Raw genomic sequence first — 56511 nt, forward strand, 5'->3', positions numbered from 1 at the left:
CCGTCGAATGCGGCATCAACCGGCTCAAACGCCATCGCGGCGCCGCCACCCGCTACGACAAACTCGCCGCCCGTTACGAGGCCAGCCTTCACATCTCCATCATCAACGACTGGCTGTTGACCTCACTTTGAGACAACTCCTAGTCGCGGTCCCCGTCCTCCTTGAGGGTCATCGTGGGGGTGCCCCGGACGCAGGTGATCCTGACGGTGATCTTGTCGTTCTCGGATTCGAACTCCAGCGAGGCGTAGGGCCCCGGCCCCTCGCTCACATCGTCGGTGGCGTACCCCTGCGCCGGACTCCACGCGAGAAGGGACACCTGGCCGGTCACGCAGGTGCCGACGACGGACCCTCCGGGGGTGGTGAAGGCCCGGCTGACTCCCCCGGCTCCCTCGGAGGGAGAGGGCGGACCGCCCGTCTCTCCGGCCGCCGTGGCCGCGGCGAGCGCCTGGGTGATCTCGGCGTGGCTCATCGGGGAGACGACCTGCCGGCTCAGCCCCTGTCCCAGCAGGGTGATCGCCCAGGTGGTGGTCGCCGTCGTGGCGCAGGCGACCGCCACCCAGCCGAGCACCGCGGCAAGCGAGCGACGTTTCACCCGGCCAGCCTGCCATGCCGAGTCCTAACGCTTGCCTAACGCCGGTTCAACGCCAAGGAGGAACCGGCCGCGACGCCTTCCGATGCTCATACGGTGGAGGTGATGGCACAGTTACTCCTCGTCGAAGACGACGCCGCCGTACGCTCCGCGCTGATGCGGGCTCTGACCGAACGCGGCCACGCGGTCACCTCGGCCGTCACCGGCATGTCCGGGCTGCACAGGGCCGTCGAGGATCGTCCGGATCTGGTGATCCTCGATCTCGGCCTGCCCGACATCGACGGCCACGAGGTCGTTCGCATGCTGCGAGCGGTCAGCCCGGTGCCGATCATCGTCGCCACCGCCCGCGACGACGAGCAGGAGATCGCCCGCGTTCTGGACGCCGGGGCCGACGACTACCTGGTCAAACCGTTCGGAGCGGTCCAGCTCGACGCCCGTATCCGCGCCGTGCTCCGCCGCCTGCAGGGGGAGGACGACGCCTCGCAGCCCCTGGTGGTGGGCGAACTGCGCATCGACCCGCGCAGCCGCCACGTCACGCTGGCGGGCCGCCCCCTGGACCTGCGGCCGAAGGAGTTCGACCTGCTGTGTTACCTGGCGGCCCGGCCGGACCAGGTGGTCAGCAAACGCGAACTGATGACGCAGGTGTGGCAGCTGCCCTACGGCGGCGCCGACAAGACCGTTGACGTCCACCTGTCCTGGCTGCGTAACAAACTGGGCGAGTCGGCGCAGCAGCCGCGCTACATCCGCGCCGTCCGCGGCGTCGGCGTGAAGCTGGTGGACCCGGCGACATGAGGCGGCGTCTGCTCGTCCTGGTCGCCTCCATGGTGTCCCTGGCGTTGGTGGCCTTCCTGGTGCCGCTGGCGCTGCTGGCGCTCATGCTGGCCGCCGACCGCGCCACCGCCGACGCGCTCGTACGCGCGCAGTCGCTGGTCCCCGTGGCCTCGGTCGGTACGGGCCCCGCCCTGGAGCTGGCCGTGGAACAGGCCAACGGCACCAACGGTCACCCGTTGACCGTCTTCCTGCCCACCGGTGCGGTCCTGGGTGAGCCCGCCCCCCGCTCCGAGGCCGTACGGCTGGCCTTCACCGGGCGCAGCCTGACCGCCCAGGCGCGGGGCGGCAGGGAGATCCTCGTCGCCGTCGCGGGCCGTTCCGCGGGCACGACCGTCATCCGCGCCTTCGTCTCCGACGCCGACCTCACCAGAGGGGTCAGGCGCGCCTGGCTGATCCTCGCGCTGGTGGGAGCCGGTGTGCTGGCCGTCAGTCTGCTCGTCGCCGACCGGCTCGCCCGCTCACAGATACGTCTCATCACCGGCATCGCGCAGGTCTCCCACCGGCTCGCGGCCGGAGACCTCACCGCCAGAGCGCCCGGAGAGGGCCCCGAAGAACTACGGCAGGTGGCCGGAGCGCTCAACCACCTCGCCGAGCGCATCCGTGTCCTGCTGGCCCAGGAACGGGAGGCGGTCGCCGATCTGTCCCACCAGCTGCGAACGCCGCTCACCGTGCTGCGGCTGGAGGCCGAAGGGCTGCCGGAAAGCGAGCAGGCCACCCGCGTGGGCGCCGCCGTGGAGTCGATGGAACGCATGGTCACGCGGGTGATCAAAGAGGCGCGGCGCGCCCGCCATGACGCACCGGGGGAATGCGACGCCGCCCGGGTCGTGGCCGAACGCCTGGAGCACTGGTCGATGCTGGCCCATGACCAGGACCGCCTGGTCAGCCAGGAGCTGGCCGATCCTCCCCTGCCGGTGGGCGTCGGAGAGGAGGCCCTGACGACCTGCGTCGACGCCCTGCTGGAGAACGTCTTCGCCCACACACCCGAGGGCACGGACTTCGAGGTACGGCTGTCGGCCCGTGACGGCGGCGGAGCCGTACTCCTCGTCACCGACCGGGGGCCGGGGTTCCGGCACCCAGGCGCCGCCACGCGCGGAGTCAGCGGCGCGTCCTCGACCGGCCTCGGGCTGGACATCGTCCGCCGTACCGCCGAACGTTCCGGAGGCTCCATGACGCTGGCCGACGGCCCCGCAGGCGGCGCCCGCGTCACCGTGGAGTTCGGGCCCGGCCCGCGTTAACCCGCGTTTAGGACTGTCACAGGCCCGCGCTATCACCCGGCACGGCAGGTTTGGAGACGTCAGCAAGGACGTCTACCGCACCGGAGGTTCGGATGCGCAAGCCCATGATCATCGCTGGTATCGCCACGGCGGCCGTACTCGTGGCGGGCGGCGGAGCCGCCGTGACGGCCGCCAACGCCGAGCCCACCCCTTCGGCCACGACGTCGGACGCCCCCGGGGACCACGGCGCCGCCAAGGCGGCCCCCAAGGTCCTCAGCTCGCAGGCGGAGAAGACGGCCCTGGAGCAGGTCCCCGCGGGCTGGGTGACCTCCGCCGAGCTTGAGACCGAACACGGCCGCCGGACCTGGCAGATCGAGGTGAAGGGCGGCGACGGCGGCGAGCGGGAGTTCGCCGTCGACGCCGAGACCGGCTCCCTGGTCACCGGCAAGGCCGACGACGACCACCGCGACGACGCGAGCAAGCACGACGCCGAGGACGACGACTGAGGACCTCCGCCCGTTTGCCGATCGGCCCACTCCGTCACGGGCGGGCCCTCGGCGAGCAGGCCGAATCCGGCCGGGCGGACGGTCATCGCCGTCGCCGCGCGCCGGGTCAGGGCCGTACGGTGATCGGTCAGACGGCGAGGCGGGTGATCGCGGCGACCGACAGGTCCACGTCCGCCTCCGTCGTGGTGGCGTTCGACACCGAGATCCGCATCAGCCGCCGTCCCCGCCAGGTCGTGCCGCCCGCCCAGCACGTGCCGTCCGCCTGAACCGCGGCGATCACCCGTTCGGTGCGCGCGTCGTCCCCGAACCCCACCAGCACCTGGTTGAGGACCACCTCGTTCACCACCTCGAACCCGGCCGAGGCCAGTCCCTGGGCGAACCGGCGGGCCAGCGCGCAACAGCGCTCGACCAGCGCCGCGACCCCGTCCCTGCCCAGCTCCCGCAGTCCGGCCCACACCGCGAATCCCCGGGCCCGGCGCGACGACTCAGCGGTGAGGTCGGCTCCCACGGGCGCGCCGCCGGAACCTGTCAGATAGGCGGCCGCGTAGGACATCGCCGCCGCGTGCACGTCGGGCCGGGCGCAGAACGCGAAGGCCGAGTCGTAGGGAAGGTTCAGCCATTTGTGGCCGTCGCAGGCCCAGGAGTCGGCGAGTTCCACTCCGTCGACCAGATGCCGGGTCGCCGGGCTCGCCGCGGCCCACAGCCCGAACGCCCCGTCCACGTGCGCCCACCCACCGTGCCTGTGGACCAGTTCGCACGCCTCCCCGAGCCGGTCGCAGGCACCGGTGTTCACGTTGCCCGCCTGGAGACACACGATGGCCGGTCCGGAGGCGGCTCGCAGCGACATCCGCAACGCCTCGATGTCGATGGCACCGTTCGGTCCGGCGGGTACCGGTTCGATCACGTCCGTCCCGAAACCGAGCAACCGCAGCGAGCGGTCGATCGTCCCGTGCCGCTCCTCCCCCGCGATCACCCGGATCGGTGGTGCTCCGAGCAGCCCGCGCCGTTCCACATCCCACCCGGCCTCCGCCAGCACCCGGTGCCGGGCGGCGGCGAGCCCGGCGGTGTTGGCCGCCTGGCAGCCCGTGACGAATCCGGTGGACGCCGACGCGGGGATCCCCAGCAGGTCCTTCAGCCAGGCGCCCGCTGCGGCCTCGGCGGCGATGGCCGCGGGTGAGGTGACGGCGTTGGTCGCGAGCTGGTCCCAACCGGCGGTCAGCATGTCGGCCGCGGTCGCGGCGGGCAGCGCGCCGCCGACGACGAATCCGAAGTATCTCGGGCCCGCGCTCGCGACCAGGCCCGGTTCGGCCGCGGCGAGCAGCTCGGCCAGCACCCGCTCCGGTGGGGAGGGGTCCCGGGACAGCGGGCCGGAGAACGCCCTGGTCAACGCCTCCTGGTCGACCGGCACTCCCACCGGCCTGCCGGGCAGTGACCGGCGGTAACCGGTGGCGTGGTCGGCGGCCGTGCGAAACAGCCGGTTCGGTTCCTCTGCCAACGCTTCTCGTCTCCTCGAAACCGGCTTCGTGCGCTCAGGACCGGCGTCCGCCGAAGCACCAGTTGTGCACCTCGATGCCGGCGTATCCGTCCGGGGTCAGTACGGCGCGCGCCGTGTCCGCGTCCGGAGCCCGGACCAGTGCCGCCGTCCCCAGCCAGCTCTCGCCGTCGTCGGACAGCAGCGGCCCGTACGAGATCAGCCCGTCCCGGGCGGCGGGGACGGCGAGGTCGGCGGGCTGCCCGGAGCCGAGGCCGAGCACCAGGTATCGGTCGCCGCCGGTCCGGCCGCCGGGGAAGTCCCACATGGTGCGTCCCAGCGTGTTGCGCCACCGGCGCAGCAGGACGTCGCGGTACGCCCCGGCCTGGTAGCCGGGTTCGTCGAAGGCGAACGCGCGGGCGGCGGCGGGATCGGGCAGGTCGACGATGTGCACACTCCCGGTCGGGATGTCGTCGTCGAAGGTCGGGCCACGGGCGATCATCTCGGCGGCGTACCGGTCCATGTAGGACCAGTGCTCCTCCAGCAGCTCGTGACGCAACGCCACCGAACCGGGCCGGTCACGGTGGTAGCAGAAGAACTCCATGCCTCATTATCGCGATATATCCGAAAAGTCCGTCAGGTTGAAGGGGCCAGGTCGCGGCGGTGCAGGAGCGCCAGCCCCGCGACGACCAGGGCGCCCGCGACCGCGGTCAGCCCGAGCAACGGCGCGACCGTGGAGGAGGCGTCTCCGAGCAGTGCCGGCGGCACGTGCACGAACGGTGAGAGGTCCTGAACGCCCCCACCGACCAGCCTGAACTCCGCCAGCAGGTCCACGAGCAGGATGAGGCCGAGCACGCTCCAGCTCGCGGCCGCCGCCTGCCGGGGCAGCACGCCGAACAACAGCGTCGCGAACCCGACCACGGTCCAGACGGCGGGCAGATAGGCCAGCGTCGCCCCGGCGACGCGGAGCGCGTCGCCCTCGTAGGCGAGCCCCGCACCCGCCCCCAGGACGGCCAGCGGCAACGCCGGGCCCGCGACGGCGAACACCAGGTGGCTCAGCGCCCAGCGCAACCTGCCGACCGGGGCGGCCAGCAGCAGCTCGGCCCTGCCCGCGGCCTCCTCGCTCCGGGCACGCAGCGCCGAGACCAGCGCGAACGCCGTGACGATCTGGCTGAGCACGTACATCACGAACGTGAAGAACACCTCGGAGACGCGCGCTCCCGGACCTCCGATCGTCGCCGCGAGCTCCCGGAACTGCGGCGTGTCCACCTGGCTGTCCAGCCCGCGCGCCGCCATGCCGAGCAACACGCCCAGCAGGCAGAACCCGATCCCGGAACCCACGATCGTGCCCCGGTGCAGCCGCCAGGCCAGGCCGATCCCGCCCCGCAGCGTCCCGGCGGCGGGTCCCCGCCGGGCGGCCAGCAGGCCACCGGCCACGTCACGCCGCGTGGACAGCGCGAACGCGGAGGCCGTCAGCGCGGCGACGGACACCACGACGACTCCCAGCACCCACCACCGGTCACCCGCGTAGGGCCTGGTCAGCCTGGCCCAGCCGAACGGCGAAAGCCACGCGAGCCAGGGGACGCCACCGGCGTCGGCCAGTGAACGCACCGCGAACAGCAGACCGCCCGCGGCGACCGCGACGCCGCGCGCCGTACCCGAAGCCGCGGTCAGCTGCGCGGTGAGCGCGGCCACCGCCGCGAACGCCCAGCCCGCGGAGGCCGTCGACAGCCCGAACAGCACCGATGAGCCGGCGGGCAGGCCCTCACGGACCAGGCCGGGGACCGACAGCAGGCCGAGCAGCAGGTTGGCGGCCAGCACGACCGTGAGCGCGGCGGCCAGCGGGGCGTGACGGCCGACGACGCCCGAGGCCAGCAGTTCGCGCCTGCCGGCCTCCTCCTCGGCCCTGGTGTGCCTGATCACCAGCAGGATGCTGACCAGGCCGCCGATCAACGCCCCGGACGAGCCGAGCGTCCAGGCGGTCAGGCCGCCGAGGCTCGCCTCGTGGACGGGGCCGCGCATGGCCAGCTGGGCGGGGTTGTTCATCGAGGCCGCGGTGAAGGCGTCGCGGGCGGCCTGGTCGGTGTACAGGGCGGCGGTCGCGGAGGCGACACCGGCCGGGAGCAGCGCGCTGATCACGATCCACACCGGCAGCAGCACGCGGTCCCTGCGCAGGATGAGCCGGATCAACGTCCAGGTCCCGGTCATGCCGCGGCTCCCTCGTAGTGGCGCAGGAACAGCTCCTCAAGCGTCGGCGGCCGCGTGGTCAGCGTGCGCACGCCCACCCTGGACAGCTCGCCGAGCACGGCCGTGAGCGCGTCGCCGTCCACCTGGCAGCGCAGCAGGGCGCCGTCCACGGTGAGGTCGTGCACGCCGGGCAGCGAGGCCAGGCCGGGCACGGGTCCGGCGAGCTGGGCCGTGACCGAGGTCCGGGTGAAGTGCCGAAGATCGGCCAGGCTGCCGGACTCGACGGTACGGCCCGCGCGGATGATGCTCACGCGGTCGCACAGTGTCTCGACCTCGGACAGGATGTGGCTGGACAGCAGCACCGTACGGCCGTCGCGCTTCTCCCGCAGGACGCACTCGTTGAAGACCGCCTCCATCAGCGGGTCGAGGCCCGAGGTCGGCTCGTCGAGGATCAGCAGTTCGACGTCGGAGGCGAAGGCGGCAACCAGCGCCACCTTCTGCCGGTTCCCCTTGGAGTAGGCGCGGCATCTCTTGCGCGGGTCGAGTTCGAAACGTTCGAGCAGTTCGGCGCGTCGCCGGGGGTCCAGGCCTCCGCGCACCCTGCCCAGCAGGTCGATGACCTCACCGCCGGTGAGCGAGGGCCACAGGGTGACGTCGCCGGGCACGTAGGCGAGCCGCCGGTGCAGCTCGGTCGCGTCCCGCCAGGGATCGCCGCCGAGGAGTTCGGCCCTGCCCGAGTCGGCGCGCATCTGGCCGAGCAGAACGCGTGTCGTGGTGGTCTTCCCCGAACCGTTCGGTCCGAGGAAGCCGTGCACCTCCCCTGTCCTGACGGTCAGGTCCAGCCCGTCCAGGGCCCTGGCCTGCCCGAAGCTCTTGACCAGGGCCTCGACCCGCACCGCCGCGCTCATCGTCGCTCCTCTAACTTGTCCAGCCCGGTCCGTGCCTGTTCGAACAGTTCCCGGCCGAGGAACTCCGGCCTGATCAGGTCGAGCTGGGCCTTGCCGACGCGTACGGTGCCCGGGGCGGAGTAGACGTCGGTGCCGAGCGCGCGGGAGACGTGCTCGTGCAGCACCGTGATGCCGAGTTTCATCGCGGTCAGCACGGTCGCGCGGGCGCGGTGGTCCGCCTCCGCGTGCCCCTCGCGGGCCAGGTGTTCCTCCGTCATGGCGACGAGCTCGTCGAACATGGCGGCCGCGCCGGGCGAGCCGTCCACGAGCGCGCGGCCGAGGTACTTCATCAGCGGGGGCGCGGTGCGGTGGACGTTCTCGATGAACTCCGGCCTCTCCAGGTTGCGGCCGGTGATGCCCACGTCGACCTGTTCACGCATGTAGCCGAGGACGTAGTCGTCGCACGCCTGCCTCAGCTCCTCCTTGGTGCCGAAATGATGCTGCACCAGGCCGGGTGAGACGCCGCTCGCGGCGGCGATCCCCCGGATCGTGGTCGCCCTGACGCCCTGCTCGGCGAACAGCCCGAGTGCGGCGTCACGGATGCGGGCCCGTGTCGTCAGGTCCTCTTCGGATATTGGTCGCACGTCCAAGAGTCTATACACACGTATTGGAACCAATTCAAGTGTTCAACTCACTTCGGCCTGCCGTACGGCCTCATGCTCGGCCGGGACGCGGTAGGTCCGCAGGGGGCGGTTGACGAGGCCGACGGAGACGACGGCGAGCGCGGCCGTCAGCCCGCCCACCAGAAGGGCCACCGGAGCCGACGTGAGGGAGGCGAGCACCCCTCCCCTGAAGTTGCCGATCTCGGGACCGGCGATGCCGATGACGTGCTCGACCGAGGACACCCGCCCCCGGTACCGGTCGGGGGTCTCAAGCTGTACGAGCGCGCCCCGGGTGACCACGGAGACGGTGTCGGCCGCACCGGCGACCGCCAGGCAGAGCAGGGAGAGCCAGATCGGCCCGGCCACGCCGAACCCGGCCAGGGCGAGCCCCCAGACCGTGGCCGCGACGAGCTGGACGAGGCCGCCGCGGCGCAGACGGGTGACGGCCCCGGAGAACAGGCCCGCGCCGATCCCGCCGAGCGCGAGCGCGGTCAGGAACAACCCCAGGGTGCGCGGGTCGCCCGCGAAGCGGATCTCGTTGACCAGGGGGAAGAGCGCGACCGGCATGGCCAGGATGGTCGCGGCGAGGTCAACGGAGAAGAAACCCCACAGGGTGGGGCGTTGGAGGCTGATCCGCCAGCCTCCCCTGGCCGGCCCGCGCCTGCTCCGCGATCCGCCGTCGGTCTCCGGCCCGTCCTCCGCTGTGAGGGCGGGCATCGGGGGCAGCCTGACCACGGCGGCCAGTGACGCGAGCCCGGCCAGGAACTGGATCGTGTACGCGGCGGGATAGTGCCACCGTGCGAGCACGAAACCGGCGAGGGCGGGCCCGACGAGCATGGACGCCTGGAAGGCGATGTTCTGCAGGGCGAGCCCCGCGGCGACCTGGTCGGCGGGCAGCAACCGGACCGGGAAGGTACGGCGGGCGGGCGCTCCGAGCGCCGAGCAGCCGGACTGGGCGGCGACCAGGGCGAGCAGCAGCGCGACCGACCGGTTCCCCGCGGCGGCCTGCGCCACGAGCCCCGCGGCCGTCAGGGCCTGGCCGACGGTGGTGAGGCGGACGAGGCTCCTGCGGTCGACGGTGTCGGCCAGCGACCCGCCGACCAGGCCGAGGGCCAGCAGCGGCAGACCCGTGGCGAGACCGATGACCCCGGTCCAGAACGAGCTGTGGGTCAGGTCCCAGACCTGTAGCAGTACGGCGACGACGGCGATCTGTCGGCCGATCGAGGCGAGGGCGGAACCGATCCACAGGTCGCGAAAGTGCCGGCTGTCACGGAGGGGCCGGACGTCCATCAGCCTTTCGCGCCAGCTCACGGCCGGGTCTCCCCCTCCGCGGAAGCCTCCGCGGAAGCCACTGTGGAAGCCTCCGCGGAAGTGGTCTCGGCGGCCGGGAACTCACCGAGATGGGAGAGGATCCGCTCTTTCATGGACCGCCGGGCCAGCGCGCTCTCCAGCTCGGCGACGACCGCGCTGAGCCGGTGGGGGATCTCGTCGTCGAGCTCGGCGACGGCGGCCTCGGTCGCGCGCCACTCGGCTTCGAGGAAGGGGATGAGGTCGCGGGCGCGGTCGGTGAGGGTGACGCGCCGGGTGCGGGCGTCCGTGCCCGGTTCCGAGTTGACCAGGCCCTCGCGGCGCATCACCGAGATCGTCTGGCTCATCGCCGAGTGCGAGCGGCCCAGGGATTCCGCCAGCTCACGGATCGTCAGCGGGCCGGTGTGCGCGAGGCGGATCAACGGATGGACGAACCGGGAGCGGACGCCTTCGATACCCCGATCCGTGTACAAGGTCTCGATCTGGCGGTCCAGGTCGCCCAGCAGGGTGTGCAGCGCGTCCCAGCGACCGGGCGACGCGGTGGGGTCCAAAGATGTCACAGCGCTAATATAACAGCACTCATACGATTTGATGGCTTGTAACGGCTGCTACATTCCATGATGTGTCTGACTCTCAGCAGGCGGGTCGGTGGCTCGTCTTCCTGGTCAAGGTCCCGGCGGAACCGTCCCGGCACCGGGTGGCCGTATGGCGGGAACTACGCAAAATGGGCGCCCTGTCGCTCGGGCAAGGAGTGTGGGCCGTACCGGACGTCCCCGTGTTCACCGACGGTGTCACCCGGGCGGGCGAACTCACCGGACAGGCGGGCGGCCAGTTCGTCACGCTTGTCGCGGCCGGGCGCGACAGCGGCGACGCCGAACGACTGCGGGAGATGTTCACCGCGGCGCGCTCGGCGGACTGGACGGAGTTCCTGGCCGACTGCGGCAAGTTCGAGCAGGAACTGGCCAAGGAGATCGGGATCGGCAAGTTCACCCTGGCCGAACTTGAGGAGGAGGAACAGTCGCTGGAGCGGTTGCGGCGCTGGCACCGTGACCTGACGGCGCGGGACGTCTTCGGCGCGCCCGAGGCGGCGCAAGCCGGGCGGCGGCTGCGCGAGTGCGCGGCGGCGTGCGAGGACTACGCCGAACGGGTCTTCGCCGCGCTGCACGAGCTGCCGGAACCGGGACGGACGCGGTGACAGGACAGGCCCAGGCCGCTCCGGCCCGGCAGATGTGGCCGCTGTACGCGGCCGGGTTCACCACCGCGTTCGGCGCGCACGGGATCGCCGCCAACCTCGGCGGCTTCTCCGATGACGCCGTCACCTCCCTGCTCGTCCTCGGCGGCCTGCTCGCCCTCTACGACGGGGCCGAGGTGCTGCTCAAGCCGCTCTTCGGCAGCGTCGCCGACCGGATCGGCGCCCGGCCGGTACTGCTGGGCGGCCTGGTGGCGTTCGCACTCGCCTCCGCCGTCTACGTCGTCGCCGACAGCCCCGGATGGCTGTGGGCCGCCCGCCTGGGACAGGGCGCGGCGGCCTCGGCGTTCTCCCCGTCGGCCTCGGCCCTGGTGGCCCGCCTCAACCCGGCGGCGAAGCTCGGGCGGGCCTTCGGCGGATACGGCTTCCACAAGTCGATCGGCTACACCCTCGGCCCGTTGCTGGGCGGGCTGCTGGTGTGGGCGGGCGGACTGCGGTCGCTGTTCGCGGTCCTCGCGGTGCTGGGTGTGGTGGTGGCGGTGTGGGCCGCGCTGGCCGTGCCCGCCGTACCGCCGCTGCCCAAGAGTCGTCAGACGGTCCTCGACCTGGTCAGGCGCCTGGCCGACCCGGCCTTCCTCGCGCCCACCGCGGCGCTGGCCGCCGCCACCGCCGCACTGTCCGTCGGAGTCGGGTTCCTGCCCGTTTCCGGCAGGGCCGCCGACCTGGGCACCGTCGCCACCGGTGCCGCGGTCTCCGTCCTGGCCGCCTGCGCGGCGATCGTGCAGCCCCGCACCGGACGCGCGCTGGACGAGGGGCGCCTGACGACCCGAACCGGCATCGTGGCCGGGCTGCTCATCACCGCCGTTGGCCTGGCGGGCGCGACGCTGCCCGGCCTGGCCGGCGTCCTGGTCGCCGCCGTACTGATCGGCGTCGGGACCGGGCTCATCACCCCGCTCGGCTTCGCCGCTCTCGCCGCCCGCACTTCTCCCGAACGCATGGGCCAGACCATGGGCGCCGCCGAGCTCGGCCGCGAACTCGGCGACGCCGGAGGCCCCCTGCTCGTCGCCGCCGTCGCCACCGCGGCCTCCCTCACCCACGGATACGCCGTCCTGGCCATCCTGCTCGCCCTTCCGCCCCTCATCGGCCTCCTCCTGCGCCGCCTCTCCCCCGAACGCCCGGCGAGCCCCTGACCACGTGCCCCGTTCGCCCGCCGTCGGACACCTGTCGGAAAGGTGGGGTGTGTGTGGCGGAAGGGGCAGGGAAGCATCTGTAGACACCCATAGTCATTGAATGAACACTTAGCGCGACAGTTCGTATCTCGCGAGAGGACGCATCATGCCGACTGCGCGCATCGCCTCCGGACACACCGCCCCCGGGCAGGGCTGGCAGGCTTACGGACCCAACGGCATCTACATCGACGTCGACACCACCGCGGCCCACTTCACCGGAGCCCCCGTCTACGTCACCTCCATCGGCAGCACCGGCGGCAACCAGTGGTCGCTGGTCGGCCCCAGCGCCGTCTACGACGCCACGGCGAGCAAGTTCCGCGTCTACGTCCAGTGGAAGGACAGCAGGCCGCTGACGCCCGCCATCGCCCAGCAGTACGGCTGGTACATCAACTGGATCGGTTACGACAACCCCTGATCCGCCCCTGTGAGCGAAGGCGGAACCCCCGGCGCGGGCCGGGGGTTCCGTCGTACCGGGAGCCTCGTTCAGGCCGGCAGCGGTTCGGGAACCAGCCTGGGGACGAGGCGGACAAGGACGACCATCGCCACCAGTTCGACCAGGGTCTGGATGACCACCGCCAGCGGCGCGATGTCGAGTACGGCGGGCAGGGCCAGGGCGAGCGGCAGCACGACCAGGGAGTTGCGGGTGGCGGCGGAGAACATCACCGCCCGGGTGGCCGCCACGTCGAGGCTCGCCGTCCGGGCGGTGAGCCTGCCGACGGCGACGGCGAGCACCACGAAGGCGGCGTACAGCGGGACCAGGCGTAGCAGGGCGAGGGCCTGGGAGCCGACCGCGGAGATCTGGGAACCGACGACGACGGCGAGAGTGGCCATCATCAGCGGCACCATGGATCCGGCCATGGCCTCCTCGACGATCCGGCCGGCCCGGTGGCGGCGCGCGAGCGCCTGCACGACCGCCGCGGCCGCCAGAGGCGCGGCGATGAGCACACCGAACGCCTCCAGGAACGGGGTGACCTCGACCACGGCGAGCACGTCCGAACCCGCGAACACCAGCAGGTAGAGGGGCAGCAGAAGCATCTGCGCGAGCATCAGCAGCGGTGCCGCCGCCAGCAGCCGCGCCCGTGCTCCGCCTGCCATGCCGGTGAAGACGATCACGTAGTCGACACACGGGGTCAGGAGCACCAGAAGCGACCCCAGGAGCAGCCCCCGGTCGTCGGCGACGAACCGGGACAGGCCGTAGACGAGCACCGGTACGGCGCCGAAGTTCGCCACCAGCACCGCGACCAGGAAGCGCACGTCACGAAAGGCCCGTCCGATCTCGGCCATCGGCACGGCGAGAAAGGTCGCGAACAACAGCAACGCCAGCACCGGGTTGATCGCGCGCTCCAGAGCCGGGGCGATCCGGGGAGGGGCGAGCCCTGCGAACGCACCGGCGGCGATCGCGACCAGATAGAGGGGGATCTGGTGCCTGTCCCACCACTTCACGGCTCGGCTCATGTCCACGGCGTCTCTTCGTTCCTCTCGTCCCGAGGGCACACGCGCGCCGCCTGCCCGGGCCGGTCGCGACCTCGGAAAACGCGCACGCCGGCAAGGCTAGGCCTTCGGGCCGGCTCGGTGGGTTCCTGCCCACGGCCGGTGGCCGCACCGTCAAGAGCCGTGCCTCACGGCATGCTTGTGCCCGGAGATCGCCTGGTGCCGAGCCCCGCCACCGGACGATCACTGCGTGCGGCGGTCCACCGCCCCGGAATAGTTGAAACATCAACTGAGTTGTGAGTGGCGAACCACGCTGAAGGGAGCGCAGACATGCCCGCCGTAACCGTCGACAACGTCCTGGCCCTGCCCCGCATCCCGCAGGACCTGGGGATCGGCCGGAAGGTGCTCGCCGTCGAGACCGCGCCCAGCGGCTTCGAGGGCGAGGGCTTCCCCGTCCGCAAGGCCCTGGCGGCGATCAAGCTCGAATACCTCGACCCGTTCATCATGATGGACCAGATGGGCGAGGTGGACTACGCGCCGGGTGAGCCCAAGGGCACGCCGTGGCACCCGCACCGCGGCTTCGAGACCGTCACCTACATCATCGACGGCACCTTCGTCCACCAGGACTCCCACGGCGGCGGCGGTGTCATCGCCGACGGCGACACCCAATGGATGACCGCCGGATCCGGTCTGCTGCACATCGAGGCTCCGCCGGAGTGGCTCGTCCAGCAGGGCGGCCTCTTCCACGGCATCCAGCTCTGGGTGAACCTGCCCTCCAAGGACAAGATGCTCACCCCGAAGTACCAGGACATCGGACGCGCCAACGTCGCCCTGCTCAGCAGTCACGACGGTGGCGCGCTGGTCCGGCTGATCGCCGGTGACGTGGCCGGGTACGCCGGGCCCGGTGCGACCCACACCCCGATCACCCTGCTGCACGCCAGCATCAGCCCCGGGGCGCAGCTCACGATGCCCTGGCGCAAGGACTTCAACGCCCTGGCCTACGCGCTGTCCGGCAAGGGCAGCGTCGGCGCGAAGAAGGCGTCCATCATCGGCGGGCAGCTCGCCGTCTTCGAGGGCTTCGGCAACCGGCCCGGCCTGGCCACCGACGCCGAGACCATCACGATCACCGCCTCGCCCACCTCGGGCCTGGAGGTCATCGTCCTCGGCGGCGAGCCCATCGGCGAACCGGTCGCGCACTACGGACCGTTCGTCATGAACACCCACGAGGAGCTGGTCAAGGCCTTCGACGACTACAAGGCAGGCCGCCTGGGCTCGATCCCCGCGGGGGACCACGCCTGACGCACCCGTCTCCACCGTCTGGGCGGGTCAGACCCGCCCAGACGAACATCGGAACCTCCGGGGCCGGTCACGTTGCGGTTGACCTCCCGGCGCCGGGCATCAGGTGTGGGGCGTGCTCCCTGACCGCCTCGAACAGCCGGCTCCTGGAGGGGTTCACCATCGCCTCCCCGGCCACGGTCACGGTCGGCACGGTCTCGTTCCCGTCCGCGACCGAGCGGACGAACGCCGCCGCGTCAGGGTCCTTCCAGATGTTGACCTCGCTGTGGCGCAGCCTTGTGAGCGGGGCGGCGGCTCCTTCGTAAACGGGGCTCAAGCCTGGCCGGGTTCGCCGTCCCTGGGGTTGTCGGTGGGGTGATCTAGTGTCCCGGCCATGACTTCAGCGACGCAGGCGTACACGTACGCCGCGCCTTCCTCCCTTGTCGACGGCCGTCTCGGATTGGCGACCTCCGGCGGCCGGGCCCTGTCCGGCCCGGCCGTGGCCCCCCGGTTCTTCAGCGGAGTGGTGACCCAGGCGGCCCCCGCCGCGGCTGCCCTGCTCGGCGTCGCCGACGTGGCCCTGGCCCGCTACCACCAGCCGCAGGCGCGGCCCGGCTGGGTGCGTGACCCGGTGGTGACGTGCAACGGAGACCGGTTGCGGTTCGAGTCGTTCTCGGCCTGTGGCGGCGTGTACGCCCGGCTTGACCTGCTGGGCGGCGCGCTCGACGGTGAGGTGTTCGACCGGGGCACCACCAACGTCGATGTGAACGCGCCGCTCCGGGAGGCGTTGGCGCGTATCGGCGCGCGTGACCCGTTGCACCTGGGGGTCGGGCTCGACGAACTGGTCGTGACCACGATGGACGGCGCGGTGGTGGAGAAGAAGGTGCCGCTGCCCGAGCGTTGGCTACGCGGCTTCGCCGAGGTGCAGGTCATCGCCTCGGGCATGGACCAGCGCGGTGAGCTGACCGGCATGGCGGCGGTGCGGTTCCTGCGTGGGCTGCCCAAGAAGGGCACGGTGTGGGTGGCGCAGGTGGGACGGGAGCTGAAGGTCTCCGACCGCAGGGGTCCCGGCTCGGTCCAGCTCGCCGGCCCCAACCGGCTCGGCACCCTCCTGCCGCTGCTGCGCTTCGCGAAGTCCCTGCGGGTGTACGGCCCGGCCGACGCCGCCTGCAGCGCCTGGGAACTGGAGCTCCCCGGTATGCGCTACACGCTCACTCTCTCGCCTGAGCGCTGGCGCGGCTTCTCCGGTGAGGGCGCGGTGCTCGACGACCTGGCCACCGACGAGGCCGAGAACGACGCCGACGTGGTGGGCATGCTGCTCAACTTCGAGCCCGAGATCGAGATCGGCCTGCTGGCCGACCGCGCGGGCATCCCCGCCGGCCGGGTGCGGGCCGCGCTGACGCAGCTCGGTGTCGCCGGCCGGGTCGGCTACGACCTGTCGGAGGCCGCCCACTTCCACCGTGAGCTGCCCTACGACAAGGACAACGTGATCCTGCTCAACCCACGGCTGGCCAAGGCGCGCAAGCTCGTCGACGCGGGAGCCGTACACCTCGAAGGCGAGCTGGCCACCGTCCGGACCTCGGGCGGAGCGCGCCGGGTCTCGCTGACCGACGGGTCCTGCACCTGTGAGTGGTGGTGGGACCATCGCGGCTCCCGTGGGCCGTGCAAACACGTGCTGGCCGCCCGGATCGTCGCCCGTGCCGCCGTGGAGGTCTCCCGATGACTCTCTGGGCGGAGATCTGTGACCTGGTCGCCCGTGACCAGGTCACCCGCCTGGCCGCCCGGCTGGTCACGCTCACCGAGGAGGAGCGCGCCGAACTGGGCGGGCGGTTGCCCGGCCTCGTCAAGGAGCTACGCCGTACCCTCACCGAGCGGGTGCGCGCCGATCACCCCGACGACTTCGAGGAGACGGCCTTCTGGGAGATCAGTGAACTGCTCGACAGACTGGCGGGCGGGCTGCTGCTGACCGGGGTCGGCGTCATCACCGGCCCTGCGGCGGCGGTGACGTGGATGACCGGCCGCGACGTCAACCGCCGCTGGGCCGAGGCTGTTGACGTCGCCCAGGTGTGCCGGGTGGCAGCCACCCGGCCCCAAGAGTGGCGTCGTGATGTCGCGGTCCGGCTGGCCCAGCGGGTGCGCCGTCCCGGCGACCGCATCGCGCCGCTGGCCGTGGCGCTGCTGCGTGAGTCCGGCGCGGTGCCGCCCGACCACGACCCGCTGGTGGCCGCCTGGCTGGCCGCGCCGAGCGTGGCCGGTGACCCGCTGACCCCCGTGCTGCTGCCTCGTGTCTTCGACGCCGACGGCGCGGGTCGCGTCCTCCGTGACGAGCGGTTGGAGCCCCGGCCAACCCGTTGGCTGGCCGCCGCCGCCCGCGAACTGCCCAGGAAACAGGCGCTCGACGGTTGTGTGAGCCGTTTCCTGCGCGGCGGCGAGGCGCAGGACCTGCGGTTCTTCGTCCGGCTGCACACGCTCCTCGCCCCCACTCCCGAGGAGTCCGCGCCTCGGCTGCGTGACTACCTGCGGTTGTTGCCGTCGGCTCCGGGAACGGTCGCCGAACTGGCCGCCGAGCAGGTACGTGGGGCGATGCCGCTCGGCCATGCCGACCTGGTCGAGGCCGTCGAGGCGCTCACCTTCCGGGATGAGGCCAAGCTCGCCGCCACGGGCCTGCGCTGGCTCGACCAGGCGATCCGGGCCACGCCCGAGACGGCCGCCGATTTCGTGACCGCGCTGACCACGGCGTACGCGCACAAGTCCTTCGACGTGCGCAACCGCGCGGTTGAGCTGACCCTGAAGCACGCAGGCCTGTTCGCCGGCCACCCTGAGGCGATCCTCGACGGCGTCCACCACCTGCCCGTCGATCTGGGGGTGAAGCTGGCCGAGCGGTTCGGCGGGGAGGTTCCGGTCGAGGAACCGCTGGAGCGCAAGGAGTTCCCGCCGCTGCCCGCGCCTCCGGAGGCTCGGAGGTTCCCCGAGCCGTCGATCTCCCCCGGCCACGATGAGCGTTGGGTCGGCCAGGAACGCTGGCTTGCCGCCTTCGTCACCGGCATCGCCGACGACCGGGCGGAACTGTGCCGCAGGCTCAAGCCTCGTGTCGAGCAGAACCAGGGGTACTGGCGCTCCAGGGAGGCGCGTCTCGACCCCGACGACTGGCAGTCGGCGCTGTCCGCCGAGCTCGTCACCCCCGGGAGCGTGCCGGAGCTGCCACCGATCGAACCGGAGAAGTTCTGGGACGACGCGAACCACTCCGTGGGGGTGCGCACGCTCACCCGTGGCGAGGAGCCCGACCCGGAGCCGAGGCCCCGGCGGTTCGTCATAGGCGGCGCCTACCGGCCCGGCCGCTACCTCGACGACGACACCCCGCTGCGCGCCTTCTTCATCACCTGGAACAGCGACGACGGCCCGGACGGGGCGACTGCCCGCGAGGGCGATGAGCGGGTCCCCTTCAGCGGGGGCCGGATCCACCTGTACGACTCCCCCGCCGACGACGAGCTGCCCCGTCCCTCCGACGCCTTCAACGACGAGGAGAACGACGACGAACTGCCGGATCACCTCCATCCGGCGCGGATGAGACCCGGTGTCCTGTACGACGACTCCGCCGAGGCCATGCCGTCCTTCATCCTCGACCACGCCTACGAGCGCATGGCCGAACTCGGTCTGGACCCCGCCAGGATCGCGGCGATGCGGGCGGGTGAGCGGGTACCCCCGCCAGGCCCGGACGAGCCGCTCGTGGAGGTGACCGTCGTCTTCGTCCCGCCCCGGCTGCGTTCCTTCATGCCCAAGGAGTTGCCCGAGCACGACGAGTGGCGGCGGCGCAACCACCTGCCCCACCCCAATCGTGTCTCCCCGCCCCATGATTTCCTGCTGCACCGCTACGCGGAACTCGCCGGAGCCCTCCGAAACGACACCCTGCCGCCCGTACTGCTGGCCACACCGACCTGGATGAGCGGCCACCTCGATCCCGACGTGCTGGTCGACCGGCTGGAGACCTGCGCCGCCGCCGGGGTCGAGCCGCCTCCGGCCGACCTGGCGCAGGCGTTGTTGCGGTTGCCCCGGGGCAGCCATCAGGCCGCGGCAGAGCGGGCCGCCAAGGTCGACTCGGAGGCGGCGCGTTCGGCCGCCCGCTGGCTCGCCGGTGACGGCATGGCCGATCCCGAGTGCGGCCACGTGTGGCGCCACATGGTGAACGCGTCCATGGTCGAGTTCGGCGACGGCGAACCGGAGCACTTCACCGATGTCAGGCTGCAGCCGGTGTTGCGGGTGACGGCCCCGACCGGTCATCGGCTGATCGACGAGGTGCTGCTGCGTCAGCCGTTCGACTGGACGGTCGAAGGGGCCGGCAGCACGCTCCGGGCGTGGCCCGCCATGCTGCCCTCACACCGCGAGGTCGCGGCTGTCAACTACCTGCCCTACCTGCTGGGCGGCTACTGGAGCACGCAGGTGACCCCCTCGGAGATCACCGGCCTGGAGATCGCCCAGGGCCCGATGGGCGAGTCCACGGCGGTGATCCTCGCTTACCTCCTGGCCGGCGGCGTGCCCGGTGTGATCCCGCTGGTCCTGAGCATGGCCGCCAGGGGCGAACTGCCCGCCGAGGCGATCGGCCGTCAGCTCGCGCTGGTGCTGCGCCGTACCTGGCTGGAGACCCGTTCCGCCATCGCGGCCCTGACCGGGCTGGCCGACGCCGGTGGCCACCAGGAGGTGTGGAACATCCTGCGCGCTCTGCTGCCCGGGATGTTGCCGGGCGAGGGACAGCGCATCACCGTGACCCACGCAGAACTCGTCGCCTTCGCCACCGACGTGGCGCGCTGGACCGGTGCGAGCGGAGAGATTCCGGTCGTCGCCGGTTTCGCGCGCAGCCGCCGGAGGATCCGCTTCGTCCACGAGTGCAAGCGTCTTCACTCCCAGCTCACCGAGGGCACCGCGTTCTCTCCTGCCGTCCAAGGCTGAGACTTTTCGCCGTGCGTGGTGATCGCCGTCTCCGAGGGGAGGCGAGAGGGCCTCGGCTGTATCGACCCGGGTCCGTCTGTCGGGGATGACTTCCCGGCCGCCGCCCGTCCGATGAGACCGGTTCGACGCTCCGGCCGCCACGAACACATCGGGCCGCGCGGATTCCGCGCGGCCCGATGGAGGAGCGATGTGACACCGGCCGGTCGCCGATGCCCGTCCGTGCCGGAGGATCAGGCGATCTGCCCTCGGTACCCGACCGGCCCCTCACCGGGGAAACGGGCGGTCCCCTCGAACTTGGTGCCGTCGTCGAAGAAGGTCACCGAGCCGTTGCCGGCGTTGTCGCTGCTCCAGGTGACCGTGGTGCCCGTGGCCGGACGGCCGTCGCCGGGGACGACCTGGCCACGACTGGCGATGGACAGGATGAGAGGAGTGTCCTGCTGCCATCCGCCGCCACCCGTGTGGATCTCGGTGTTGTACCTGGCCACTGTTGTCTCCTTCGCTCGGTTGAAGATGGAGACGCGGTCGGGTCCGTTCGGGAACCCTCGCGCGCCTTTTCATCCTGCCACCACAGACAGTGATTAATAAGTCACTTATAGTTGTCTCAGGGCGATGAAGATGTGACGCCAGAGACAGTTGGGGCAGTTCTGGCCACGCACCGTATGGCTTCGCGAAGAATGGGGCGGTTTCGGGTGTGTCCGGCGGTGGCCTCCGCCGGCGCGTATCGCGCCTTTCTCATATCCGGTGCCGGTTCTCCAAACAATTCACCGGTCACCCGTGTCTAAACAGTCGCAGGAGACCCGCGCAATCTGGGACGCGAAAGGATCGTTTCGTGTGCGTCAGTGAATACGGGAGACCGATAACAATTTTTTTGACAGTGGCGAATTCTGTCATGGAAAACCAGCGATGAACGGGGCCGTGTCCCACAGCGGGGACCTGCCCGCCTCCGACCGGTTCGGCCGGTGGCATGAGACGGCGGACCGGTCCCTGATGCCCACCGTGGTGCACAGCGACCACGAGGCCGACTTCCGTGCCACCATGCGTGTGCTCGACCTCGGCTCGACGCAGGTGTACGCGGTGACCTGTCCGTCCCTGCGGTCGCGCCGTACCTCGGCGCAGGTTCGCGGGTCCGATCCCGAGACGTACTGCCTGTCACTCTCTCGGCGTGGCACCACGCAGATCACCCAGTTCGGCAGGCAGGCGACCGCGGGGCCCGGGGACATGGTGTTCTACGACAACTCACATCCCTGTCACGGTGAGATCGTCGCCGACGAAACCGGCAGTTTCGAGGGGCTGGTCCTGCAGGTCCCCAAGGCCGCGCTGTCGCTGCCCGCCGACGCGCTCACCTCTCTGGCCTCGGTCAGCCTGCCCTCCCGCGACGGCGTCGGCGCCCTGCTGCACCGCTATCTGGAGGAGTTGATGCGCAACGCCTCCGGCTACACCATGGCAGACGCCTCCCGCCTGTCGGCCGTCACCGTCGCCCTGTTCACCGCGATGTGCGCCCACCACCTTGAGGCCACCGAGGCCCTGCCGCCCGAGACCCACCGGCAGGTGCTGAAGACGCGCATCCACGCCTTCATCCAGCGCAGCCTCAGCGACCCGGCGCTGTGCGCCGAGACCGTCGCCGCCGCCCACCAGATCTCCGTCCGCCACCTGTACCACCTCTTCGAGGAGCAGGGCCTGACCGTGGCGGCCTGGATACGCCGGTGCCGCCTGGAACGCTGCCGTCACGACCTGGCCGACCCGGCCCAGCGCTCCCTGCCGATCCACGCCATCGCCGCCCGGTGGGGGTTCGCCAGCAACGCCCACTTCAGCCGCACCTTCCGCGCCGCCTACGGTCTGTCCCCCGCCGGCTATCGCTCGTCGCGCGAATGGGTGTGGCACGGCCGTGACCGGAGGGGAGGTGGGCGACCACTGCCGCCGCCGGAGAGCGTGTTCTCCCGTGAGGCCGTGCGGGAAATATCAGTAACCGGTGCGGCAGCCGTCAATGACATACCGGCTATAAGCCGACAAACTAATCACAAGCTGTTTCCGAGTGAGGGGCAGGGCACCCAGGAGGCCGGTCCCATCGGTTCATGAACGGCCCCACCGCGAGACCTTTCGCGTACGGCGGCGCGTGAGGCACCAACCCTCTCTCAAGCCCGGATCGGCGGGCGAGCCACGTACGCCCGCCGATCCGTTTACCCGTCGTCGTTCTTCGCTCCGAGGGTGATTCGCCGCATGCTCCCGCTGCGTGAACCGACCGGTCCCCGCACATGGAACCCGCCCTCAGAACGCCCGGAACCCCCGAGGCGTCCTGAAGCACCGTAGGACGACCGCCGCCCCGGCCTCGGAAACGGAGGACGGGGTGGCGCGGTCTCCGATCAGGGCGTGACCAGACGTTCGCGAAGGAAGGCACGGATCTGCCCGGCGACCGCCTGGGGCGCGTTCAGGTCGGGGGCGTTGTGGTCCAGCCCGCGCGAGATCACGTACCGGGCGTCGGGCATCACCTCCGCCAGGCGGGGCAGTACGCCGGTCAGATAGCCGGGCGTCTTCTCCCCGCCCAGCAGCAACGCCGGGGAGGCGATGCCCGCGTATCTCGTGCCGTCGGAGTCGAGGCGGCCGATCTCGCCGATCTCCGCCGGGGCGGTCGCCATCATCGCCCGCATGTCGCGTCCCTCGGCCCCGCTCAGCATCATGAACGCCAGCGCGCGGAACACCGGCGTCGGCGCGTTTCCGATCGGGGTCAGGCGAGTGCCCCTGAGGAAGGCCGCCATCGCCGCGACCTGCCTGCCCTCCCCCAGCAGACGGGTGAAGTCCGGCAGCCAGCGAGTGTCGAACGACCCCTCGACACTCACGCCCGGCTCGTACGCCATCAACGCGGCCACCCTTCTGCGCAGCCCGAGATGCAGGGCCGTCAGACCTCCGTAGCTGTGCCCGAAGACCAGGTCCGAGCCCGTGCGCTCCATGACGGCGACCGCGTCGTCGACCTCGGTCTCGACACCGTAACCCGGGCCCTGCGGCCCGCTCAGGCCACGCCCCCGTCGCTCGATCACGTGCACCGCGTAGGTGTCCGAAAGCTCCCGGGCCAGGACGCCGTAGTGGTGGGCGCGCCGGTTGTTCCCGGGGATCACCACCAGCCCCGGCCCGTTTCCCTGGCTGAGAAACGCGATCGTCGTCCCGTCCGCGGAGGTCACCACGTCGTCATGCCACTCGATCTCCGCCCTGCCGCTCATTCGCCCCGTCCTCGGTGGAAACAGACGTCGTTGCCGCACGTGAACCGGTACGGCTAGGATATGAAGTGTACGGTACAGTCTCGTTCGGTTAGGTGGCATGGTCAGAGGAATTGCGCGCGAACAGGCGATTTTGACGGCGACGATCGAGTTGCTCGGCGAGATCGGTTACCAGGCGCTGACGATGGACGCGGTGGCCCAGCGGGCACGCGCCAGCAAGCAGACCATCTACCGCCGGTGGCGGGGAAAACCGGAGCTGGTCAAGGCCGCGCTGGACGCGCGCGACGCCGTACAGGTGGCCGAGATCCCCTCGACCGGCACCCTGCGCGGTGACCTGCTGGCGGCGCTTGACACATTGTGCGCCGAGGCCGACGACCGGTACCTGACCATGATGACCGGGCTGATCCACGCGATGCGGACCGACGCCGAACTGGCCGAGACCCTGCGTTCGCACGTGGCCGACGAGGACCAGGGGCCCTTCCGGGTGATCGTGGAACGCGCCGTGGCCCGTGGCGAGGTGCCCGCGAGCACATCGACCGAGCTGGCGCATCAGGTGGCGGAGGGGCAGATCATGCGCCGGATGATCCTCAACGGCCCGCTCGACCACGAATTCCTGACCGGCCTGGTGGACGACCTGCTCATGCCCCTGCTGACCAGGAGCTTCCCCGTCGAGGCGAACGACCTGCCGGGCCGCTGAGGGCCGTCCTGGCCGTTGGGAGCCCGGCGCGCGGTGGTGTCAGGAAGCGGGGCCGGTCGCCTCGATGGAGGACCCGCTGCCCGCCTCAGCTGGGCACCGTGTCGGTGAGCGCGGCAGGTCCCTCGAAGGTGCGGGGTGTCTGGGTGCGGTAGGAGTGGCCGAGCTCCGGGCCGAGCCCGAAGTAGTGGCGGAAGTTGTAGATGAGAGGGCTCCAGGCGGCGGGGTCGATGTGGTCGGTGCCCGGAACGACGATGCGGGGGTCGGCGTGCACCTTGCACACGACGGCCTCGACGATGAGGAAGTCCTCGAAGAGATCCGGCCGTACCCGCTCGGCGCGGGCCTCCAGTTGGATCGGGCATCCGGCGACGCGAGGCGGCCGGACCAGATGGGAGGGTTCGCCGGTCACGCCTGCGGCGGCGAACTTGTCCGGCTCGAAGCGGCAGCCCTTGGGTTTGCCGGAGGGGACCGGATTCCGGCCGGTCAGCGGCGCCAGCCGCTCCACGGCCGGCCACTGGGCGGGGGCCGGCAGGCTGATGACCAGGTCGGGGCGGCTGCCGAGGTTGGACGCGGTCTGCCCGTCAAGCCCCAGTCCCATCACCACCGTCTGCCCAAGGGCCCATGCGGACGATATAGGGGCGAGGTTAAACGAGCCGTCCGGATTCTCCGTCGTCAGGAGCACCACCGGCGTCCCGAAGTACAGGATGCTCGGCTCGATCTCCAGGTGGGTCACGACCGTCTGTTCGGGCAGGGTGTGGGGAGATGCCGCGTTCATGGTGGCAGCCTAGGATCCGGTCGTTTCGGCCAGGGCCGAAACGTCGAAGGGGCTGACGGGCCGCACGGACACGCGGTGCGCATGCGGCCGGTCCCGGCCCGGCCATCGTGGCGAAGCCGCCGGCCGATGGTGTGTGAACAGGCTTTGCCCGGCTCTGCCCGGCGGCCGGACTTGGTCGGCATGCCCTTGCCCGTGGCCGCCGATCTGTCACGGTTCGATGTGGGCCTTCATCGACTGCCAGGGGGAGGCGTCGAACAGCAGCATGATCGAGACGATCCTGCCGTCCTCCAGGCGGAAGTGCTCGGCGGTGCGCTGCGTGCCCACCGGTGTGGCGGTGCGCACGTCGTAGACGAGGGTCGCCTCCGCCTCGCCGTACAGCTCGCTGATCAGTTCCACACCGGTCACGATCGACACGAAACCCGGCAGTGTGGCCAGGTGGCCCGTCCGGTCGTCGGAGCTGATGAACGGGCTCTGGAAGTGGAACGGCTCCCCCAGATGCTCGGCGGCGGCGGTCACGTCGCCGCGGAAGCGCGCCTCGTGGTAGCCGCGTACGGCGTGGCGGGTTCGTTCCGGAGAGGAGGTGGTCATGAGCGGGGTCCCGTCTGGCGGAGGTGGCCGGTGAGGCGGTGCTGGTTGGCGGCGAGCCGCAGGCACAGGTCGCGGAAGGTGACGAGGTCATCGGGGGTGAACCCCTGGAACATGGCCCGCATCGCCATCCGCGCGGGCTGGCGGAACGCCTCGATCCACGCCTGTCCCTCGGCGGTGATCTCGGCCAGGACCGAGCGCCTGTCCTCTGGGTCGGGGACGCGGCGGACAAGCCCGTCGCGTTCCAGGGTGTCCACCAGGCCGGTGACGTTGCGGGAGCTGACCCCGGCGGCGCGGGCGAGGTCACCGATGCTGATGCCCTGGCCGGCCGCGCCGAGCCGGATCAGCAGGTCGAGGGCGCCCGCGCTGACCCCCCTGCCCTCGGAGCCCTGGGCGCGCACGCGTTCCACGGAGTGGTAGGCGGTGCGGACGGCGGCGCCCGCCTCGAAGGCGAGCAGTTGGTCGCCGTCTTCGGCGAACCGCGCCATCGCCTCTCTGACGCGGGGGTCGTAGAGGGTCCCGTCCTCGTCGTGCCCGTAGTTGTGTACGTCATTCATAGTGAGAATGGAGATTAGTACCTACTTCCAGATCTCCGCAACGAGGCCGCTACGCCTTTTCGGAGAGCGGGCGAAAGGCCCCGCTCCGGAGCAGCAGGTGAAGGGCCAGCAGGCTCAGCCAGCACCACCCGATGATGATCGCCACACGCTGGAACAGCCCGCTGAGACCGGCCAGTCCTTCGGCCTGCTCGAAACCCAGGCTGGAGAGGGTCATCGCCACCGTGAAGGCGATCCCGGTGAACGCGGAATAGGCCGCCCATCCGCGTTCTCCCCAGCCGGCGAAGCGCCGGGTGAAGACGAAGCAGGCCGCCACCAGGGCCACGAAGGTGGCGAACGAGATGCCGTCGTGCAGGGCGGCGTGCGTACTGCCGTAGTGCGTGAGCCTGGCCGGGGTGCCCGGCGGATAACCGTTGATCGGGTCGGTGACGAAGATCCCGGCGCCGAGCAGTCCCAACGCCCAGACCGCCACCAGTAGCGGCCCCCAGGTCGAGCCCCCGAGTGGCTGGAGCGCGCGCCTTAACCCGACGGCGAAGGCCAGGGTGAGCAGGCCCGCGACGAGGAAGTTGGCCACCTGTACCCACCCGAGATCACCCAGGGCGAGTGAACTGACCGGATGGCGCAACAGGTCGTAGCCGGCTCGGGCGGCGCCCGCGACGAGGAAGGTGAGGACGAACAGCGGGCCTGCGATCACCCCGCAGGCGAGGAGAGGGGCGGTCCGTGCCGCCTCGGCCAATCGGGAACGTGTTCGCGCTGACATGGATGGCACTGCCCCTCTGGGAATGGGTGACGATGCGGCTTCGTGCACCCGGCGGCGAAGAAGCGGGACGCGTCGCCTCCGAGTGTTTGTCAGTTTGGGTTGACAGCCACTCATGTGTCAACCCGGGTTGACACATGAGGGAAGTTCTCGAAGAGGCGCCGATCGTGCGGCAGGCAGCCCCCCTGCGCCCGCTCTGTCATCAAGCGCGAGCCACCTCCCGCGAGCGACCTGACTCCGCCGTGGAACGAGGCAACCGCGCCTCGACGCCATGGCCGTACGCGGTCGCATACGACCGGGAAGGGCGGGGTCACCGCCTCCGGCGGGATCGAGGGCCGGACCCCAGGGCGAAGTCGGCGGCGTCGGCGATCGCGTCCGCGAAGTACTCGGTCGCCTGGGCGGCCGTACCGCCGTTCACATGAATGTGGTCCGGGGCGGCGGGCTGTTTCCTGAACAGGAACCCCGGCAATATGGAGACGCCTTTCCTGGCCAGCCGCGTCGAAACCGAGTGCTCATCGGGAACCGGCACCCAGACGCTTATTCCCGAGTCGCTTCCGATGTCGAATCCGCGTTCCCTCAACGCCTCGACGAAATCGGCGTGCCTTCGCCGGTAGGTGGCGGCCGAGGAGGCGACGGCCGCGACGGAAGCGGCGTCGGTGAGATGGAACGCGAGGGCGTTCTGCAGAATCCGGCTCACCCACCTACTCGAATAGGTGATCTTAAACCACATCCGCTCGACGTGGTGGTGTGTTCCACCGACGACCGCCACCCGGGAGTCGGAACCGTGGGAGAAGATGAAGTTCTGTACCTGGACGATCTGCCTGCCCAGATACGGCCCGAGCGACGGCACGCCGTTCTCGGCGAGAAAGGGGATGATGACGACCTCGATGACGGTGACGGACGATTCCGCGAGCAACGAGGCCGCCCTCTCCAGCCAGGCCGGAGTGACCGAACGCCCCAGCGGGACGTGGCCGAACGGCTGATAGATAAAGGCACTCGGTTTGTCGGCCAGTGCCTTTTCGAGAATGTCGAGATCCGGCCCTCCATCGCCATAGGGAATGGAGACGGGAGCCGCCCCGACGGATTCGACGATGTCGAAAATGCGGGGAAACGACGGCTCCTCGACCATCACACGGTCACCCGCCTTGACCGATGTGCCGAGCGCGAGGTCCACACCGTCCATTCCGCCGTGCACGACCAGGAAATCCTCCGCGGGGAACGGCCAGATCGGCTCGACCGCGTCGCGGAGCTCAGGGGTGATCAGCTCGGGTTCGAGCAGGTGCAGCTTGGGCGTCCCCGCCGCCGCGAGCAGCGCCGCCCGCGAGTCCGGTAGCAGCTCCGGGTCGTAGTTGAGGTTCCCCAGGTCGACGGGCATCCCGGCGCCGGCCCGCAACATGCGCTCAAGCCGTGAGGCACGGGGGACGGACGGCGGCCCGGTGACGATCGTCCCGCCCCTGCGGCGTGTCTCGACGACACGGCGGTCGGCGAGGACGCGCCAGGCCTGCGCGACGGCCGACGGACTCATCCTCAGCTCGTGGGCCAGCGCGCGGATCGTGGGCAGCCGCGTCCCCGGCGGGATCTCACCGGAGGCGATCAGTTCGAGCACGGTACGCGCCAGCACGCTCGCGTTGTGCAGCGGCGTCCGGGTCGCGATGAGCCTGCGAAGCTCGTCGGGCTCCACGCTCCCCCCGTTCCGGATCGGGCTGTCGCGTATATGTACGTGTACATAAGTGCATTGACGTGCTGTGTGTACGTTCCGTACGGTCCGAGCTTACTCCGGGTCGGCCCCACCCCCCACGGTGGCCGATGCCCGGCCCAGGCCGACGACCTGTCGCCGGCGAGGCGCACGAGGGAGAGCGCGATGACGCGGATCAAAGGTGCACGGATCAGATACGGCGCGGCGCTGGCCGCGGTCGCCGTGCTCGCCGGGTGCGGCACCACAGACGGAACCGAGGGCGGCCAGACCGTGGCGACCGGCATGCAGGCCGGTCAGCTCGACGCCAACCAGGCCGAGGTGCGGGACGGCGGCGCGGTCACCTACTCCATAGAGGTCGACGTCAAGAACTGGAACATCCTGCACGCCACCGGCGACGTCTTCGGCTACCGGCAGATCCTCAACCCCGTCCTGCCACACGCGATGATCTCCATGCCGGACTTCACGATGGCGAAGAACGACGCGCTGCTGCTCGACGCCAAGGTCGTGAAGGAGTCGCCGCAGACCGTCGAGTACACGATCAGGCCGGAGGCCGCCTGGTCGGACGGCACACCGATCACCGCCGAGGACTTCAAGTACACCTGGCAGGTCCAGGACCCCGGGCAGTGCTCGACCTGCCAGCCCGCCACCACCGCCGGATACGACCAGGTGGCCTCGGTCACCGGCGGCGAAGGCAAGACCGTCACCGTCACCTTCGAGAAGACCTACCAGCCGTGGCGGCTGATGTTCCCGTACCTGCTCCCGGCCCACATCGCCGCCCAGCACGGAGACCTGGCGGCCTCCTTCAACGACTTCTTCGCCACCACCGTGCCGACCTGGTCCGGCGGGCCGTACCTCATCGAGCAGCACGTGCCGAACCAGTCGGTCACCATGAGGAAGAATCCCAAGTGGTACGGCGACGGCCCGCGGCTCGACCAGCTCATCTTCCGGATCCTCACCGACGAGCGGCAGGCCGTGACGGCCATGGCCAACAACGAGATCCAGGTCGTGGCGCCGCGCCCGACCCTCGACCTCGTCGAGCAGCTCAAGGGCATCGGCGGCGTCACCACGATGATGGCCTCCGGCCTGCTCTACGAGCACCTGGACATCAACACCGCGCACCCGGCCCTGTCCGACCAGGCGCTGCGCCGCGCCGTCTTCACCGCGATCGACCGGAAGGCGATCGTCGACAAGACCATCGGGCAGTTCTCCCCGAACACCGAACCGCTGGGCAACCGCAACTTCATGCCGGGGCAGAAACTGGAGGGCACCGACGCCTACAAGGACAACGTGACCGGCAAGGGCCTGGGTGGCGGCCAGATCGACGCCGCCAAGAAGATCCTCACCGACGCCGGATACACGATCGGCGACGCCGGGCTCACCGACCCCAAGGGCAAGCCGGTTCCCACGCTGCGGATGCGCTACAGCAAGGGCAACCAGATGCGGCTGGACACCTCGGTGCTCGTGCAGAACCAGCTCAAGCAGCTGGGCATCACGCTCCAGCTCCAGGAGACCGACAGCCTCGGCACCACGGTGAACACCGGTGACTTCGACCTGATCGTCTTCGGCACCAACCTCGACGTCATCCCCACCGCTACGGCGCAGTCGGTGTTCGGCTCCAAGGGCACCCACACCGGATACAAGGACTCCGAGGTCGACGGCTGGCTCTCCGACGCGGCCCAGACGCTCGACCCCAAGCAGGTCGTCGACCTGCTGAACAAGGTGGACGAACGGATCAGCGACCAGGCCGTGACGCTGCCGCTGTACCAGACGCCGACCCTGCTGGCCTACCGCGGTGACCTGGGCAACATCCGGGTCAACCCCACCCGCTTCGGCACCGGCTACAACGTCCAGGAATGGGGTGTCAAGAATGGCGGCTGACCGTCGGCCGAGCCTGGACTTCGTCGTCGAGGTCCCGGCCCCGGCCGTCGAGTTCAACGAGGTCTACCGCAACTTCGTGGGTTCCGCCGGATACTTCGTCGCCAACAACGTCTACAGCCGCCTGGTGGTCTACGACACCGGTTCACCGGCCGCCTTTCCCGACCTGGCCGAGCACTGGGAGATGGCGCAGGACGCCCGGACCCTGCGCTTCCAGCTCAACCGGAACGCCCGCTGGCACGACGGGCACCCGGTGACCGCGCACGACGTCGCCCACACCCACCTCACCGCGCTGGCCAACGGTTACCACGCGGCCTCCTTCCTGCAGGACGTGCAGGACATCGAGGTGCTCGACGACCACACGCTGCGGTACGCGCTGCGCAGGCCCAACGCCGGGTTCCTCGCCCAGCTCGGAAACCTGGTGTTCGCCCACGTGCTGCCCAGACACCTGTACGAGGGCACCGACTGGGCCGACAACCCGCACAACCAGCACCCGGTCGGCTCTGGACCGTTCCGATTCGCCGAGCACGTCCCCGGGGAACGGATCGTCCTCGAAGCCTGGAAGGACTACTGGGGGCCGCCCGCCGGCGTCGACCGGGTGGTGCTGGACATCGAACCCGACCTCGACGAGGCGGTCCGCAAGGTCGCCGACGGCCGGGCGCACTACATGGTCCAGGACGTGCTGACCTTCCCCAGGCTGCACCTGGCCGAGCACAGCACGACCGCCTCGCTGTGGCGCAAACGGGGCCCCGGCGTCGCGGTACTCGGCTTCAACCACACCCGGGAACGCTGGCGCGACCGCCGGGCACGGGCCGGGGTGGCGCACGCCGTCGACCGGCGCGACCTCGAACCGCTGGCCGACCCCGGCTGGTCGGAGCCGTACGCGCACTACCTGCCGCGCAGCGTCGAGTGGGCCTACGCCGACGACGCGACCGCGCCCGCCTTCGACCCGGAGCTGGCCGGTCGCCTGCTCGGCGAGTGCGGCGTCACCGGTACGGCGCCGCTGCGGCTGGTGTACATGAAGACCTTCACCGGGCACGCGGGCATCGCCGCCGTGGTGGCCGAGAACCTGCGCGCGGCCGGCGTGGACGTCGAGGTCGCCGGGCTCGACTCACCGGCCTGGTCGCGTGAGGTGGCCGGGGAGGCGGACTTCGACCTGTCGATCAGCGGCGGCAACATGATCCCGGACCCGGAGATCACCTCCAGCCGGTTCGAGACCGGCGGCGGACGCAACCACACCCGGTTGTCCGACCCCGAGGCCGACGCCTGCTACGCCGCCGCCCGCGCGAGCGTCGACCGGGTACGGCGCGGCGAGCACTACCGGGAGCTGCAGCGGGTCTGGGCGCGCAACGTGGACTGGGTTCCGCTGTTCTGGTACGCCGCCTACTACCTGCGCAGCGACGACTTCTTCGGCTGGCCCGACCAGATCGGCTTCCGGGTCCCGTTCTGGCACTGGGGCCGCATCCGCCCCGCCACCCCCTGACCAACCGTTTCCCGCCTGAGATCCAGGCATTTCACGAAGGAGAGGAAAAGGGACTTGGACGAGTACATCGTCGTCGTACCCGTGGACGCGACCGAGATCAACGAGTCGTACCGCAACGTCGTCGGAGGCGCGGGCTACTTCGTCGCCAACAACGTCTACAGCCGCCTGGTCGTCACCGAGGTCGGCGGCGCGGCGTCCTACCCGGACCTGGCCGAGCACTGGGAGTGCCTGGACGGCGGGCGGCGCTGGCGGTTCACGCTCAACCGGCACGCCCGCTGGCACGACGGCCGTCCGGTCACCGCGCACGACGTCGCCTACACCCACCTCACCGCGCTGGCCAACGGCTACCACGCCGCCTCGTTCCTGCACGGCATCGCGGACATCACGGTGCTCGGCGACCACCTGGTCGAGTACGTCCTGCACGAGCCCAACGCCGCGTTCCTCACCCAGCTCGGCAACTTCGCCGCCACCCACGTGCTGCCCAGGCACCTGTACGAGGGCACCGACTGGGCCGACAACCCGCACAACCAGCACCCCGTCGGCTCCGGACCGTTCCGGTTCGCCGAACACGTCCCCGGGGAGCGGATCGTCCTCGAACGGTGGGACGGCTACTGGGGGCCGCCCGCCGGTGTCGACCGGGTCACCCTGCTCATCGAACCCGATCTCGACGAGTGCGTCCGGATGATCGCGGACGGCCGGGCGCACTACGCGCCGCAGGACGTGCTGACGATGAAGCGGCTGCCGCTGGCCGAGGGCGCGGAACACGCCGAGGTGTACCGCGAGCGCGGACCCGGCATCGCACTGCTCGGCTTCAACTACCGCCAGGAACGCTGGTCGGACCGCAGGCTGCGGCTGGCGCTCGCCCACGCGGTCGACCGTGAACGGCTGCGCCGCTTCGCCGAACCCGGCTGGTCGGAGCCGTGGGCGAACTTCCTCCCCGGCAGCAGCTTCGCCGTGGCCGAGGACGTGACCGCGGTCGGGCACGACGCCGCCCAGGCCGAGAAACTGCTCGACGAGGCCGGTTACCCGCGTGACGCGGACGGCTGGCGGATGTCGCTGCGGCTGTACTACATGGCCACCTTCGACGGGCACGGCGGCCTGGCGGCCAGCGTCGCCGAGGACCTCGCCGCGGTCGGCATCCGCGTCGAGCACGGCGGCCTCGACTCCGAGACGTGGAGCCGCCAGATCTCCGGAGAGGGAGACTTCGACCTGACGATCAGTGGCGGCAACATGATGCCCGATCCGGACATCACCGCCAGCAGGCTGTCCACCGGCGGGCAGCGCAACCACCTGAAGCTGTCGAACCCGGAGGCCGACGCCTGTTACGCCGCGGCCAGGGCGACCGTCGACCGGCGGGAACGGGTCGCACACTACCGGCGGCTGCAGGAGGTGTGGGCCCGCGACGTCAGCGTGGTCCCGCTCTTCTGGTACTGCATCTACCTGCTGCGCAGCGACAAGTTCTTCGGGTGGGCCGACCAGATCGACTTCCGGGTCCCGTTCTGGCACTGGGGCCGCATCCGCAGGATCGCCGGCGGCGAGGACTGACGGACGACGGGCGCGGAGACTCTCATGGAGATCCTGGGCTTCGCCCTGAGGCGACTGCTGGTCGCCGTCCCGGTGCTGCTCGTGTCGACGTTCCTCATCTTCCTCACGGTCGCCGGGTCGGGTGACCCGCTGACCGAGCTGCGGGAGCGTCAACCGCCGGTCCCTCCGGAGACGATCGCCGCCGAGGAGGTACGGCTCGGGCTGAACCACCCCGTGCTGGAGCGGTACTGGCACTGGCTGACCGGGGTCGTGCGAGGCGACTTCGGGCCGTCGGTCAACCGCAACGCCTCCATCGCCGTGGAGATCGGCACACGTCTCGGCGTGACCATGCGCTTCGTGCTCGTCGCGATGCTGGTGGCGGCCGTGCTGGCGATCCTGGTCGGGGTCGTCAGCGCGGTCCGCCAGTACTCCTGGCTGGACCACCTGTTCACCTCGGCCGGGTTCCTGTTTCTCGCGATGCCGTCGTTCTGGCTGGCGATCCTCCTCAAACAGGGAGGCATCCAGTTCAACCGGGCGACCGGCACGGACACCTTCTACATGATCGGTGACAGGTCGGTGCCGCCGCCGCCAACCCTTCTGGCGCAGCTGGCCGACATCGCCGGGCACATGATCCTGCCGACCGTCACCCTGGTGCTGATCCACTTCGCGGCGTGGAGCCGCTTCCAGCGCTCGTCCATGCTCGAAGTCCTCAACAGCGACTACGTCAGGCTGGCCACCGCCAAGGGGCTGCCCCGGCGCACGGTGCTGCGCAAGTACGCGCTGCGCACCGCGCTCACCCCGCTGATCACGGTCATCGCACTGGACTTCACCGCGGTCTTCGCCGGCGCGGTGATCACCGAGACGGTCTTCCAGTGGCGGGGCATGGGCGACTACCTGCTGTCGTCCATCAACGCGCGGGACGTCAACGCCGTCATGGCCTGGCTGCTCGTGGCGGCTCTGGCGGTGATGGTGTTCAACCTGGTGGCCGACATCCTGTACGCCGCCCTCGACCCGAGGATCCGTCATGTCCGCTGACTCCTCACCGGCACCCGTGACCGGCACCGAACCCGGCCGGTGGCGCACCGTCGCCGCCCGTTTCCTGCGGCACCGGCCGGCCGTCGCGGCGCTCGCCGTACTCACGCTCGTGGCGTTGTTCGCCTTCGTCGGGCCGTCGCTGTGGCACTACGGGTACGACCAGATCACCCCGGACAACTCCCGGCCGCCGTCGGCCGCCCACCCGCTGGGCACCGACTCGCTCGGCCACGACCTGCTGGCCCAGGTGATGCGCGGCACCCAGCAGTCGCTGCTCATCGCGCTGAGCGTGGCCCTGGGCGCGGCGCTGATCGGCACCCTGGTCGGCGTCGTCGCCGGGTTCCACCGGGGCCGCACCGACGCGCTGCTGATGCGGGTCGTCGACCTGTTCCTCACCGTCCCGACGATCGCGGTCGCCGCCGTGCTCGGGCACAACTTCGCCGGGGAGAGCGGCTGGTTCCTCATCGCCGCGGTGCTCGCCGCCCTTATGTGGACCACGGTCGCCCGGGTCGTCCGGGGGGTCGTGCTGGGCCTGCGGGAACGCGAGTTCGTCGCCGCCGCCCGCGCGCTCGGCGCCTCCAACACCCGGATCATGGTCTCGCACATCCTGCCCAACATCGCAGGACCGATCATCGTTTCGGTGACGGTCCTGGTCGCCGGCGCGATCCTCGCCGAGACCGCGCTGTCGTTCATCGGCTTCGGTGTCCAGCCGCCGGACACCTCGCTCGGTCTCCTGGTCGCCAACGCCCAGTCCGCGGTGGGCACCCGGCCCTGGCTGTTCTACTCCCCCGGCGTGGTCATCCTGCTGATCGCCCTGTCGATCAACTTCATCGGGGACGGGCTGCGCGACGCGCTGGACCCGGCGCAGACCCGGGGGCCACGCAGGCGCCGGTACCTGGCCCGGCCGGTCGAGCGCACCGACGTGATCCCCGACGACGTGCTGCTGTCCGTCCGGGACCTGAGAGTGGTCTTCGCCGCCCCCGGGGACGACGTGCCCGCGGTCCGCCACCTCGACCTGGACCTGCGCCGGGGCGAGGTGGTCGGCCTGGTCGGGGAGTCCGGTTCCGGCAAGTCGGTCAGTGCCGCCGCGATCATGGGGCTGCTGCCGCCGGCCGCGACCGTCAGCGGCTCCATCCGCCTGGCCGGTCAGGAGCTCGTCGGGCTGGCCGAGTCCCGGTACCGGCGGCTGCGCGGGCGGCGCGTCGCGATGGTTTTCCAGGACCCGATGTCCTCGCTCAGCCCGGTGCACACGATCGGCGACCAGGTGGCGGAGGCCGTGCGGGTGCACCAGGGGGGTTCCTGGGCCGCCGCCCGCGACCGGGCCGCCGAACTCCTGGACATCGTCGGCGTGCCCGACGCCCGCAACCGGCTGCGCGACTACCCGCACCAGTTCTCCGGCGGGATGCGTCAGCGGGTGGTGATCGCCATGGCCATCGCCAACGACCCGGACCTCATCATCGCCGACGAGCCGACCACCGCGCTGGACGTGACCGTGCAGGCGCAGGTGCTCGCGGCGCTGCGGGCCGTACGGGAACGTACCGGGGCGGCGATCCTGCTGATCACCCACGACCTGGGCGTCGTGGCCGAGGTGGCGGACCGGATCGCGGTGATGTACGCGGGCCGCCTGGTGGAGACCGGCACCGCCGCCGACGTCTTCGACCGTCCCGCCATGCCGTACACCCGCGGCCTGCTGGAGTCGGTCCCCCGCCTGGACCGGCCCGCCGAGGAGGAGCTGTGGGCCATCCCCGGCTCTCCGCCGACGATGACCGCGCTGCCGTCCGGATGCGCGTTCGCGCCCCGCTGCGCGAGCCGTACCGCCGAGTGCGCCGAGAGCGAGCCCGGCCTGCGCCCGGTGTCCGCCGGGCACCTCGCCGCCTGCCTGCACCTGACCGCCGAAAGGACACCACGCCGATGACCTCCCACCCGTACGGCTTCCGCCGGAGCGTGTCATGACCGGTGAGGAACTGCTGACGGTCGAGGACCTGACCAAGCACTACCCGGTACGGCGGGGGCACGTCGTCAGACGGCGGGCCGGGGTGGTCAAGGCCGTCGACGGCGTGTCCTTCGAGCTTCGGGCCGGGGAGACGCTGGGAGTCGTCGGAGAGTCCGGGTGCGGCAAGTCGACGCTCGCGAAGCTGCTCATCCGGCTGGAGCAACCGACCGGCGGGCACATCCGGTACCGGGGCGCCGACATCGCGACGCTGGGCGGACGCGGGCTACGCGACCTGCGCCGCAAGGTGCAGATCGTCTTCCAGGATCCGTACTCGTCACTGGACCCCCGGATGACGGTCGGCCAGATCATCGCGGAGCCGTTCGCGGTGCACCGTGACGCGGCACCCGACGACCGGCGCGGCCGGGTGCGGGAACTGCTGCGGACGGTCGGTCTCAACCCCGAGCACATCGACCGCTACCCGCACCAGTTCTCCGGCGGGCAGCGTCAGCGCATCGGCATCGCCCGCGCGCTCGCGCTCCGCCCCGACGTCCTGGTGTGCGACGAACCGGTCTCCGCACTGGACGTGTCGATCCAGGCCCAGGTCATCAATCTGCTGAGGCAGCTGCAACGCGACTTCGGACTGGCCTACGTCTTCATCGCGCACGACCTGGCCGTGGTGCGGCACATCTCGCACCGCGTCGCGGTCATGTATCTGGGGAGGATCGTGGAGACCGGCACGGCTTCCGAGATCTTCGAACGGCCCGCGCACCCCTACACGCGCGCCCTGCTGTCGGCGGCCCCGGTGCCCGACCCCCACCACCGGGGAGAGAGGATCATCCTGCGCGGTGACCCGCCGAGCCCGATGAACCCGCCGAGCGGTTGCGCGTTCCGCTCCCGCTGCCCGCACGCGGTGGACGCCTGCGCCGAGCGTTTCCCCGAACTCACCGAACGCGGCGCCGGGCACCCGGTGGCCTGCCTCTTCGGCGGCGGCTGAGCCCGCCGGGCCGTACGGGAGACCGGCCCAGCGCGGCTCCGCCTCGAAAGGCCGCGACGGTATCCGGTCTTTTCGGGGCCCGGCGTCATTCGCCTCCATGCAAGGTAGCCCAAAGTATCCGGTCCGGCACCTTCCGTAAGGATCGAAGGTGGGTGAAGGATTCACTGGGGCCTGCCCTCATGGCCCTCCGCCCACCGTCCACGGGGGCACCGTCGAAGGAGGCCACTGTCATGGAACCCGCCACGCCCGGGTCCGGGAGGAAGACGAGGCGGCCGGTGCCGGTTCAGGAGTGGTTCGCGGCCCTCGGCGACGGTGAGCCGGCGCTGGACGCGGCACGGATGATCGGTTCGCGGGCCACGACGACGATCCGCCACGCCTCCGGCCGGCCGTGGCTGCTGGGTCGCTGGAGCCCGGACACCGTCGTGGTGGCGAGCGCGGGGCGGTCACGGGCCGCGATCATCGGCCGCGGCGCGATCGGCCAGGACGAGCTGACCAGGAGGCTCGGCCGGGTGCGGGACGTCGACGACGTCGAGCGGCTGGTGGACGGCGTGGCCGGCAGTTTCCACCTGGTGGCCTCGATCGGCGGCCGGGTGCGGGTGCGGGGCAGCGCCTCGGCGGTCCGGCAGGTCTTCCACACGCGTCTGGCCGGTGTCACGGTCGCCTGCAGCCGGGCCGACGTCCTCGCGGCCGCGGCCGGGGCCGGGATCGACGAACGCGTCATGGCCGCGCGGTTGCTGCCGGTGCCGGTGTACCGGCTGTACGAGCTGCCCATATGGCACGGTGTGCACCGCCTTGATCCTGGGGACTGCCTGCTGATCGACGGTGACGGCGGAGTTCGGAGCCGGTGCTGGTGGCGGGTGCCCGAGCCGGTGCTGAGCGCCGAGGAGGGGGCCGTGCTGGTGCGCGAGGCACTGCGCGCCGCCGTCGGCTCCAGCACCGCGACGGGTGGGACCGTCAGCGCGGACCTGTCCGGCGGCCTCGACTCCACCAGCCTGTGTTTCCTGGCCGCCGACGGCCCCGCTCGGCTCGTCACCGCCCATCGCGCCCCCCTGGACGCGGCCAACGACGACAGAGCGTGGGCGGGCAGGGCCGCCGCGGCGCTGCCACCCGCGCGCCACCTCGTCTTCGAACCCGGCCTGCTGCCGCTGTGGTTCGCCGAGGCGAACGGCGCTCCCCCACCGACCGACGAGCCGCACGGATGGGTCCGCGACTGGGCACTCATGCGCGAGGTGGCCGAACGGATGGCGGGCGAAGGATCGCGCCTGCACCTCATCGGGGGCGGTGGTGACGAACTGTTCGCCGCTCGCCCCCACTACCTGCACGACCTGTTCCGGACCCGGCCATGGCAGGCGTTCACGCGGTTGCGCGCCCAGCCCGCCGGAGGCGGACAGCCGTTGTGGCGGCGGCTGGCCCGGCTGGCCGACCGTACCGACTTCCCCACCTGGCTGAACCGCCTCGCCACCGACCTGGCCATCGAGAACCCGGTCACGAGCGTGTCACCCGGGAGCGCCGTCGAGGTGTTCTCCCCCGGCTGGGGGCCGGTCGCGCCGATGCCGTGCTGGACCACCGAGCACGCCCTGCACGCCGTACGCGACCTTCTCCGGCAACTGGCCGCGCAGCGGCCGGAGCCGCTGTCGCCGCTGCGTGGCCAGCACACCACCCTGTACAACGCGCGCCTCGGCGGCGACGGGCTCCGGCAGATCGACCAGGCCGCCACGGCCATAGGCCTGCCGCACGCCGCTCCGATCCTGGACGACGCCGTCATCACCGCCGTGCTGTCGATCCGCACCGACCAGCGCGGCGCCCCGGGCCGCTACAAGCCGGTACTGGCCGCGGCGATGCGCTCCGTGGTGCCCGAGCCGCTGCTGAGCCGCTCCACCAAGGGCAATTACGCCGCCGAGTGGTACGCCGGGATGCGCCGTCACGGCGGAGAACTGCTGGAGGTGTTCGGCGACAGCGCGCTGGCCCGGCTTGGCCTGATCGACGCCGCCGTCCTGCGCGACTTCCTGTCGCGTCCGCATCCCCGGCTCGATCCGCTCTATCCCCTCGTACAGACGCTGGGCTGCGAGATCTGGCTGCGCGCCTCGGATCAGGCGGGCCGCCGACCGGCGACAGGGCACGTCGCTTGACATGTCGCCGTGACCGGCCGGCGTTCGCGTTCTCCCCTGGTTTGAGGGTCGCCGCGGGTCGTCCGCTGGCCGGAACGGGTGGCAGGGGACGGAAGTCTCCGGGATTCGTTCAACGACAGCCTTGATGTCATGAGTGTTTGCGACAGAGAACGAACCCTCGTCGAGGACCTGGGCGGTCACGGCCCCGTAGGGCGTGCCGTACCCGGTGGGACGAGGGTGACGAACGTGCCGCCCTCGTGGCGGGAAATGCTGGGCCCGGAGCACGCCGGTGCCGCGATCGTGCCGGCTGCGGGGGTGCTCGTCGGCGCGGTCAACATCTACCTGGCCTCAAGCCTGCTGCCGACCGCGGTGGCCGAGATCGGCGGCGCCGGCTTCTACGCGTGGAACATGACGGTCTACCTCGTCGCGATGGTGGTCGCGACGATGCCGGTCAGCCGCCTCCTGACCCGCTGGGGCAACGTCGGTGCCTACCTGCTCGGCTTCACCGTGTTCCTGGTGGGTTCGCTGGCCTGCGCGGTGAGCCCGGCGATGCCGGTGTTGCTGGCCGGTCGCGGTGTTCAGGGACTGGGGGCGGGGCTGCTGTCCGGGCTGGGTTTCGCCGTTGTCCGGTCCGCCCTGCCGAGGCGGTTGTGGACGCGCGGCAACGCGCTGATGTCGGCGATGTACGGCGTGGGCAACTTCGTCGGCCCTGCGCTTGGCGGGCTGTTCGCCCAGTTCGGCGGGTGGCGGCCGGCATTCGTGACGATGGCGGCGATCGCGGCGGTGTGCGCCTCGTTCGTGCACCGGGTGCTGCCCGCCGGTGAGCGGGGTGGAGCCGGGGCGCCGGTCCCGGTCGTGTCGTTACTGCTGGTCACGGCTGCCACCACCGCGGTCAGCGTGGCGGGGGTGTTGTCCGGCCCCCTGGCCATGGCGGTCGGTGTCGCGGTCGCGTTGCTGCTGGTGGTCGCGTTCGTCGCTCATGAGCGGCGCGGTGGGCCACGAGTCTTCCCGTGCACCACCTACCGGCCGGGTTCGCCGCTGAAGTGGCTGTATCTGACCCTGGCGCTGCTGGCCTTCGGCGTCGCGGTCGAGTCGTTCCTGCCGCTGTTCGGCCAGCGGCTGGGCGGGCTGGCCCCGGCCGCGGCCGGGTTCTTCGGCGCGGCCATCTCGCTGGGCTGGTCGGCGGCCCAGATCGTCAGCTCCTCGGCGGTCAAGGACCGCACGGTTCTCCGGTCGCGTGTCGCGGGCCCGCTGTTGCTGGCGTCCGGTCTCCTCGTCCAGGGGCTGCTACAGCGGCAGGACTCGCCGGTCTGGCTGGTCCTCGTGTGGGTGCCGGTGTTGTTCGTCGCCGGTGCCGGCATCGGGCTGGCCTATCCGCATCTGTCGGTGGCGGTGATGTCCAGCGCCAGGGATCCGGAGGAAGGCGGCCGGGCGGCGGCCGCGATCGCCACGGTGACGAGCCTGTCGATCGCGTTCGGTACGGCGATCGCCGGAGTCCTGGTCAACCTGGGCGGCGCCTCGGTGCTCGACTCGGCCCGCTACGTGCTGTTCGGGTGCGCGGCCGTCTGCGCGGTCGGCGCCGTCACCGCCCGTACGGCGGCTCGCCTCAGCCGTTCGGCACCGGCCGGTCGGCCCGCTCCGCGACCCGTCCCGCCCACCGATGCGAGCTGAACCGCGGCTCGACCATGTCCGTGTACGACCCGATGGAGACGCCATGCCCGACGATCTGTCCGAGACGCCGATGTTCCCGATGGCCCGTGCGATGGGCTGCCCTTTTGATCTGCCTCCGGAGCTGAGCCGCCGTGGCGAGCTGAGTCCGGTTTCACGCGTGCGGCTCTGGGACGGCAGCGGCGCGTGGATGGTCACCCGCCACGCCGACGTACGCGCGCTGCTCGCCGATCCGCGGGTCAGCGTCGACGTCGCCGAGCCCGGCTTTCCGCACACCAACGCGGTGAGCAAGGCACGCGACGCGCGGATGAAGACGCTGATGCAGATGGACGCGCCGGAGCACATCGTTCACCGGCGTCGGCTGACCGCGGACTTCACGGTCAGGAAGATGGAGGCGCTGCGTCCCACGATTCAGCGGATCGTCGACGGTCTCGTCGATGACCTGCTCGCCGGGCCGAACCCGGCCGACCTGGTGGAGGCGTTCGCCCTTCCGGTTCCCTCGCTGGTGATCTGTGAGCTGCTGGGCGTGCCCTACGCCGACCGTGGCTTCTTCCAGCGGGTGGCCGGTGAGCTCGTCATGGACGAGGGCGACCCGGCCCACGCCCTGACCGCCAGTGAGGAACTGAACGCCTACCTCGAAAGACTGCTGGAGGAGAAGAACGCGGAGCCGGGCGACGACATGCTCAGCGGGCTTGCCGTCGAGCAGTACCGTACCGGCGCCATGACCCGGCAGGAGATCGCCACACTGGGGCAGCTCCTGCTGGTGGCCGGGCACGACACCACCGCGAACATGATCGCGCTGGGTACGGCGGCGCTGCTGACACATCCGGAGCAGCTGAGCGCGGTCCGCGACGGCGCCGACCACGCCCGGGTGGCGGGCGTCGTCGAGGAACTCCTGCGTTATCTGTCCATCACCCACACCGAGGCCCGTCGTGTCGCCCGCGAGGACCTTGTGATCGGCGGGCGGCTGATTCGCCGGGGCGAGGGCGTCATCGCGGTGAAGAGCACCGCCAACCGCGACCCCGCCGTCTTCGCCGATCCCGACGTGCTCGACGTCCACCGCGACGCCCGCCATCACGTCGCCTTCGGCTACGGCGCCCACCAGTGCCTGGGCCAGTCGCTGGCCCGTGTGGAGCTCCAGGTCGTCTTCGGCACCCTGTTCCGGCGTGTTCCCACGCTGGCGCTGGCCGTACCGCCACAGGAGCTGACTTTCAAACCCGACGCGGTCTTCTACGGAGTCCGCGACCTGCCCGTCACCTGGTGAGGACGGTTCAGGCGCCGTTCCCGCGTCGCCCAAGGGCGTATTCCGGCAGGGGGCGGGCGTTCCTGGCCTGTGCCCGGCGCTCAACGGCGCCGATGACCTTCATCAGCGGCAGGCGGGCGACGACGTCGCGGACGCACCGGCCGCCTTCGGTCCTGGGCACCATGAGGCGGACGTTGGGGCCGATCCGCTGCTTCGCGTCGACCAGCGGGCGGTGGGCCGTGTCGTAGCGGGCGAAGGCGACACGGTGGTCGCCGCCCGACGCGGCGAGTTCCCCGGCGAGGAGATGGGCCCCGACCAGGGCGAGTTCCGCACCCGCGCCCGAGACGGGAGAGGCACACCAGGCGGCGTCGCCGACGAGGGCGACACGGCCGTAGGACCAGGAGTTCATCCGCACCTGGCCCAGGGCGTCGAAGTAGAAGTCGGGGTCGGCGAGGGCCGCGTCGAGCAGTTCCCTGGTCCGCCAGGACGACTCTCGCCCGAACGCCTCGCTGATCAGACGCTTGTGTTCGGCGACGTCCCGGTGGTCGTACCGTAGCGGCGCGGAGCGGAACATGAAGTACGCCTTGGCCTGGGGGTGGTTGCCGGATCGGTAGATCCCGGTCATCCTGCCCGGCGTGTTGAACATCGTCACCCAGCGGTTCTCCCCAAGGGAGGCGTCGGTGTCGGCGAAGGCGAAGTAGTGGTGCTTGAACTGGACGAACCGCTCTTCGGGCCCGAAGACGAGCCTGCGGACGTTGGAGTGCATTCCGTCGGCGCCGACGACGAGGTCGAAGCGACGGGCTGGGGCGTGCTCGAAGGTGACCGACACGCCGTCGTCGTCCTGTTCCAGGCCGAGGATGGAGTCACCGAACAGGATCTCCACATCGGTCACCTCGTGCAGCAGGGTCACCAGGTCACCGCGCATGATCTCGATGGAGGCCGGGTCCCTGGTGTCGATCCGGGCGACGGCCCGATCGGCGGCGTCGACGAACTTCATGCCGCGGACGTCGGTGGCGAACTCGTGGATCCGCGACAGGATGCCCATCCGCTCGGCCACCTCGGTGGCGTTGCCGCGCACGTCGACCCCGTTGCCGCCGGAGCGCGGTGCCGGGGCGCGCTCGACCACGGTGGGTCTGAAGCCGTACCGGGCCAGCCAGTGGGCCAGGGTCAGGCCGGCGATGCTCGCACCGGAGATCAGGATGCGTTCGTTCACAGGACTCCTCCGCGCTAGAATAAATGAAATGCATGTTCCATTTATTATGTGGAAGGGGCATTCCATTTGTCAACGCCCGCTGGATCCCGACGCCGAGCCGACGCCGTCCGCAACCGTCAGCTCGCCCTGGACGCCGCCACCGCCCTGATGGCCGAACCCGGCGCGTCCCTCACCGTCGAGGCCATCGCCAGGAAGGCGGACCTGGGGGCGGCGACCGTGGTGCGCGCCTTCGGTGGCAAGGACGCGTTGCTGGACGCCGCCGTGTCACGCCTGCTCGAACCGGTGGTGCGACGCGCCCGTGACCTGCTCGCCGAGACCACGCCCACGCGGGCCCTGCGGGTCTTCCTGCGTGAACTGATCGCCTTCCAGGCGGCGCATCACGCCGTCAACGACCAGTTGGGCGGCCTGGAGTTGCCCGCCACCACGGCACTGCGCGCCGACCTCGTCCGGGCCGTCGAGGAAATGATCGACGGGGCACGCCGTGAGGGTACGGTTCGCACCGACATCGACCCTGTCGTCACCACGACTCTGATCGGCCAGACAGCCCTGGCGGTCGCTCGCACCCGGCCCCCCTCCCAGGACCTCGCCGACGCTTATCTCACCGTCCTGCTGGACGGCCTCCGCCCGCGTTCGGAACGAACCGGGGACTGACGAACCAGGGACTGGCGCGGATCTCTGGATCGCGACGTGCCGCGGCGGACCTGGACGGCGGATATGCCGGCATCGCATCGGAACGAATGGTCGCGTTGGCGGTCCTGGTGGAGCCGGTGTGGTGCGGATGGTCGTTCTGACGCGTCTGAACTGGGGTTTGCGCCGTTCGGGGGGTGTTTATGGCCTGGGTGGGCAACGATCCGACCTTGGTGGGGTTCGGCTGGCAGGCAGGTCCTAGCGTGTGTCCTTGATGAGGGAATCGAGCAGGATCCGTCGGCTGGTCTGGGAGGTGATGCTGCCGTACGCGTCGTCGAAGGCGTGCTCGGCGAAGGGCAGTTCCTCGGCCTCGACATGGACGCCCTTCTTCCTGAGCGCGTCGCCGAAGCCGGTGACGGTTTCGGGGCGGGCGCCGCGGTCGCGGTCCCCGACCACGAGCAGGGTGCGGGGCAGGCCGGCGCGAATGTCAGAGGTTGGGGACACCTCGCGATAGCGGTTCGGGTACTGCTGCGGGGTACGGCTTCGGCCAGTTGGGCTCCGGAGGCGTTTTTGAGGAGGAACCCGCTGGAGCAGGCCGCCGAGGCGCAGCGCCGGGTCGTCGAGGACCGCCCGATCGGCAGGGTCCTCCTCGATCCGAGGGCATGACAGCGGAACCGATCGCAGGCGAGGCACCGCTGCTTCTGGCCTACCAGGTACGACGGGTTTTCCGCTCCGCCGTTCCTCAGGCCCCGCTCAGGGTTGCGGGGCTGTCGTCGTCCGGTCCGGAGGACAGCCCAGGCGGCGGTATCTGCCGGGGGCCATACCGTATTCGCGTTTGAAGGCGTTGGCGAAGGCGAACTCCGAGCCGTAGCCGACTGCGGGGGCGATCTCGCTCAGCGCGGCGTCGGAGTCACGCAGCATGCGCGCGGCCGTACCCAGCCGCCACCAGGTCAGGTAGGTCAGCGGTGGTTGCCCGACGAACCGGGTGAACCGGCTGGAGAACGCCGCACGGGACAGTCCGGCACGACGGCCCAGTGACTCGACCGTCCACGGGTGGGAGGGGTCGCGATGGATGCCGTCGAGCGCGGCACCGACGGCCGGGTCGGCCAGCGCGGCGGCCCAGCTGTCGACCGCGCAGTGCTCCGTCGAGGCGTCGAACCAGGCCCGCAGGATGTACAGCAACAGCATGTCCAGCAGCGCCGACACCACCAGGTCCGCGCCTGGCCGAGGGCTCTCGATCTCCTTGCCCAGCAGCTCGACGGCGGCGCGCAGCTCGGTGTCGCGTCCCAGCCTGGCGGGCAGGTGAATCATCTCGGGCAGCCCGCTGAGCAGCGGGTGCGCCCGGCTGGAGTCCAGCCGGTAGCCACCGCAGAGCGTCACGGTGACGGGCCCGGCGCCCTCGACGGAGGCCGAAGAGAACAGCTCGGTCTCGGCGTAGGGGTCGCAGTCGGGCTCCTCGACGGGGGTCGCGGGCGAGTCGGCCAGCGCGTAGCCGTGCCCGTGGGGGAAGAACAGCACGTCCCCCGTCGCGACCGGAACCGGCTCCCCCTCCGGCGGGATCACCCAGCACGAGCCCCGCAGCACCACCTGGAAGCCCGCCGAGCCGGGCGCAGACGGGAACCGCCGTCCCCACCGGGCCGGCCACTCGACACGCGCCGAGCGGGGCACACCCAAGCGCATGAAGGCGACCACGTCGCTCAGCACGTCCATGACATGAGTCTAATGCCGAAGACGATCGCGTATTAAACATAGACAGAGGCGCATTGGCTGTCTCGACTGTGGCTCATATCGTTGACGGCGTGACAAAAGTACTGGTCAGCGGGGCGACCGGCACGATCGGCCGCCCTCTGGTGAACCAACTCGAAGACGCGGGCGCCGACGTCCGCACGGTGACGAGGGAGCTGACCGATCCAGTCGCGTTGGGGGCGGCCCTCGACGGCGTCGACGCGGTGTTCCTGCTGTGGCCGTTCGCCTCGGCGGAGGGCGCCCGCGAGGTGCTGGAACTGATCGGAGCGCGGCGGGTGGTCTACCTGTCCTCGGCCGCCGCGCGCCCGCACGAGGTCGAGATCGAGCGCCAGATCGCCGGGACCGCCCGGGAGTGGACGGTGCTGCGCCCGCACGCCTTCGCGGCCAACGCCCTGCGGTGGGCCGCGCAGGTTCGGGCGGGCGTCGTGCGGCAGCCGTACGGTGATGTGGCCTTCTCTCCCGTCCACGAGCGGGACGTGGCGGCCGTCGCGGTGCGCGCGCTGCTCGGCGGGGGGCACCACGGCGTGGTCCACACACTGACCGGGCCCCGGCCGCTGACCCAGCGGGAACAGACGCGGGCGATCGGTGACGCGATCGGCCTGCCGGTGCGCTGGGAGGAGGAGCCTCCGGAGGAGGCCAGGCTGCGGTTGCTCGGGCTCGGATGGCCCGCTCCCGCCGTGGACGGCATGCTGCGCGGCCTGGCCGAGCCGGGCCCGGCCACCGACACCGTGGAGAAGGTCACCGGAGTGCCCGCGAGCACCTTCGAGACGTGGGCGAGCGAGCACGCCGCCGACTTCCTCGGCACCATGCGGGCCGCCCGCATCCATGAGTACGGCGACGCCTCGGTGATCTCGCTGGAGGAGGTGCCGGTGCCGAGGCCGGGGCCGGGCGAGGTGCTCGTCAGGGTGGCCGCCACGTCGTTCAACCTGTCGGAGGTCGGCCTGCGAACGGGCCTGCTGCGGGACGTGCTCGATGTCACGCTTCCGCACACGTTCGGCTGGGACGTCGCGGGCACCGTGGTCGTCGGGGCCGGTGACCTCACCCCCGGCGACCGGGTGATCGGGCTCATCGGCGGGGCGGCCGCCGAGTACGCGGTCGCGAAGGCGGACGCGCTGGCCAAGGCACCGCGGCGGATTCCACTGGCGGACGCGGCGGCCGTGCCGGTGGCCGGGCTCACCGCGTGGCAGGCGGTCTTCGAGCACGCCCGCATCGGTCGCGGCAGCCGGGTGCTGATCAACGGGGCGGGCGGCGGCGTCGGGCTGTTCGCCGTGCAGCTGGCCAAGCACGCGGGCGCGTACGTGGTGGCGACCGCCGGTCCGCGCAGCGCCGCCGCCGTGCGGGCGCTGGGCGCCGACGAGGTCGTCGACTACACCACCACTCCCCTGCCGGGCGGTAACGACGTGCTGATCAACCTGGTGGCCGACGTGCCCGCCTCGGTGACGGAGCTGGCCGAGGAGTTCGTCTCGATCACCCGGCCGATCGAGCACCCGCGCGCCGTCCGGTTCGTGGCCCGCAACGACCCGGGCCAGCTGGCCGAACTCGTGGCGCTGATCGACGAGGGCGTGGTGGACGTCACGGTGGACGTTCGCCCGCTGGATTCCCTGGCTGCTCTGCACCACGAAGCAGAGCGCGGCCTTATTCGCGGAAAAATCGTATTGAAGGTGGGTAAATGATCAAGATTGGCATCATCGTCGGCAGCACGCGTCCGGGACGCAACGGCGAGGCCGTGGCCCGCTGGGTCCACGACCACGCGGTCAGACGTGGCGACGCGCATTACGAACTGGTCGACCTGAAGGACTACGACCTGCCCCATCTGGACGAACCTCTCGCCGCGGCCACCGGGGTGTACGAACACCCGCACACCAAGAAGTGGTCCGAGACCGTCGCGAACCTCGACGGCTTCGTCTTCGTGACACCCGAGTACAACCACTCGATCACCGGAGCGCTCAAGACCGCCATCGACTTCCTGTTCGCCGAATGGCACGACAAGGCCGCGGGGGTGGTCGGCTACGGCGTCAGCGGCGGCGTGCGGGCCGCCGAGCACCTGCGGCAGGTGCTCGGTCAGGTCAAGGTGGCCGATGTCCAGGTGGGCGTGGAGCTGCTGTTGCACACCGACTTCGAGAACTTCACCACCTTCAAACCCGCCGCGCACCAGGAGGACGCCCTGGGCAGGCTGCTCGACCAGGTCGTCTCCTGGAGTACGGCGCTGCGACCGCTCAGGGCGTGACCCCGTCCAACGTCGTACGGCGAATCGGGAGCCGCCTCCGCCGGGTCGTGACAGAAGCAGCTCGACATCTCGGGCGTCAGAACCTCGGCTGAGGCTTGGCAGGCCGCTGCCCTGACCCCGCACACGGCAGGAGGCGGCGCGCACCGTGGCCCGCCGCCTCCCTCGTTCACTGCCGTGCCGTCAGCCCACCGTGCAGGTCGAGCCGTTCACGGTGAAGGCGGTCGGCGCCGGGTTGGTGCCGGTATGACTGCCGCTGATCCCAACCGAGACGGACTCGCCGGGAGCCACGGTCTTGTTCCAGGTCAGGTTGTCGGCCGTCACGTTGACGCCGTTCTGGCTCCAGACGGCGTTCCAGCCGCTGTTCACGTGCTGGCCGGCCGAGAAGGACCAGGCGATGGTCCAGCCGGTGACCGTGTTCAGGCTGGTGTTGGTGTAGGTGATGTCGGCGTTGAAGCCGTTGGACCACTCCGAGGCCAGGTTGTAGGTCACCTTGCATGCGCCGACGCCCGGATCGGCCGGGGTGGTCAGGCTGACCGTGCCGGACGGGTCCGAGACGTTGCCCGCGTCGTCACGGGCCCGTACGTAGTAGGTGTAGGTGGTGTTCGGGCTGAGGCCGGTGAGCGCCGCGCCGGCGCTGGGGTAGGTGCCGACGGGCTGGCCCGAGCCGGTGAACAGGTCGTAGCCGATGACGCCGACGTTGTCGGTGGAGGCGGTCCAGGTGAGCGTGACCGTGCGGGAGGTCAGGTTGCTCGCCACCGGGGTCCCCGGCGTGCTCGGCGGGACATCCTCCACCGGGGTGGTACCGGGCTCGGCGTACAGCAGCCGGTTGGGCGAGCCGTCGCCGATGTTGGTCAGCACGTTCTTGGTGGAACTGCTGATGAGTGCGGCCTTGGTGTCGGCCATCGTCGCCGTCGGGTTGTCCTGGAGGTAGCGGGCGACCCAGCCGGTCACGTGCGGGGCGGCCATGGACGTGCCGGACCAGGAGCCCGAGGCGTTGTCGTCGGTGTTGACCGAGGAGGTGATGGAGACCCCGGGCGCGAACACGTCCACGCAGGTGCCGTAGGAGGAGAACGTCGCCTTCTGGTCGGTGATGTCCGTCGCCCCGACCACGATTCCACGCGGCGAGCGCGGCGCGTTGGTGCAGGCGTCAGTGTTGTAGTTGTTGGCGATGAACACGGTCTGGACGCCAGAGTCGATCAGACCCTCGGCGGCGTCGTTGGCGGCCGTGCCGTAGCCCTGGAGGCTGAAGTTGGCCACCGAGCGCGCCGGGTGGTTGAGCGCGACCCAGTCCATGGCCGCCACCAGGTCGCTGGTCAGGCCGCTGTTGGCGCAGTTGAGCACGCGCACGGCCACCAGGTTGACCGCCTTGGCCATGCCGTAGGTGGCGCCGCCGACCGTGCCCGCCACGTGCGTGCCGTGACCGTGGCAGTCGTCGGTCCTGCCGTCCTCGACGAAGTTGGCGCCGAAGGACGCCCGCCCGCCGAACTCGGTGTGCGTGGTACGGATGCCGCTGTCCACGATGAACGTCGTGCTGCCCGCACCGGTCGTGGTGTAGGTGAAGCTGTTGTCCAGCGGCAGGTTGTGCTGCTCGACGCGGTCGATACCCCAACTCGGCGGGTTGGGCTGGACCGTCTGGCCACTGATCGCCGAGTCGGGCTCGACGTAGGCCACGGCCGGGTTGGCACGGACCGCGTCGAGGGCGTCGTCAGGCAGGACGGCGGCGAAACCGGCGATGGCCTTGGCGTAGCGGTGGGTGATCTGGCCGCCTTCGACGACCGCGTCACGCTCCAGCGACGCGCGTAACTCCCCGGACAGGGTCGCCGACTCCTTGACGACCACGATGTAGTGGTCTCCTCCGACGGCCGTCGGGCCGACTTCGAGGAGTGGTGCCAGACCCGCCGCCTCCGCTTGGGCGGGAACCGCCGTCGCTGTCAGGGGCAGGGTGAGTGCGGCGCAGGCCAGGGTCAGTCTGCGCTTCCATGCGAGAGGCAAAGGGTTTTTCCTTCCGGAGGGATCTTGCCTCCGTGGACACTAACTGATCTTGAAACCCGGCGAGCAAGGCAGTTGTTGAACGTCCGGCGTCGCCCGCGTGTCCACCGATTCATGCTCGTCTTGAGGTGCCACCGGAATACGGCGGAAACGGGTCGCGTCCGCTGGAGACCGCACGTCAGGCGGCGGAAGCCGAAACCCGGCTTACGACACCTTCGTTAGCGCAGGTCAGGCGGTGCTTCGTTGGGAATTTCCTCATTGCCACCGGGGCCTCGGCGGCCCGATGACGCGATAGACGGGCAGGTCGTGTTCGGTGCCGATCGCCACCAGTTCGCGGCAGAGGTCGTCGCGTTCGGGCAGGCCGCGGTGGCCGCGGATAAGGACCTGGATGGCCGCAGCCCGCAGGCGAGGTGAGGTGGCGAGGTCGAGCGCCTCGCGGGCCGCCGCCAGGGCGGTGGGGTCGTCCTCGCCGACCAGTTCTTCGGCGTAGGCGGCGAGGAGGTGGCTGCGTGCCTCCGGGGCCAGGCCGGTGCGCTTGAGCAGGCGGCTCAGCCTTGCGCCGCATTCCGAAGGCCGACGGCAGACGGCGTCGTACCGCCTGCCGTGCACGCCTCAGGATGTCGCGGTGCCGCCCAGGAGCTCGCCGACCTGGACGACCGCGAACTCGACCTGACCCTGGCCCTCCTCCCAGTTGGCGATCAGCGTGCAGCCCTCGTCGGCGAGCAGGTCACCGCCCGACCGTTCGGTTCGCAGGTACATCAGCCCCTCCTCGCCCTCGGTGCAGAAGAAGCTCAAGTGGGCGAACAGCTCGGGCGACGTGCGGTCGGCCAGCGCCTCCCGCCACTCCTCGGCAGCCTCCGCCTCAAGGGGAAGGAGGCTTTCAGGGCCCGTGCCGAGCGCGGTGGCGACCCGCATCGCGTCAAAGAGTGTGCCGTCCGAGACCAGCCGCGGGTAGCAGACGGTCCAGGTGCCGCGCAGATCGGACGCGGAGAGGCCGTGTCGCGCCAACACAGGAGCCAGGTCACCACCCAGGACGAGACGGCCGGAGAAACACGCCGCCGCGAGGTCCGTCTCGAACTCCGGCGGAAGCCCCGCCTTGTCGAACTCGAAGACCGACCGGCTTGCGTCGAACTCCAGCAGCGGCTCCTCCAGGTCGAAGACCGGGCAGTCCCAGACAACCGGCTCAGCACCGCGGAGGACGGCCGGGCTCATCCAGATGGAGTCCCGCGTGAAGCCGAGCTCGTTGACGAGGTCGCCGCCGAAGAACGTCGCGTAGACGGCGTCGGCGTCGAAACCCGCCAACGGACGGCCGAGCAGGATCTCAAAGGCACCGGTCAGTTGTTCCGACCACGGACCTAAGACATTCGAGGAGGAGGAACTCATGCCGCGACCATATAGGCCGAACCCGTCATTCTAGACTGGGCCGGGCTGGCCGGAGTCTCGGACGATACGCGTACAGCCCTGGGGGCGGACCGTCATCGGGCGTCGCGTATGCCGAGGATGTATGTCGCGGTGAGCGCGACGGCGCGGTCCTCGTCGTGAGACAGATCCGTGAGGGCTTTTGACGCCGTGGTTCCCGGGACGTCCGCGAGTGCCTGGGCCAGCCGCAGGCGTACGGACGGTCCGGCGGCGCTGTGGGTGAGGCGATCGACGAGCCCGGTGGCGATCCGGTCCGCCAGCGCGGGACGGCTCGCCAGCGCCCCCAGGGCGTCGGCCGCGTCGACGTCGTTCGTCCCCTCGACGACGACGTCGATGAGCGCGGGGATCGCGGCGGCCACCCCACGCGCCCCGAGCGCCAGCGCCGCGCGCCTGCGGACCACGCCGTCGGGGCTGGTGAGAGCCTCTCTCAACAGCGTGGTCGCCTTGTCGTTCTGGATCTCGGCGACGGACTGGACGGCACGTTCGCGCACCTCCGCCACCGGCGAGCCGAAGCCCTCCGCCAGCAGCGCCAGACCGTCGTCGCCCGACTGCGCCAGAGCCCAGCGGAGGGCTCCGGCGACGTGGGGGTCCCTTTCGCTCAGCGCCGCCTCGACCAGTGCCTCGACCGGCACCGCGACCTCCTCGACCGAGGACACCGAGGACAGGGCCGCGCGCTGCCGCCTGCCCGCGCTCTTCGAGCCCAGCGCCTGCAGGAGCGCGACGACCTGGAGGACCTCCTCCCAGTCCGCGGGCTCCACGGCGTCGATCTGACGCAGTCGCGTGAGCAGCTCGGTCTCGGCCGCGATGCGTTCCCGCGTCTGGCGGATGAGGTCGTCGACGAGGTCCGAGGGCGTGAAGTCGGGATCGTCGAGCGCGCGCCCGACGTCACGCAACGACAAGCCCAGAGAGCGAAGACTCTCGATGTGGAAGATCCGGCGGACGTCCTCGCTTGAGTACTCCCGGTAGCCGGCGCCGCTACGGCCCGTCGGCCGTACCAGGCCGAGCGAGTCGTAGTGCCTGAGCATGCGGGCGCTGACCCCCGACCGTCGTGCCACATCACCGATCAACACCGCCTGTCACTCCTCCCTGCCGGTCGGGCCGAGGGCTACGACGCGCTTGGCCTCCTCGATCGCGAACTCGAATCCGGTTTCCGGGTCGTTCAACAGCCGTTCCGTGGCGATCGCGTGCGCGCGCACGCGCGGCCTGGGGTCCGTCGCCGCGGCGCGCAGGGCCGGCACGATCGCCTCACCGAGCGCGACCAGCGCCCGGCTGAGGCTCAGCTGCGTCTGGCGTCCGCCACGCCCGAGCTGTGTCGCCAGCACCGCGGCCAACCCGGCCTCCTCCCCTTCGGGCACGAGTATGACCGCCGCCCGCCAGGCGCTTCGCGCCACCTCGTCGTCGGAGTCGGTCAGCAGCGCCTGGGTGATCGCCGGCCATGTCCGCCGATCGCCGATCTTGGACAGCGTGTGCAGCGCCTGGCTCCGTGCCTGCGCGCGCTCGGAGTGGAGTTCCTTGAGCAGCGCCGGAATCGTCACCGATGCCGGGTGGCGGGTAAGTGCCCAGGTCAGCATATCGCGCACGTAGAATTCGGGCTCGATCGCGCATCGCTCGACGAGCCTGCCGACGAACAGCGGGTCGGGGGTCGTGCCGATCGCCATCGCGGCCCGCAGCCGTACGGACTCGCGGCCGTCCTCCAGTCCTCGAAGAACCGCGTCCTGTTCCTGAATGGTCATCGGGACCACCTCCTCGGCAGCAGTGAAGACCTTGTCACCGTGTGAAGGTCAAGCGGGATCCGGAATCCCGTTCGCCCGGCCGTACGAACCGGTCGTCGGCGCAGGCCTCAGCCGTCGAGGGTGGGCCGCAGGAGACGGCCGAGGCGTTTGCGGGTCTGGACGATCGGGGTCGTCTCCACATGGGTGATGGCGGGCAGGGCCGCCAGGCGCTGGGTGAGGTACCGGAAGGTGTCGTGGGCGTCGGTGCAGATCACCGTGGCGGCCAGGTTGGTCGGCCCGGTGGTGGCGGCGGCGAAGACCACCTCGGGATGGGAGGCCAGAGCCTCTCCGGCGGCGGTCAACTCGGCGGGCGGGACCGAGGCCCACAGTCGCGTCCCCGCGCGATAGCCGAGGTAGGCGACGTCGAACTCGGTGTAGAAGTGGAGCGCCCCCTGGGTCTGGAGGTCGTCCATCCGCCGCCGGACGGTCGACGGTGACCAGCCGGTGGCCGCCGCGAGCTCGGCCAGTCCGGTACGGCCGTCGTAGGCCAGGACGTTCAGCAGGCGAAGGTCGTCGGCGTCGCAGTGGGGAAGGCCGGAGCCGGTCACCGCGTCGGGCCCGGGACCGAGCCGGCCGGCCTCCTGCGGGGTGAGGGCGTTCAGCAGCCGGACGCCTCCGGGCGAGCCGTAGAAGGTGTGCAGCAGCGAGTAGGCGGTGAGGTCCACCACCCGTCCGCCGCGGGGCAGGCGTTCCAGGAGTCGCTCGCCGTCACCGGGCATCCGCGCACGGGTGATGCACTGCACCTCGGTGCCGCCGGAGACGACCTGCACCCAGGCCGTGTCCGGGCGCCGGGCCAGCGCGGAGGCGACCCCGTCCGCCGCTCCCGGGACACAGCGCAACCGCAGCAGCAAACGTCCGTGCGCGTGGAAGTCGGCGGGCGGAACCGCCACGACCCTGAGCAGATCGGCCGACCGCAACCGCCGGTAACGACGTGCCACCGTCTGGTCGGAGACCCCCAGCACCTCGGCGATCCGGCTGAACGGGGCTCGCGGGTCGAGCTGGAGCGCGTGGATCAGCCGCCGGTCCAGCTCGTCCGCAACGTCGATTTCCACCACTGAAAGCTAGTTGATGTCGGATTCGGGCCGTCAATCGGCTTCTGAGTGGTCCGGCGGTTCGTTCGCGCCGCAGAGTTCGTCGGGTACCGAGACGAAAGGACGAGGCGATGATTCTGGTGACAGGGGCCACGGGAAACGTCGGACGGCACGTGCTCACCCGGTTGAGCGCGACGGGCGCCCCCGGCGTCCGCGCCCTGGTGCTCCCGCAGGAGGCCGCGTCGGTCCGGGTGCCCGACGGCGTCGGCGTCGTGCCCGGGAGCCTCGACGCGCCCGGCGGGCTGGACGAGGCGCTGACCGGGGTCGGGACGGTCTTCCTGATCTGGCCCTTCCTCACGACCCAGGGCGCGCCCGCGGTGCTGGAGGCGATCGGCGGGCACGCCCGGCGGGTGGTCTACCTGTCGTCGATCGGCGTGGACGGCCGGCCCGAGGAGCAGGACGACCCCATCTTCAGGCTGCACACCGACATGGAGGGCCTGATCGAGAGGTCCGGCCTGCCCCGGACCGTCCTGCGGGCGGACACGATCGCCAGCAACACCCTGGGCTGGGCCGACCAGATCCGCGCCACCGGGGTGGTGCACGGCCCGCTCACCGCGGCCACGGCGGTCATCGACCCGCGTGACATCGCGGCCGTCGCCGCCCGCGCGCTCACCGACGACGCCCACCGGGGCGCGACCCACCTGCTGACCGGGCCCCGGGTGATCAGCCGTCCCGAGCAGGTCCGGGCGATCGGCACGGCGATCGGCCGTGAACTCCGCTTCGAGGAGGTCCCCGTACCGGACGCGCGGGCGCGGATGCTCGCCGACGGCCGTCCGCCCGCCCTGGTGGACGCGCTGCTGGCGGCGGCCGAGAAGCGCTCGGCCTCGTCCCTGGTCACCTCGACCGTCGAGGACCTCACCGGGCGCCCGCCGTACGACTTCCGGCAGTGGGCACACGACCACCGTGAGTCCTTCCGATGAGCGACCACCTCGGATCGAACACGCCGAACCGGTGACCGCCCCCGGTGCCGTCACACACTACGAAACAGGCCGGTCACCGGTGCGGACCGGTTCGTCCCAGTCGATGCGGTAGTCGTAGATCCAGCGACTCGGATCCGCGCCCCTGCGGGCCATGAATCTCATCCCCGCGGCCATGACGAGGTCACGCGGTATGCGCGCCAGGGGCCCGAGCCCCTTCCAGCCTCCGGTGCGGTTGCCCTGGTCGACGACCCGTTCCACGCGCTCGCGCCGGAGCCGTTCGTAGGCGGTGAAGGCGGTGGTGACGCCGGGGCTGTCGCGCAGGCACTTGGCCAGGACGACGGTGTCCTCGATGGCCATGGCAGCGCCCTGCCCGATCGAGGGGGCGGTGGCGTGGGCGGCGTCCCCGATGACGATCATCCGGTCGCGGTGCCACCGGGGCACGGAGGGGACGTCGTAGGTCTTCCAGGCGGGGAAGATCTCGTCGGAGGCCGCGACGAGGTCGGCGGCGGGACCGGCGTCGCGCCGGAACAACTCGACCAGATGGGCCCGCCACTCCTGTGGGTCGATCGCGTCCAGCTCGGCGCGGGTCGGCTCGGCCTTCCTGGCCGGGTTCGCCGCCCACCAGACCTCCCCGCTCGGATGGGTGAGGTGCACGAAGAAGCAGTGCCTGCCGAAGATCGCGCTCATCACCCCCGGCTCGGCGCCGGTCCGGACACCGCGCGCGTAGCCACCGGTGTTGAGCAGCCCGGAGTAGCGGACGCCGGGGGCGGCCGGGTCGATGATCTTGCGGGTACGCGACCACAGGCCGTCCGCGCCGATCAGCAGGTCTCCTTCGGCCGTGCCGCCGTCGGCGAACCTCGCCAGCACCCCGCCTCCCCCGCCGTGGGCGTCCACGAGCCGCCTGCCGTACTCGATCCGCACGCCCTGCCGTACGGCGTGCTCGCGGAGCAGGCGGTAGAGGTCGGCTCGCTTGACGGTCCTGCTGACGGTGCCGTCCGGCAGGGGTTCGCCGTACCGGAGCTCGCCGAGTTTCCTGCCGGAGCCGCTGGTGAGGGTCATCCTCGGCGTCTCGAAGCCGATCTCGCCGACGTCCACGCCGAGGGTGCGTAACGCGGCGAGCGCGTTCACCGCGAGTGTCAGGAATGCGCCCACGTTGTCGGCGCCGTGCTCGTAGGCCTCGTAGACGACCGGCTCGATGCCCGCCTTACGGAGAGCGATCGCGCTCAGTGTGCCCGCGATGCCGCCGCCCACGATCAGTGACGTGTATGTCATACACATAAATCTATGTCATACACTTCGCGGGTGAAGGAAGAAGAGCTGCCCGCGGGTCTCAGCGCGCTGTGGGCCCGGTTCGACGAGCCCGAACCGGAGCGGAGAAGCCGGCTGACCCTGTCCCGCGTCGTCCAGGCGGCGGTGGAGCTGGCCGACGCCGACGGCCTCGACGCCGTGTCGATGGCGCGGGTCGCCGAACGGCTCGGCTTCACCACGATGTCGATCTACCGGTACGTCAGGAGCAAGAACGAGCTGCTGCTGCTGATGCTCGACCACGTCGCGGCGCTGCCCGCCGAACTGGACGAGCCCTGTGGCGGCTGGCGCCCCGGCCTGGAGCGCTGGTGCCGCGCGCAGTGGGAGATGCTGCACACCCACCCCTGGA

Annotated in this window: 52 protein-coding genes (1 of these 52 only partly in view); 25 read left to right on the plus strand and 27 right to left on the minus strand. The window is 70.9% G+C overall.

Annotation, left to right across the window (positions count from 1 at the left end; translation table 11 throughout):
- Positions 1-139: 139 nt before the first annotated feature.
- Complete coding sequence (locus ABZ463_RS34140; protein ID WP_362782578.1) at positions 140-592, minus strand: hypothetical protein; 453 nt, start codon at positions 590-592, stop codon at positions 140-142.
- Between the two features lie 102 nt (positions 593-694).
- Here ABZ463_RS34140 and ABZ463_RS34145 point away from each other — a divergent pair, with 102 nt between their 5' ends.
- From ABZ463_RS34145 to ABZ463_RS34155, 3 genes are all read left to right on the plus strand, one after another.
- Complete coding sequence (locus ABZ463_RS34145; RefSeq protein WP_352012366.1) at positions 695-1381, plus strand: response regulator transcription factor; 687 nt, start codon at positions 695-697, stop codon at positions 1379-1381.
- Positions 1378-2655 carry a HAMP domain-containing sensor histidine kinase gene (locus ABZ463_RS34150; RefSeq protein ID WP_352012365.1) on the plus strand — a complete coding sequence of 426 codons (1278 nt, stop codon included), beginning with the start codon at positions 1378-1380 and terminating at the stop codon, positions 2653-2655. The genes ABZ463_RS34145 and ABZ463_RS34150 overlap by 4 nt, the downstream gene beginning before the upstream one ends.
- Positions 2656-2747: 92 nt before the next feature.
- Positions 2748-3140: a PepSY domain-containing protein gene (locus ABZ463_RS34155; RefSeq protein ID WP_362782582.1), complete on the plus strand. Its 393-nt coding sequence runs from the start codon at positions 2748-2750 to the stop codon at positions 3138-3140.
- A 127-nt stretch (positions 3141-3267) separates the two neighbouring features.
- Here the strand turns inward: ABZ463_RS34155 and ABZ463_RS34160 are convergent, their stop codons facing one another.
- The 7 genes from ABZ463_RS34160 to ABZ463_RS34190 are packed head-to-tail and all read right to left on the minus strand — an operon-like array spanning position 3268 to position 10215.
- Positions 3268-4635 carry a pyridoxal-dependent decarboxylase gene (locus tag ABZ463_RS34160; protein ID WP_352012363.1) on the minus strand — a complete coding sequence of 456 codons (1368 nt, stop codon included), beginning with the start codon at positions 4633-4635 and terminating at the stop codon, positions 3268-3270.
- Positions 4636-4669: 34 nt separating this feature from the next.
- The gene (locus ABZ463_RS34165; protein ID WP_362782585.1) at positions 4670-5215 is read right to left on the minus strand and encodes a YciI family protein; all 546 of its coding nucleotides are present in this window, start codon (positions 5213-5215) and stop codon (positions 4670-4672) included.
- A 32-nt stretch (positions 5216-5247) separates the two neighbouring features.
- Positions 5248-6819, minus strand: a complete 1572-nt coding sequence (locus tag ABZ463_RS34170; protein WP_362782588.1) for an ABC transporter permease — start codon at positions 6817-6819, stop codon at positions 5248-5250.
- Positions 6816-7706, minus strand: coding sequence for an ABC transporter ATP-binding protein (locus ABZ463_RS34175; RefSeq protein ID WP_352012360.1), 891 nt, complete (start codon positions 7704-7706; stop codon positions 6816-6818). The genes ABZ463_RS34170 and ABZ463_RS34175 overlap by 4 nt, the downstream gene beginning before the upstream one ends.
- Positions 7703-8329, minus strand: coding sequence for a TetR/AcrR family transcriptional regulator (locus tag ABZ463_RS34180; protein WP_362782591.1), 627 nt, complete (start codon positions 8327-8329; stop codon positions 7703-7705). Before ABZ463_RS34180 ends, ABZ463_RS34175 begins: the two co-directional genes overlap by 4 nt.
- A gap of 42 nt (positions 8330-8371) precedes the next feature.
- A complete protein-coding gene (locus ABZ463_RS34185; RefSeq protein ID WP_362782594.1) occupies positions 8372-9658 on the minus strand; it encodes an MFS transporter in 1287 nt (428 codons plus the stop codon).
- Positions 9655-10215: a MarR family transcriptional regulator gene (locus ABZ463_RS34190; protein WP_362782597.1), complete on the minus strand. Its 561-nt coding sequence runs from the start codon at positions 10213-10215 to the stop codon at positions 9655-9657. Before ABZ463_RS34190 ends, ABZ463_RS34185 begins: the two co-directional genes overlap by 4 nt.
- A 62-nt stretch (positions 10216-10277) precedes the next feature.
- On the opposite strand from ABZ463_RS34190, the gene ABZ463_RS34195 reads away from it, so the two are divergent.
- From ABZ463_RS34195 to ABZ463_RS34205, 3 genes are all read left to right on the plus strand, one after another.
- Entirely contained in the window at positions 10278-10850 is a 573-nt protein-coding gene (locus tag ABZ463_RS34195) for a Chromate resistance protein ChrB (protein WP_352012356.1), read from the plus strand.
- Entirely contained in the window at positions 10847-12034 is a 1188-nt protein-coding gene (locus ABZ463_RS34200) for an MFS transporter (protein ID WP_362782600.1), read from the plus strand. The genes ABZ463_RS34195 and ABZ463_RS34200 overlap by 4 nt, the downstream gene beginning before the upstream one ends.
- Before the next feature lie 145 nt (positions 12035-12179).
- Positions 12180-12488: a hypothetical protein gene (locus ABZ463_RS34205; protein WP_352012354.1), complete on the plus strand. Its 309-nt coding sequence runs from the start codon at positions 12180-12182 to the stop codon at positions 12486-12488.
- A 68-nt stretch (positions 12489-12556) separates the two neighbouring features.
- Here ABZ463_RS34205 and ABZ463_RS34210 read toward each other — a convergent pair whose 3' ends face one another.
- Positions 12557-13528 (minus strand): bile acid:sodium symporter, encoded by a 972-nt coding sequence (locus ABZ463_RS34210; RefSeq protein WP_362782603.1) that lies wholly within the window; start codon positions 13526-13528, stop codon positions 12557-12559.
- 306 nt (positions 13529-13834) lie between these two features.
- On the opposite strand from ABZ463_RS34210, the gene ABZ463_RS34215 reads away from it, so the two are divergent.
- A complete protein-coding gene (locus tag ABZ463_RS34215; protein WP_362782605.1) occupies positions 13835-14803 on the plus strand; it encodes a pirin family protein in 969 nt (322 codons plus the stop codon).
- A 67-nt stretch (positions 14804-14870) separates the two neighbouring features.
- Here ABZ463_RS34215 and ABZ463_RS34220 read toward each other — a convergent pair whose 3' ends face one another.
- The gene (locus ABZ463_RS34220) at positions 14871-15116 is read right to left on the minus strand and encodes a hypothetical protein (RefSeq protein WP_362782608.1); all 246 of its coding nucleotides are present in this window, start codon (positions 15114-15116) and stop codon (positions 14871-14873) included.
- Between the two features lie 57 nt (positions 15117-15173).
- Here ABZ463_RS34220 and ABZ463_RS34225 point away from each other — a divergent pair, with 57 nt between their 5' ends.
- Positions 15174-16502: an SWIM zinc finger family protein gene (locus ABZ463_RS34225; protein WP_362782610.1), complete on the plus strand. Its 1329-nt coding sequence runs from the start codon at positions 15174-15176 to the stop codon at positions 16500-16502.
- A complete protein-coding gene (locus tag ABZ463_RS34230) occupies positions 16499-19723 on the plus strand; it encodes a DUF6493 family protein (protein WP_362782613.1) in 3225 nt (1074 codons plus the stop codon). Before ABZ463_RS34225 ends, ABZ463_RS34230 begins: the two co-directional genes overlap by 4 nt.
- Before the next feature lie 230 nt (positions 19724-19953).
- Here the strand turns inward: ABZ463_RS34230 and ABZ463_RS34235 are convergent, their stop codons facing one another.
- Entirely contained in the window at positions 19954-20208 is a 255-nt protein-coding gene (locus ABZ463_RS34235) for a hypothetical protein (protein ID WP_352012348.1), read from the minus strand.
- Between the two features lie 418 nt (positions 20209-20626).
- Between ABZ463_RS34235 and ABZ463_RS34240 the strand changes: the two genes are divergently transcribed.
- Positions 20627-21799, plus strand: a complete 1173-nt coding sequence (locus ABZ463_RS34240) for a helix-turn-helix domain-containing protein (protein ID WP_362782616.1) — start codon at positions 20627-20629, stop codon at positions 21797-21799.
- A gap of 284 nt (positions 21800-22083) precedes the next feature.
- On the opposite strand, the gene ABZ463_RS34245 is transcribed toward ABZ463_RS34240, so the two are convergent.
- Positions 22084-22935, minus strand: coding sequence for an alpha/beta hydrolase (locus tag ABZ463_RS34245; protein WP_362782619.1), 852 nt, complete (start codon positions 22933-22935; stop codon positions 22084-22086).
- Positions 22936-23032: 97 nt separating this feature from the next.
- Here ABZ463_RS34245 and ABZ463_RS34250 point away from each other — a divergent pair, with 97 nt between their 5' ends.
- Positions 23033-23629: a TetR/AcrR family transcriptional regulator gene (locus ABZ463_RS34250; protein WP_362782622.1), complete on the plus strand. Its 597-nt coding sequence runs from the start codon at positions 23033-23035 to the stop codon at positions 23627-23629.
- Positions 23630-23714: 85 nt separating this feature from the next.
- Here the strand turns inward: ABZ463_RS34250 and ABZ463_RS34255 are convergent, their stop codons facing one another.
- From ABZ463_RS34255 to ABZ463_RS34275, 5 genes are all read right to left on the minus strand, one after another.
- The gene (locus tag ABZ463_RS34255) at positions 23715-24401 is read right to left on the minus strand and encodes a flavin reductase family protein (protein ID WP_362782625.1); all 687 of its coding nucleotides are present in this window, start codon (positions 24399-24401) and stop codon (positions 23715-23717) included.
- A 207-nt stretch (positions 24402-24608) separates the two neighbouring features.
- The gene (locus tag ABZ463_RS34260) at positions 24609-24989 is read right to left on the minus strand and encodes a hypothetical protein (RefSeq protein WP_362782627.1); all 381 of its coding nucleotides are present in this window, start codon (positions 24987-24989) and stop codon (positions 24609-24611) included.
- Entirely contained in the window at positions 24986-25543 is a 558-nt protein-coding gene (locus ABZ463_RS34265; protein ID WP_362782629.1) for a MarR family transcriptional regulator, read from the minus strand. Before ABZ463_RS34265 ends, ABZ463_RS34260 begins: the two co-directional genes overlap by 4 nt.
- 49 nt (positions 25544-25592) lie before the next feature.
- Positions 25593-26300 carry a DUF998 domain-containing protein gene (locus ABZ463_RS34270; RefSeq protein WP_362782632.1) on the minus strand — a complete coding sequence of 236 codons (708 nt, stop codon included), beginning with the start codon at positions 26298-26300 and terminating at the stop codon, positions 25593-25595.
- 307 nt (positions 26301-26607) lie between these two features.
- Entirely contained in the window at positions 26608-27978 is a 1371-nt protein-coding gene (locus tag ABZ463_RS34275) for an aminotransferase class I/II-fold pyridoxal phosphate-dependent enzyme (RefSeq protein ID WP_362782634.1), read from the minus strand.
- Between the two features lie 180 nt (positions 27979-28158).
- Here ABZ463_RS34275 and ABZ463_RS34280 point away from each other — a divergent pair, with 180 nt between their 5' ends.
- From ABZ463_RS34280 to ABZ463_RS34320, 9 genes are all read left to right on the plus strand, one after another.
- Positions 28159-29871 (plus strand): ABC transporter family substrate-binding protein, encoded by a 1713-nt coding sequence (locus tag ABZ463_RS34280; RefSeq protein WP_362782639.1) that lies wholly within the window; start codon positions 28159-28161, stop codon positions 29869-29871.
- A complete protein-coding gene (locus ABZ463_RS34285; RefSeq protein WP_362782642.1) occupies positions 29861-31351 on the plus strand; it encodes an ABC transporter substrate-binding protein in 1491 nt (496 codons plus the stop codon). Before ABZ463_RS34280 ends, ABZ463_RS34285 begins: the two co-directional genes overlap by 11 nt.
- 54 nt (positions 31352-31405) lie before the next feature.
- A complete protein-coding gene (locus ABZ463_RS34290) occupies positions 31406-32896 on the plus strand; it encodes an ABC transporter substrate-binding protein (RefSeq protein WP_362782645.1) in 1491 nt (496 codons plus the stop codon).
- 24 nt (positions 32897-32920) lie between these two features.
- Positions 32921-33910 (plus strand): ABC transporter permease, encoded by a 990-nt coding sequence (locus ABZ463_RS34295; RefSeq protein ID WP_352012336.1) that lies wholly within the window; start codon positions 32921-32923, stop codon positions 33908-33910.
- A complete protein-coding gene (locus ABZ463_RS34300; protein WP_362782648.1) occupies positions 33900-35822 on the plus strand; it encodes a dipeptide/oligopeptide/nickel ABC transporter permease/ATP-binding protein in 1923 nt (640 codons plus the stop codon). The genes ABZ463_RS34295 and ABZ463_RS34300 overlap by 11 nt, the downstream gene beginning before the upstream one ends.
- 34 nt (positions 35823-35856) lie before the next feature.
- Positions 35857-36834 (plus strand): dipeptide ABC transporter ATP-binding protein, encoded by a 978-nt coding sequence (locus tag ABZ463_RS34305; RefSeq protein WP_352012334.1) that lies wholly within the window; start codon positions 35857-35859, stop codon positions 36832-36834.
- Positions 36835-37064: 230 nt separating this feature from the next.
- Positions 37065-38963, plus strand: a complete 1899-nt coding sequence (locus ABZ463_RS34310) for an asparagine synthase-related protein (protein ID WP_362782651.1) — start codon at positions 37065-37067, stop codon at positions 38961-38963.
- 129 nt (positions 38964-39092) lie between these two features.
- Positions 39093-40613 carry an MFS transporter gene (locus ABZ463_RS34315; RefSeq protein WP_362782654.1) on the plus strand — a complete coding sequence of 507 codons (1521 nt, stop codon included), beginning with the start codon at positions 39093-39095 and terminating at the stop codon, positions 40611-40613.
- Between the two features lie 43 nt (positions 40614-40656).
- Complete coding sequence (locus tag ABZ463_RS34320) at positions 40657-41874, plus strand: cytochrome P450 (protein ID WP_362782657.1); 1218 nt, start codon at positions 40657-40659, stop codon at positions 41872-41874.
- Positions 41875-41881: 7 nt separating this feature from the next.
- Here the strand turns inward: ABZ463_RS34320 and ABZ463_RS34325 are convergent, their stop codons facing one another.
- Complete coding sequence (locus tag ABZ463_RS34325; protein ID WP_362782660.1) at positions 41882-43066, minus strand: FAD-dependent monooxygenase; 1185 nt, start codon at positions 43064-43066, stop codon at positions 41882-41884.
- 66 nt (positions 43067-43132) lie between these two features.
- Between ABZ463_RS34325 and ABZ463_RS34330 the strand changes: the two genes are divergently transcribed.
- Positions 43133-43717: a helix-turn-helix domain-containing protein gene (locus ABZ463_RS34330; RefSeq protein WP_362782663.1), complete on the plus strand. Its 585-nt coding sequence runs from the start codon at positions 43133-43135 to the stop codon at positions 43715-43717.
- 234 nt (positions 43718-43951) lie between these two features.
- On the opposite strand, the gene ABZ463_RS34335 is transcribed toward ABZ463_RS34330, so the two are convergent.
- Both ABZ463_RS34335 and ABZ463_RS34340 read right to left on the minus strand, forming a co-directional pair.
- A complete protein-coding gene (locus ABZ463_RS34335; RefSeq protein ID WP_362782666.1) occupies positions 43952-44197 on the minus strand; it encodes a hypothetical protein in 246 nt (81 codons plus the stop codon).
- 249 nt (positions 44198-44446) lie between these two features.
- Positions 44447-45403, minus strand: a complete 957-nt coding sequence (locus tag ABZ463_RS34340) for an AraC family transcriptional regulator (RefSeq protein WP_362782668.1) — start codon at positions 45401-45403, stop codon at positions 44447-44449.
- 89 nt (positions 45404-45492) lie between these two features.
- On the opposite strand from ABZ463_RS34340, the gene ABZ463_RS34345 reads away from it, so the two are divergent.
- Positions 45493-47112, plus strand: coding sequence for a zinc-binding dehydrogenase (locus tag ABZ463_RS34345; RefSeq protein WP_362782670.1), 1620 nt, complete (start codon positions 45493-45495; stop codon positions 47110-47112).
- Positions 47109-47666: an NAD(P)H-dependent oxidoreductase gene (locus ABZ463_RS34350; protein WP_362782673.1), complete on the plus strand. Its 558-nt coding sequence runs from the start codon at positions 47109-47111 to the stop codon at positions 47664-47666. Before ABZ463_RS34345 ends, ABZ463_RS34350 begins: the two co-directional genes overlap by 4 nt.
- A gap of 180 nt (positions 47667-47846) precedes the next feature.
- Here the strand turns inward: ABZ463_RS34350 and ABZ463_RS34355 are convergent, their stop codons facing one another.
- From ABZ463_RS34355 to ABZ463_RS34380, 6 genes are all read right to left on the minus strand, one after another.
- Complete coding sequence (locus ABZ463_RS34355) at positions 47847-49658, minus strand: cellulose binding domain-containing protein (RefSeq protein ID WP_362782675.1); 1812 nt, start codon at positions 49656-49658, stop codon at positions 47847-47849.
- A gap of 252 nt (positions 49659-49910) precedes the next feature.
- A complete protein-coding gene (locus tag ABZ463_RS34360) occupies positions 49911-50264 on the minus strand; it encodes a hypothetical protein (RefSeq protein ID WP_362782678.1) in 354 nt (117 codons plus the stop codon).
- Positions 50265-50267: 3 nt separating this feature from the next.
- Positions 50268-51038, minus strand: coding sequence for a hypothetical protein (locus ABZ463_RS34365; protein WP_352012321.1), 771 nt, complete (start codon positions 51036-51038; stop codon positions 50268-50270).
- A 92-nt stretch (positions 51039-51130) separates the two neighbouring features.
- Positions 51131-52144 carry a HEAT repeat domain-containing protein gene (locus ABZ463_RS34370; protein ID WP_362782682.1) on the minus strand — a complete coding sequence of 338 codons (1014 nt, stop codon included), beginning with the start codon at positions 52142-52144 and terminating at the stop codon, positions 51131-51133.
- Positions 52145-52150: 6 nt separating this feature from the next.
- Entirely contained in the window at positions 52151-52807 is a 657-nt protein-coding gene (locus tag ABZ463_RS34375; protein WP_362782685.1) for a HEAT repeat domain-containing protein, read from the minus strand.
- Between the two features lie 107 nt (positions 52808-52914).
- On the minus strand, positions 52915-53898 hold the full coding sequence (locus ABZ463_RS34380) for an AsnC family transcriptional regulator (RefSeq protein WP_362782688.1): 984 nt from the start codon (positions 53896-53898) through the stop codon (positions 52915-52917).
- Positions 53899-54008: 110 nt separating this feature from the next.
- Here ABZ463_RS34380 and ABZ463_RS34385 point away from each other — a divergent pair, with 110 nt between their 5' ends.
- A complete protein-coding gene (locus ABZ463_RS34385; RefSeq protein ID WP_362782692.1) occupies positions 54009-54857 on the plus strand; it encodes an NAD(P)H-binding protein in 849 nt (282 codons plus the stop codon).
- Between the two features lie 57 nt (positions 54858-54914).
- Here ABZ463_RS34385 and ABZ463_RS34390 read toward each other — a convergent pair whose 3' ends face one another.
- Positions 54915-56129, minus strand: coding sequence for an FAD-dependent monooxygenase (locus tag ABZ463_RS34390; protein ID WP_352012316.1), 1215 nt, complete (start codon positions 56127-56129; stop codon positions 54915-54917).
- Between the two features lie 30 nt (positions 56130-56159).
- On the opposite strand from ABZ463_RS34390, the gene ABZ463_RS34395 reads away from it, so the two are divergent.
- On the plus strand, positions 56160-56511 hold the start of the coding sequence (locus ABZ463_RS34395; RefSeq protein ID WP_362782695.1) for a TetR/AcrR family transcriptional regulator. The gene runs 389 nt beyond the window's last position; only the first 352 of its 741 coding nucleotides appear in the window; its start codon is at positions 56160-56162; the stop codon falls past the right edge of the window.

This window comes from Streptosporangium sp. NPDC020145 (assembly GCF_040631275.1).
Classification (GTDB): domain Bacteria; phylum Actinomycetota; class Actinomycetes; order Streptosporangiales; family Streptosporangiaceae; genus Streptosporangium.

What these genes read in the sequence shown, in the direction of transcription:
- ABZ463_RS34215 (WP_362782605.1), top strand. Translation starts at nt 13,835, where the DNA reads ATGCCCGCCGTAACCGTCGACAACGTCCTGGCCCTGCCCCGCATCCCG.
- ABZ463_RS34225 (WP_362782610.1), top strand. Translation starts at nt 15,174, where the DNA reads ATGACTTCAGCGACGCAGGCGTACACGTACGCCGCGCCTTCCTCCCTT.
- ABZ463_RS34320 (WP_362782657.1), top strand. Translation starts at nt 40,657, where the DNA reads ATGCCCGACGATCTGTCCGAGACGCCGATGTTCCCGATGGCCCGTGCG.
- ABZ463_RS34265 (WP_362782629.1), bottom strand. Translation starts at nt 25,543, where the DNA reads ATGAATGACGTACACAACTACGGGCACGACGAGGACGGGACCCTCTAC.
- ABZ463_RS34295 (WP_352012336.1), top strand. Translation starts at nt 32,921, where the DNA reads ATGGAGATCCTGGGCTTCGCCCTGAGGCGACTGCTGGTCGCCGTCCCG.
- ABZ463_RS34310 (WP_362782651.1), top strand. Translation starts at nt 37,065, where the DNA reads ATGGAACCCGCCACGCCCGGGTCCGGGAGGAAGACGAGGCGGCCGGTG.
- ABZ463_RS34260 (WP_362782627.1), bottom strand. Translation starts at nt 24,989, where the DNA reads ATGACCACCTCCTCTCCGGAACGAACCCGCCACGCCGTACGCGGCTAC.
- ABZ463_RS34315 (WP_362782654.1), top strand. Translation starts at nt 39,093, where the DNA reads ATGAGTGTTTGCGACAGAGAACGAACCCTCGTCGAGGACCTGGGCGGT.
- ABZ463_RS34240 (WP_362782616.1), top strand. Translation starts at nt 20,627, where the DNA reads ATGAACGGGGCCGTGTCCCACAGCGGGGACCTGCCCGCCTCCGACCGG.
- ABZ463_RS34375 (WP_362782685.1), bottom strand. Translation starts at nt 52,807, where the DNA reads ATGACCATTCAGGAACAGGACGCGGTTCTTCGAGGACTGGAGGACGGC.
- ABZ463_RS34255 (WP_362782625.1), bottom strand. Translation starts at nt 24,401, where the DNA reads ATGAACGCGGCATCTCCCCACACCCTGCCCGAACAGACGGTCGTGACC.
- ABZ463_RS34340 (WP_362782668.1), bottom strand. Translation starts at nt 45,403, where the DNA reads ATGGACGTGCTGAGCGACGTGGTCGCCTTCATGCGCTTGGGTGTGCCC.
- ABZ463_RS34230 (WP_362782613.1), top strand. Translation starts at nt 16,499, where the DNA reads ATGACTCTCTGGGCGGAGATCTGTGACCTGGTCGCCCGTGACCAGGTC.
- ABZ463_RS34210 (WP_362782603.1), bottom strand. Translation starts at nt 13,528, where the DNA reads ATGAGCCGAGCCGTGAAGTGGTGGGACAGGCACCAGATCCCCCTCTAT.
- ABZ463_RS34390 (WP_352012316.1), bottom strand. Translation starts at nt 56,129, where the DNA reads ATGACATACACGTCACTGATCGTGGGCGGCGGCATCGCGGGCACACTG.
- ABZ463_RS34145 (WP_352012366.1), top strand. Translation starts at nt 695, where the DNA reads ATGGCACAGTTACTCCTCGTCGAAGACGACGCCGCCGTACGCTCCGCG.
- ABZ463_RS34350 (WP_362782673.1), top strand. Translation starts at nt 47,109, where the DNA reads ATGATCAAGATTGGCATCATCGTCGGCAGCACGCGTCCGGGACGCAAC.
- ABZ463_RS34285 (WP_362782642.1), top strand. Translation starts at nt 29,861, where the DNA reads ATGGCGGCTGACCGTCGGCCGAGCCTGGACTTCGTCGTCGAGGTCCCG.
- ABZ463_RS34175 (WP_352012360.1), bottom strand. Translation starts at nt 7,706, where the DNA reads ATGAGCGCGGCGGTGCGGGTCGAGGCCCTGGTCAAGAGCTTCGGGCAG.
- ABZ463_RS34300 (WP_362782648.1), top strand. Translation starts at nt 33,900, where the DNA reads ATGTCCGCTGACTCCTCACCGGCACCCGTGACCGGCACCGAACCCGGC.
- ABZ463_RS34245 (WP_362782619.1), bottom strand. Translation starts at nt 22,935, where the DNA reads ATGAGCGGCAGGGCGGAGATCGAGTGGCATGACGACGTGGTGACCTCC.
- ABZ463_RS34365 (WP_352012321.1), bottom strand. Translation starts at nt 51,038, where the DNA reads ATGAGTTCCTCCTCCTCGAATGTCTTAGGTCCGTGGTCGGAACAACTG.
- ABZ463_RS34250 (WP_362782622.1), top strand. Translation starts at nt 23,033, where the DNA reads ATGGTCAGAGGAATTGCGCGCGAACAGGCGATTTTGACGGCGACGATC.
- ABZ463_RS34165 (WP_362782585.1), bottom strand. Translation starts at nt 5,215, where the DNA reads ATGGAGTTCTTCTGCTACCACCGTGACCGGCCCGGTTCGGTGGCGTTG.
- ABZ463_RS34385 (WP_362782692.1), top strand. Translation starts at nt 54,009, where the DNA reads ATGATTCTGGTGACAGGGGCCACGGGAAACGTCGGACGGCACGTGCTC.
- ABZ463_RS34270 (WP_362782632.1), bottom strand. Translation starts at nt 26,300, where the DNA reads ATGTCAGCGCGAACACGTTCCCGATTGGCCGAGGCGGCACGGACCGCC.
- ABZ463_RS34305 (WP_352012334.1), top strand. Translation starts at nt 35,857, where the DNA reads ATGACCGGTGAGGAACTGCTGACGGTCGAGGACCTGACCAAGCACTAC.
- ABZ463_RS34205 (WP_352012354.1), top strand. Translation starts at nt 12,180, where the DNA reads ATGCCGACTGCGCGCATCGCCTCCGGACACACCGCCCCCGGGCAGGGC.
- ABZ463_RS34150 (WP_352012365.1), top strand. Translation starts at nt 1,378, where the DNA reads ATGAGGCGGCGTCTGCTCGTCCTGGTCGCCTCCATGGTGTCCCTGGCG.
- ABZ463_RS34155 (WP_362782582.1), top strand. Translation starts at nt 2,748, where the DNA reads ATGCGCAAGCCCATGATCATCGCTGGTATCGCCACGGCGGCCGTACTC.
- ABZ463_RS34170 (WP_362782588.1), bottom strand. Translation starts at nt 6,819, where the DNA reads ATGACCGGGACCTGGACGTTGATCCGGCTCATCCTGCGCAGGGACCGC.
- ABZ463_RS34280 (WP_362782639.1), top strand. Translation starts at nt 28,159, where the DNA reads ATGACGCGGATCAAAGGTGCACGGATCAGATACGGCGCGGCGCTGGCC.